Genomic DNA, 57671 nt, shown 5'->3' on the forward strand with positions numbered 1-57671 from the left:
CGGGATGTAGCTCAGCTTGGTAGAGCACCTGCTTTGGGAGCAGGGGGTCGCATGTTCAAATCGTGTCATCCCGATATTTACGCGGGTGTAGTTCAATGGTAGAACTTCAGCCTTCCAAGCTGGTAGCGTGGGTTCGATTCCCATCACCCGCTTCACAGAAAAGAAAGAGCCACCTTCGGGTGGTTTTTTCTTTTGTGCGGGTAAGGGAAAAGAACCCACAAAGGGTTCGGCCGTCCGTGAAGGCAGCTTGAGTTATCTCGAGTAGGACGCGCGTCCAAATCTACCGCTGATTGCTTCCGTAGGAGGCATGTTGGATGGGGATTATGCGCGGGCGGGAAACGGAAGGGAAGTGGAGGTCGCTATTTCGAGCAAATCAGCCGAATTTCCCGCTTAGGGGAACTACAGGGCTTTATTTGCCGCCAAAAAGTGGCGCATCACCCGAAAACGGCAAAATAGCGGATCACTGTTCCCTCTGAGGGGCGGATGCACCGTTTTTCAACTAAATAGAGGCCAGTAGTTCCGTTACGTACAGAAAAGACATGGTACAGCTATGGAGACCATCCTAACCCGATGCCGAACTCGCTCATTCCTTGGCAAAAGTAAATGAAAGCGGTATACTTGTTTTGTTAACGTGTGCATTATCGTGAGACGAGATCAATGAAATGAGGTCGGCGACTATGAAAGTGAAAAAGTTAGGACATGCAGGTTTTGACATCTCAAACATAACATTTGGCTGTTGGGAGCTCGGAGGAGGTCCTTGGGAGTTCACGAACGACCAAAATAATATCGAGCTCATCCGTAAAGCGTTCGAGCTGGGCATCACAACGTTTGATACAGCTGAAGGCTACGGCAATGGACACTCGGAAGAGATCGTCGGAGCTGCTCTGTCGGATATACGTAAGCAATGCATTATTACGACGAAGGTGAGCCGAAGCAATCTAGCTCCTCAAGATGTAAGAAGATCGGCAGAAAACAGTTTGAAGCGTTTGAAGACTGACTACATAGATGTTTATTACATTCACTGGCCAAGTTTTGAGATCCCTGTGCAGGATACACTTGGTGAATTTGTGAAGCTGAAAGAAGAAGGCTTGATCCGGGCTATCGGCGTTTCGAATTTTTCTTTGGAGCAGCTGAAAGAAGCCGTAAATTACGCGCAAATCGATGTGATTCAGCCGGAATACAGTTTGCTGCACAGAGCTATCGAGCCAGAGATTTTGCCATTCTGTCAGGAGCATAACGTTGGCGTGATGAGCTACAGCTCGATCGCCAAGGGGATTCTGACAGGTGCTTTCCACCTTCATGGAAAGGCATTGAAAGAGGGAGACTTCCGCAAGGAGAGAAGGCTGTTCCTGCCGGAGCATTTGGAGGCGGAGAAAGAGCTTTTAGCTGTCATGAAAGAAATGGCGGATGCCAAGGACGCTAACGTGACACAGATCGCAATTGCTTGGCTGCTGCACCAGGAAGCACTTACTTCAGCTATTATAGGGACACAGGATGAGCATCATCTTGAAAATAATATCAAAGCGGCCTCATTAGCATTAACCGCCTCAGAGTTAGCAACTTTGAACACAGTCAGCGATCGTGCGCTATCCGTAATCGGCTACACCTAATCGCAGGCAAAACCACCCACTAGGGTGGTTTTTTTTGCCCATTATCCCTAGTATTCCGTACGCAATATGCGACAAAATTCATTGGTAAAACTTACCGTTTTGCAAAGGTTGTACCTACCATTTAAACTATGCTAGTCTAACATAGACAAAAAATGCCGAATCTTGGAGCATCGCAAGCTCTGGTACGGGGGACTTCTTTATTTGGGGTGAATGAGCGCTGCTAGCTGAGCGTACTAGGGAAAACCTCTTCCCGAACCCGTCAACTAACCTCGGAGGCGTCAAGGAGGCAAGGTTTTGAAATCTTTTTCTTCACGTCTTATTTGTTCATGCGCACTATTATGCGCCGCAGTACCGATGTTTACAGCACATTCCGCTCAGGCTGCATCCGCGCCTACGGACCGCCCTGTTAAGGTGCAAGTCAATGATGAGCTTCTGAAGTTTCCGGAAGTTCAGCCTTACATTGATGAGAAGGGCATCATGCAAGTTCCACTCCGAGTATTATCTGAGAAGCTGGGCTATCAGGTGAGCTGGGAGAAGCAAGAGGATCAAATCGAGGTCACACTGGTTAACAAGCAGCAATCCATCTTACTCATTACAGAGCAGCAACAAGCGCTTGTGAACAGTAAGAAGATCAGTTTGGAAAGCAGTCCAACCGTGTACCAAGGGAATACATATGTCCCACTGCGTTTCATCACGGAAACCTTCGGTTCGCCAATTGAATGGAATGAAGCCAATCAGATCGCGATTGTGGATGTGGATGGAAAATCGCACAAGCCAGCCTGGATCGCGCCGCCACCACCAGCTCCAGCACCGGCACCTAAGGTGGCAGCCGCCCCCGTTGTTCCGTCAGTGAGTGAGCAAATTATTCAGACGGCTAACTCCTATATGGGCGTGCGTTATGTATGGGGTGGAACGACGCCGAGTGGTTTTGATTGCTCCGGTTTTGTGCGGTTCCTCTATCAAGCGAAGGGGATCGATTTGCCCCGTACGTCAGCGGAGATGCACAGTGAAGCAGGTACGAAAGTGACGGATTTGAAAGCCGGAGACTTGGTATTTTTTGCTTCGAAAACAGTGAATCACGTAGGCATTTATCTCGGCAACGATCAATTCATTTCAGCGACAACATCCAGAGGCGTGGCTGTGGATAGCCTTTCAAGCGCTTATTGGAGCGCAAGGTATGTCGGAGCGAGAAGAGTTCTGTAAAGATAGGACTATCGAACACTTGTTTCTATGATCTTTCGAATGAAAGGCGTAGAAGGCAGGTGTTTTTTTTCGTTCGCAGAATCATGCGATTTTTATCGAAATTTTATGGTTTTTAGCCTATAATGAAGAAATGTTTGGAAGAAAGAAAGAGCAGGTGAACACGAGCGCATGCAATTAAGTGTCTGGAAGAGTTGGTTTCATAAAAAGAGACATTCGAGTGTAGCAGATAGCATGTATACCGTGGATAAGGGACCTGCAATGCCAGATGAGATCAGGGAAGTTATTCAGCAGTTTTTCCGTACATACAATCATTTCAAAGGGGCTAGAAGCCTGCAAACGGATACGTTTATCAAAGAAGTATTTTACGCAACGAAGCAGGATCCGAAAGATCAGCGAACAGTTGAAGAAATGGAAGCCTATATTCAACATAAGAATGTGCTGAGATTGCGCTTGAAATCTTATGTAATCGACGAGTATCTGAGTCTTGGTGAAAAAATCTGTATGATTGGTGTTACGAGGGAGTTTAGCAACAATCACAAGAATCGCGTCTTGTATTTTCTGATTAAGGAAAATGATTCCTGGAAGTTCCACCATATTGCAAGGTCGCATCATGGCACCATTTTAGATAAATTTCAAGTTAAAGAACAAACGGGTTTCGTCGTAGGAAACGATAAAGCCGCGCTCCTGTTCCTTACACACTCCAGTTCGTTAGATGCTTCCACGTTCATTACGGGAGATTATGTGCATGCGGAGGGGTATTTGGAAGTGGAACAAGAGCCGAGCAGCCATTTGTATTATAGGGTTGTACGGATGAATCGTGTTCACTAGAACGATAAACGATAAAATGATGCCACATACCGTGAGGGTAAGCTTTGCTCTGTCGAGTAACGCTTATTTGGCGTTTGTCCAAGGTTACCTCTTACTTCTTTTAAGTTCACGAAGCGAATAAAAAGTGCCTCTCCAGTAAATGCCGCCTTGTTTCCAAGTAAGCCAAACGGAGCGAATCATAGTATAGACAAGCAGTGAAGCGCTGACGGGAAGCAGATAGGCGGAATCACCTCTGAGGCTCATTAATCGGGACACTAGCTTGCGATAGAGCCAGATTTGCAGGATAACAGCAACCGCATAGACGGCTCCGCGCCAATCCCAGAGGAGGAGGAGTCCAAGCCATGGGCATATAAAAAAGCCGATCTGTCCCAAACAAGCGAGCAATGCGACTAGGTAGCTGTAACGAAAGCCGGAAAAAAGGTTTTTTTCCAGACCGATTACCGCATCTTTGAGCGAACGGTACCATTCCACTTGAAGCAGGTGTTTGGCAGACAGCACTCTTTGGCGGTAACCTGCTCTTTTGAGGAAAATGCCTAACTGTAGATCATCGTCAGGTCGTAATGCGATCGCTTTATGCATGCCAATTGCTTCATAAGCGCTCCGGCTTACCATATTGAAGGCTCCGATCCCGATGCCTGTTCCTTTCGCGTTGTCGATATTTGCGCGCCAAGGTCGAACGAACAAAGAAAATGAGAACAGAAAGAAATGAACGAATCCCTTGAGTAGAGCGCCTCGCGCAAACATATTGGGGGTCAGCGTGAGATGGTGCACATCCTGTTCCTTCATATAGGCGACCGCGTCGGTGATCGTACCGGGAGCAAAAAGAATATCCGCATCTGTAAAAAGCAAATACTGCCCTCTGGCCTGGAGATAGCCTTGGTATAGCGCATGGTTTTTGCCAAGCCAACCATCCGGCAGATGCGTGATGTGAATGATTTGCAGTTTGGTACGGATGTCCCCCTTACCTTCCGACCACTTGCGCAGCTCCTCCAACCGGACACCGGTAGCGTCCCGGGATCGATCATTCACGGCGATGATCTCGAGGCGCGGGTAATTTTGCGAAAGGAGATGCTTGACGGTTTCGCGGATTGTCGATTCCTCTTCTTTGGCGGCGATGATGACGGATACGAGCGGTGGCTTGTCCGAGAAAGGAGTGAGCGGAGACTTAGGCAGCGTTCGCAGGTTGGGCAAACCTTTTAGCACATCCACAGTGACGTATAACCAATACAGGAGGGTCAGAAGAGCGATGATGCCGAGAGTGGACACAGGATACCTCCTTATGGAAGAATAGAAGTTGATCGCATTATATCATTCATCCTTGGTAGGGGGAAATTTTTGCTGGAAGCTTGTAAGAGGGGGTAATGATGGATGGGAGAAACATTAGACAGACGGGAGCAATTTTGGAAAAAAATGAATGGCGAGCAGTTAGCTTCCTTTCTTGCAACTATTGAAAAGTCGTCTGAAATGGAGCCAAGCGCGCTCTTTTTTGTATGTATCGGGACAGACCGATCAAGCGGTGATGCCTTGGGGCCGTTAGTAGGCAGCAAGCTCGTTCAAAGTGGGTATCCTCATGTCATAGGGACGTTGGAGGCACCTTGCGATGCCAGTAATATTGCGGAGCGTCTGCAGGAAATCCCGCAGGGCCATGTCGTTATTGCGATAGATGCTTGTTTGGGTCAAAAGCTGTCGGTAGGCATGTACCAAGTATCGAATCAGCCCCTGGCGCCAGGGAAGTCGGTTGGCAAAGATCTACCGCAGGTTGGCGATTATACCATTGCCGCCATTGTCAACGTGGATGGGCCTAGGCAGTATAACATTTTGCAAACCACGTCGCTTTACAGGGTTATGAATATGGCGGATGAAGTCGTGGAAGCGATTCGGCACGCATTTCCTCTTGCATAGACAGTTTAAGTAACAGAATGGAGGGACGAAAATGGCACCAGGCGATATGAGGCGTCTATCCGATAGGGACCGGCCTAAAGCGAAATTGAAGGATGTGTCGGTTAAAAGAATACTGACCTTATTCCGAGGGTACTGGGGACAACTGTTAGGCATTATCGGATTGGCGCTGCTTGCAGCTGTGGTCGGATTGATCCCGCCTTTGGTCATGAAGGAGATCATTGACCAGGCGATTCCGCAAGGAAGTATGAGGCTGCTGGCCGAGATGGCGATGCTGATGCTGCTGCTTCCGGTCGTGAGCGGCGTGCTGGGCGTATGGCAAAATCATCTCAATACCAAAGTAACGCAAGGGGTAATCCGGGATTTGGGGTTGTCTTTGTTTCAAAATTTGCAGCGCCAGTCGATGGCCTTCTACACGGATGCCAGATCGGGTGAAATCGTGCAGCGGATTACAGGGGATGTGCAGGCCGTTCAAGGAGTGGTGACCTCGCTTGTGGTGTCTTCCATCACTCAGCTTGTCATTGTTGCGACAACGATTGGGATCTTGTTTGCCCTGGATTGGAAATTGGCCATTATCGCTGTGCTGATTCTTCCTCTTTTCATGATGCCGGTTAAAAAGGTTTCCAAGCTGCGCAAGGCGCTTCGCATCGAAACGCAAAAGGTGAGGTCCGATATTACCTCGCAGCTGAGTGAAAACTTCGGCATCTCCGGTGCCTTGTTGACCCGTATTTTCGGCAGGGAGCGTCAGCAGGAGGCTGAATTCAAGGCGATGAACCAGAAGGTGATGGATCTGGAGCTGCGGCTTAATCTGGTCGGCCGATGGTTCGGGATGGCGACGAGTACGCTCGGGCCGCTTGGTACAGCCATTATTTACTTGTATGGCGGTTATTCCGTGATTTCCGGCACCATGTCGCTTGGGGCGATTGTTGCTTTCTCGGCCTATCTCGGCCGACTGTATATGCCTGTAGGCACACTGTTGAACCTACAGGTAGAAGTTGGGACGGCGCTGGGGGTATTTCAGCGGATTTTTGAATATCAGGACATGGTGCCCGATGTCATGGATGCTCCTGATGCGCGGCCGCTGAGCCAAGTGGCGGGGCGAGTGGCTTATAAGCAAGTTTCCTTCGCTTATAAGCCTGGGCAGTACGCGCTGCGCGACGTCACGTTCGAGGCGCAGCCGGGCGAAATGATCGCGCTCGTCGGCCCGAGCGGCGCCGGCAAATCGACGCTGATCGGCATGATCGCGCGGCTGTACGACCCGACGGAAGGGATCGTCGAGGTCGACGGCGTGAACGTCCGCGGCGTAGGGCTTGCCTCGCTGCGCGCGCAAATCGCGTACGTGACGCAGGAATCGTTTCTGTTCCACGCGACGATTGGCGACAACCTGCGCTTCGCGCGGGAGGACGCTACGCGTGAGGAGATGGAGGCCGCGTGCCGCCAGGCCTACATCCACGATTTCATCGTGTCGCTCCCCGAAGGGTACGACACGATGGTCGGAGAGCGCGGGCACCGGCTCTCCGGCGGCGAGCGCCAACGGATCGCGATTGCTCGCGCGATCCTGAAGCGCCCGCGCATCCTCATCCTCGATGAGGCGACGTCGCACCTGGACTCGGAATCCGAGTCCTATGTGCAGGCGGCGCTCGAGGAGCTGATGCAAGGGCGCACGACGCTCGTGATCGCGCACCGGCTCTCCACGGTGCTGGCCGCCGATCACATTCTGGTGATCGAAGCGGGCAGCGTCGTGGAGCGGGGCACGCACCGCGAGCTGTTGGCTCTTGACGGGCTGTACGCGCGGCTGTACAGCACGCAGTTCGCCAAGACGGAAGAAGAGGCGTAGGATAGCCCTGGAAGGTCTGGAAAGACCTTTCGGGGCTTTTTTGTGTTTTGAAGAGAAGGGGAGCGCGAGCTAGGGGAACTATGGTCCTCTATTTTGGCTGGAACCAGCGATTTGGCTGTGGGGTGGGAACTACGGTACTCTATTTTGTCGTTTTTGAGCTGGAAAGGCCTCCCTGGGCGAGCATAGGGTCCTGTAGTTTCACTTCACGAGGGAAACATGCCGATTTTGCCCAAATAACGGCCTGTTGTTCCCTCCTGCTGTCCAACGGTTGCACCGAAGAGACACTTAATGTGGAGATTGCAGGATTTGGTGCATAAACCGCCAACTATAGGATATTCCCACATGTCGGTGATAGGACAAGGAGCAAATACGATGGTCGAGATCAACCAGGTGCTGGAGGAAATCGTAAGCGATATTTATGAGAAGTTTGGTAGGAGCGTTACGGATGCTTGCCGGCTTAATAGAGGTTGGCTGAATGTGAAATGGCGGTTTGCGACAGAGCATGGTCCTGTATTCGTTAAGTTTTATCATCCGGATCGGTATAAGCTGCATGTATCCGAGAAAAGGAAAAAGATAGAGTTGACTCTATCTTTGCAGCAGCGATTGCATGAGTCGGGTTTGGCTTGTCCAGAAGTTTATGCCTCCTCGGAGGGAATGTTCGTGCAAGAGACCCCGGCTGGCCACCATTATGTGACCATGAACTGGGTGGAGGGGAATGTGCCTATTCCCGGCAGCATGGGCCATTCTCATGTGGTTGATTTGGGTAAAACAACAGGTCATATGCATCAACTGCTTCAACAGGTTCCGCTAGCCAAACAAGCATGGAAACCGGATCGAGCAGCATGTCTGAAGGAGCTTCGAGCTAACCTGGAGCAAGCGATACAGAGCAATAACTTGCGACTCACTGCCTTGCTGGAAAAGGTGATCAGGAACATCCAGACGCTGGATTTTAAACGGTTTTCGGAGTGCCCGGTCGGCTGGCTGCACTGGGATCTGTGGGCGGATAATCTGCTGCTGGATGCAAAGGGGATAGCGGCGATCGTCGATTTTGACCGGATGGATGTGGCTTATCCAGAAATTGATATCGCTCGCGCTGTGTTGTCCAGTGCATGGGAGATGGGCTGGATGCGAGTGGATGCGGTTCAGGCGTTTTTAGATGGGTATCGGGAACATGCTGAAGCGCCCAGGGGAAAACTTCTGCAAGCTGTTCAGTTGCTGTATTTAATTGAATCCGTTTGGTGGCTTCGTACGGAGATTTATGAGGAGACTGGCGTCCCGGTGCGGTTTTTGCAGGAGATGGAGTGGCTGACTGAGCAGTGGGATCGGCTGCCGGATTTAATTGGCCATTTGTAGTAAACTTCCTTCATCTGCACAAGCTAACTGCAAATAAGATGAATGTGAGGGCGTTATTTTGAGAATATTTATGTGCATTTGGACGGTTGTCCTCCTGTTGAGTGCCAGTTATAATCCAGTTTCAGCTGCTGACGGGGCAGAGGTGTTTGACATTCAGAAGGGGGAGGTCGTGAAGAGTATTCCCCATTCGGGCAACTTGCAGAACGAAGTAGAGAAGTGGCTAGCAGCGATTGAAGGTCCTGTAGGTTCTATGAACATTGAGCCAGATAATGGAATAGCGATTAAAATTGAGCTTGCTCCCCCTTTGAAAATCAACAATTCATGGCTAAAGGGCACGGTGACGCAAGTCGTCTTATTTGTAAGTCAGTCGGATACGTACACCCCAAAGCTTTTAATTTTTACACAGGAAAACAATATGCTCGCCATGACGCTTAAGTATGATTTACACACATTCTTCATTAGCAATAATCTTTATCACCCACAGCTAAACCTGTCCATGCCAAACTAGAACTCTTGCATACGATATAGGGAATCGTATTTCTAGCAGGAAGCGGGTGAGGTTTCATGAAAAAGACACAGGCAGCCAGATCGGAAAATCAGGTGTATTCGAATCGGGTCGCGAGATCGGAGTTCGATAAAAACTGGCGGACGGTGATAGGCAGAAGCGGGTATATCATCTATATTGCGACGGCCAATCAGGCCAAAGTGACCGTTTTGCTGAATAACGGGTCAAGCAAATTAATCACCTTCAATAAAGGCGGCAGGGTGTTGGTTGGTTCCGGGGGCGTTAGTCATTATAGTAAACCCCATTTTGCCAAAGACCTTTAAATAGAATCAGGAAGATGAAGGCTGCCGAGGTTCGGTGGCTTTTTTAGTGCCCGGGTGTGGTACGATGTAGATAATATGTTTGCAGGAAGAGAGGTCATCCATAGTGGAGTTAACGTATTTAAAAACCTTTCGTGAAGTAGCCAAATGGGGAAGCTACACACGCGCCGCGGAAGTGCTCGGGTATGCGCAGTCGAGTATTACGACTCAAATTCAAAAGCTGGAGGAAGCATACGGTGCCGTTCTTGTAGAGCGGTTTGGAAGAAGTATGAAGCTGACGCTTGCCGGCGAGGCGCTACTTCAGTATGCCAACGACATTTACAGGCTCCATGAGGAGTCTAAAGAGGTCGTTTCCCGGCAGTCCAAAGGTATACTTTCCATTGGAACGATAGAAACGTTAGCCGCTTTTTTCCTTCCGCCGCATCTACAGACGTACCGCCAGCATTTCCCGGAAATCAATGTGACGATTCAACCGGGCAACGAGCCTTTCATTATTGAAGCTGTCAAAGAGGGGACCCTTGATTTGGGCATCATTTTGGATTCGCCTTTTAGCGATCCTGAGCTGTATTGCCACATGTTAAGAGAGGAAGAACTGGTTATCATCGCTAGTCCTGCGCACAAATTTGCCGCCGGTATCGATGGTGTGCAGATCGGAGATTTGGAAAAAGAATCTTTAATTTTAACGGAAGAGGGCTGCACGTACAGGGCCATGCTGCTTAGGACGCTTAAAAGCAATCAAATTCCCTATTCTATGTCTTACGAATTCGGAAATCTGGAAGCAATCAAGCAGTGCGTCATGTACGGACTTGGCATTGCGTTATTGCCGCGCATTGTTGTTGCTGAGGATATTCAAAAAGGCCGGCTGGCCGCGGTTCCGATTGTTCATCCGGATTTTAAATTTTATACGCAGCTTATTTATTCGAAGAAAAAATGGCAGTCCAAAGCATTTACCGGCTTCTTAGACGTTCTCGGTGCATCCAATTATCAAAATGAATGAAGTATAGTATCGAATTCTATCGATAACTCCATGGTTCAGGAACGTGTTATAGTCAATTCAAGTCATTCAGCGATTGAAAATAACACTCAAATGGAGGTCTTCATTATGAACAATCAACCTGTAATTTCGCTAGTCCTGGAAACGCCTGCTGCTTCACCGGAGGCTGTACATCGCCATTTTATGAATAAATTAGCGGTCGAAACGGATGTAGCGGATGTGCGCTATGACATGCAGCATGGAGTCAATGATTTCCTGCTGATTGATGTGAGGAGCAATAAGGCGTATACGGAATGTCATATCCCCGGCGCAATGAATGTGCCGTCCAACCAGATCAATGAAGAGACGACGGCTGCATTTTCCAAAGACCAAGTGATTGTTGTCTACTGCTGGGGGCCGGCATGCAATGGTGGTACGAAAGGCGCAGCCCGTTTATCTGGACTGGGATTTAGAGTGAAAGAGATGTTAGGCGGAATTGAGTATTGGCGCAAAGAAGGAAACGAGGTAGAGGGCACATTGGGGCAAGCAGCTCCGTTAATTGGATAGTAGTATAGCTGAAAAAAGGCACTCTCTCGGTCATTTGATGACTCGGGGGAGGCCTTTTTCTTTTTTTTGGATTGGAGAGGAATGGATATTAAGGGTTTTTTAGATAAAACAATTGATATTGATTATCAGTATCAATATAATAAAGCTAGTGAATAGGTAATCACCCAACAAATACCAGGAGGTGAACGAATATTGTCTTTTCAGGAGCAAATCTTGCTTTGGAATCATGCGGCGCTGAAAGTGTTGGACGTGCGTCGTACGATTTTGCAGCCAGGTGAAAGTATACATGGTTATCAGCTTCCGGCGAGTGTATTTCTGTATGCATCTCGGGGGAGGGCACAGTTGCTGGTTGATCATACGGTGTATTCAGCGGATAAATGTCATGTTTGTCATGCGGGCAAAGGCACTTTTCTTGATATTGTCAATGTTATGGAAACTTTTGAGTATTTTATGGTGTTCTATAAAGCCGTTCTGGCGCTTCCTGCCAGGAAAGATCTGCTGCGGCTGCAGGAGAAAAATAATCCATTTAAATGGCAGTTTGGATTTATGCCGCAGCGTTCGCTCTCCTTGTATCTGCAGATGGAAGAAATGCACCAACAATGGACACAGCTTGGCGCATTGGAAAAGTTCCACGTCAAAGCGTTATTCCATCAGTTTGTCTATGTGATGCTGCAGCAGTTGCAGGAGCAGGGCGGCGAAATGACAAGCCCAGAGCCTGTCGGCCAAGCGATTCGCTATATGCAGGAACGTTATGCGGAGCAAATTACGCTTCAGGGATTGGCGGAGCTGCTGGACTGCAACGGACGGCAACTGCAGCGGCTATTCAAAGCGAAGGTAAGCATGGGGCCGATGGAATATTTGATGCAGGTCCGGCTGGGGAAAGCGAAATCGCTTCTGCAACACACGGACGTACCGATTACTGAAATCGCAGAGGACGTTGGATATACGGACAGTTACTATTTTAGCCGAATATTTAAAAAGCATGTTGGCGTCTCTCCTGGCCGATTTAGGGAGAAGTCGGGTCAGGCTGATTTCGGTCGTCAAAATCCATTGGTTTTGTCGCGATTGCCCATTGTTCCCAGTAAATTGCAAAAGTATAGTGGGTTAGGTGAGGATGAATATCATTATCAAGATTTGGGTAGAGGTATGGCAGCCTATGCCGACTCAAGTCCAAAGTCTTCTATTGCCGTTGGCTTCATGCTGACGCTTGCCTTGCTCCTTAGTGTATGTTCAGGACCAGCCGCTGTAAGTGCTCAGGCAGACGGGAGTTCAGCTTATACGAAAAGAGCTTTGGTACAATCTTCGGCAGTCGTCGGAGGGACGTCAGAGTCGACTGCTATGACTGCTGTACATACAACTCGAACGATCACACATCTTAAAGGCGAACTGCCTCTGGACAAAATACCTGAGAAAATGGTTGTCCTTGATGCGCAATATATCGACCAGCTGTTGGCGCTTGGCAAACAGCCCGTTGGCACGGTGATTGCTACATCGGATGTTTCGGAATTCCCTGCCTATCTCTCACATCAGCTGAGTGGCATCCAATTGATGGGGACTAAAGAGAAGCCTGATCTCGAAGCGATTAAGCTGGTAAAGCCCGATCTTATTATTTGCACGGAGTTTCAGGCACATAAATATGATGAGCTTGCTCAGATCGCGCCGACGCTGCTGCTGGATCGGAATGCGGATTGGCGTTCCACGCTTCAAACATTCGCGCAAATTTTGGACAAAGAGCAAGAGGTACCTGACGTATTGGTCTCCTATGAGCATAAGATCGCAACTCTGCAAGCTGCGCTGGCAAGCAAGTTGGGCGGCGAGACTGTTGCTTTGATCAGGCCGCGAGATCGTAAGATTCGGCTTCATACGATTGCACATCGCACAGCAGATATCTTGTATAGAGATCTAGGGATTCAAGCTCCGGATTGCGCTAAGGACAGGGAGAGATCCAGCAAGTGGATTTCCCTGGAGTCGCTTCAACATGTCGATCGTTTACTAGTTTTAACGGACGATTCCAACAAAGAATTGATTAGTGAATATCAGAAATCCGAAGAGTGGCAGCGTCTAAGAGCTGTGCAAGCCAATCAAGTGTACTCGGTTAATACAACAATGTGGATCGGATATTACGGTCCTATTGCCATCGATCTTATTTTGGATGAGATCGCAGTAGCTTTCCTGCAAGAAGATTTGCTGACGGTATAGAGATACTAGTGTGAGAGTCACCTACTATATACGGATGGAGAAGAGAATATGACCTTAACCAAAGTGCGTTTGACGATCGATTCCAGTGCGGAGGATGAATTGGCGCGTGCTAAGCTGATCGATTTGCATCAAATTGTCGTTGATCAGGTAATGCGGCTTAAAATAAATGAGTCGGTGAAAGTCACGATTGAATATGGGGGAGCCGATCAGGAAGATCGGCTTTCTTCGCCAGCGGTGGCGAGTGGTGAGAAGGATGGGGATGATCTGCAAAGCGGGAAAATGGATAGCTTAAGCGAGAGGCAACGGCAAATCGCCGAGATGCTCTGCAACCATTATTCGATTAAACGAATAGCAGAAGAGCTTTATGTGAGTGTGAATACCGTCAAGAAACATATTCAGAATATGAAAAAAGTGCTCAATATCGATGTTTCGGGCGCAGATTTTATTTATACGGTGAAGAAAATACTGCAGTATGGGGGCAGTGAGAGTAAGGTCATGCTTCAATCGGAGTAGTGATATTATCTGATTGGAGAATTTACGGGTTTCGGACTTGTTTGGTATGCTGATGATGTTAACTGATAATGATTATCATTATCATAAAACAATGTCAAATAAACAAGATCTGAAGGAGTGAAGCAATAATGGTTAATCTTACTGTCACGGAACAGTCCCAAAATACGCGCTATCTCGAAAGCCAATCGCAGCGGGAATCCAATGCGAGATCGTATCCTAGAAGGCTTCCGATTGCGATACAAGAAGCGGAGGGAATTTACGTAAAAGATATGGACGGCAAGGTGTATTACGATTGCCTTGCAGGAGCCGGGACGCTTGCGCTCGGTCACAATCATCCTGTGGTCGTTGATGCGATCAAGCAAATGTTGGACAGCAAACGACCGCTGCACACACTGGATTTGACGACTCCGCTGAAGGAGCAATTCGTGGATGAGCTGTTTGCCAGCTTGCCGGAGGAATTCGCCAAGAACGCACGCATCCAGTTTTGCGGTCCGACAGGCGGAGACGCCATCGAAGCGGCGATTAAGCTTGTCAAAACGGCTACGGGCAACCGCAGCATCCTGTCCTTCCAAGGCGGGTACCACGGATCCACCCATGCGGCTATGAGCCTTAGCGGAACGCTTGGGCAAAAAGAAAAGGTGAACGGCCTGATTCCAGACGTACACTTCATGCCATACCCCTATGCCTATCGCTGCCCGTTTGGCGTCGGCGGAGAACAAACACATGAGCTTTCCTCCCGTTATATCGAAAATTTACTCGACGATCCCGAAAGCGGCATTGTTTCACCAGCTGGCATGATTTTTGAAGTTGTGCAAGGCGAAGGCGGATCTATTCCTGCACCTGTGGAGTGGCTCCGCGAAATGCGGAGAATTACGCAAGAGCGGAATATTCCACTCATTATTGATGAGGTGCAAACTGGGCTTGGCCGGACCGGCAAGCTGTTCGCATTCGAGCATGCCGGCATCATTCCGGATGTGCTGGTGCTGTCCAAAGCAATTGGCGGAAGCTTGCCGCTATCGGTCGTCATTTATAACAGCAAATTGGATGTATGGAAGCCGGGCGCGCATATCGGTACGTTCCGGGGCAATCAGATGGCCATGGCAGCAGGTCTGGCTACACTGAAGTTCATTAAGGAGCATGATGTACCAGGCAAAGTGGAGAAACTCGGCCAACATCTACGCAATCATTTAAACGAGCTGAAACTTGATGTGAACTGTATCGGAGATGTGCGTGGAAGAGGCTTAATGGTCGGCGTAGAAATCGTCAACGCGAAAGCTTCGTTGGACCGGCTTGGCCATTATCCCCAGTATCCCGAGTTGGCTAGACGGATACAGCAGGAGTGCTTCAACAGGGGGCTGATCCTTGAAGTCGGCGGCAGACATTCTTCCGTCATGCGGTTCTTGCCACCGCTCATCGTCACGCAGCAGCAATTGGATGAAATTGCGCGTCTGTTCAGTGAAGCTGTTCGTGCGGCCTGCGCTGCTTTGGATGCGTGAGCGGAGCGGCAGAGAGAGGAGAGATCGACCACGGATGTTACAACAGCAAACGGACGCAGCCGCGAAAAGTACGGAGCTGGCGGAAACGGCGACCATACGCGCATTGCTAAACAGCTATTTGAGAGAAACCGGGGAAAGAGACCCTAGGGCAGCAATCCCCGGATTACGATATTTTATTGATTCTTTTCCTAAGCAAGGCGATCCGTTTATGCTTCATCTTCCCATGATCGGCAAAACGATCACCGGGGCCATAACGTATTACTCGGCTATTGGTCAGCATACGTATGGATCATTTTTTTATGAAGCCATATCCGGTGGTGTATTTCGTGAACTGAACATGGAACGGTTGCTTACGCTGCTGCTCGCAGAGCTGGGAAGAAGTGAAAAGGCTGAAAATGGTCTTAGTGACGAACAGCGGGTAAGATCCCGAATCGACAATAGTTACCGGAAAATGAGCCTATATATGGAGCATTTTCTGAATCAAACCCAGGCGGAGCTCGCCTGGAAGCCGGAATATATCCGCTCGGAGCAATCGCTCTATTTCGGTCATCCGTTTCATCCTTATCCGAAAAGCACCGAAGGTTTTGACTTTAGCGAACTTGCCGCTTACAGCCCTGAGATGGGTGCATCCTTTCAACTGCATTATTTTGCAGTCCGCAAGGAGCTGGTGCATGAAGAGTGGCTGGATGGAGAAGAAGCCGTGGCGCTTCGGCCTTTCGCTACCTTGCATGCGCGTCAGCAGTTAGGCGATGCAGCAGGAAACTACAAATTGCTGCCTATGCATCCTTGGCAGGCGGTTCATATCCTGCGCCAGCCGCAAATTCAGGAAAGGATGAAGAAATCGGATATCATCAGCCTTGGTTTATGCGGTCCTGTCGTATATCCGACTTCATCGGTAAGAACAGTGTGGGAACCGGCCGGAGGCTACGGCTTCAAGCTGCCGCTGCATGTTCGCATCACGAATCTGCTGCGTGAGAATACGCAGGAGCAAGCAGAACGGACGATGGATGCGGCACGCGTGCTGCATCATCTTAAGGATGCGTGCAACAAGGATCATTTTCAGATTCTTTCCGAAACGGGTTACAGCAGTGTTCGGTTGGCAGAGATGCCAGAGGAATGGTCAGCTTGTTTCACGGTCATTTACCGTCCAATGAAGCTTCCTAACCCATTCACGTACGTGCTGGCTTCGGTGTTAGAAAGCTTGCCAGGGCAAACGGAGCCTAAACTGATCCAGGCAATTAGACAAAGCGGGCAAGGAACACTGCCTGACTTGCGGAAGTGGCTGGCTGCATACTTGCGAATCTCGATGGTATCGCTGCTGCGCCTTCTAGCCGAGCAGGGAATTTCCTTCGAGGCTCATTTGCAGAACTCGCTAGTGTCCTTGAAGAAGGGCATGCCCGATTGCTTCTATGTCCGCGATCTCGAAGGCGTAAGCATCGACCGCCGTAAGGCAGTAGAAGCTGGCTGGACTCAAACGCTGCTGGCAGAGAACAGTCCTGTTCTCTACGAAGAGTCTGAAGCTTGGATGAGAACAAAATATTATTTCTTCGTGAATCACTTAGGTTCACTAGTCCATACGATTGCGGCCCATAGCCGTGAAGCTGAAGAGCCATACTGGCGAATCGTCCAGGACGTGCTCCAACAAGAGCGTTCGAGAGCGGACGAAAGGATGCTTCCTTACCTTGATGATTTGCTGTATAGCGAAAGCCTGCCCGCGAAAGCCAATTTTACAAGCTGTTTTTTATCTAGGGGAGAAAAACCGCTGTTTGTCGACATCCCAAATCCGATGAAGGTGTAACTGTGGAGAAGTGGAAACGGAATCTTTACATTTTATACGTCGGTCAATTTCTGGCTATGGCCTCAACGAGCAGCATTACCCCCTTTCTACCGCTGTACTTACAAGAACTCGGACTTACGGATCCGAAAAAGGTGCTTTTCTGGTCCGGCATGATCTACGGAGCGAACTTGCTGACGGCCTTTCTGTTCTCCCCGATCTGGGGAAAGTTGGCTGACCGCTATGGGCGCAAAGTGATGCTCGTCCGATCCGGCATCGGCATGGCGGTCACGATTACATTGATGGGCGTTGCCGCCAGCCCGGTGCATTTGCTGCTGCTGCGTCTCGTCAACGGCGTGCTTTCCGGGTTCGGCCCGGCGGCCATCGCCCTTACCGCCACGAATACGCCGAAAGAGCGCAGCGGGTATGCGCTGGGTATTTTACACTCCGGGGCGGTAGCCGGAACGATTTGCGGGCCGCTGCTGGGCGGCTTGATGGCTGACCATTTCGGCCTGAGAGAGGTGTTTTTTTATACCGGCATCAGCATTTTTGTAGCCGCCCTAATCGTTATTTTCGGCGTTAAGGAAAAGTTCGAGAAGAAAGTGAAAGCGGAAAAGAAAACAGATCTGATTCAGGATTTTAAACTCATTGTGGCTAGAAAGCCAATTGCCTCGCTTTTCGTCTCCTCCGCACTATTAAGGGCGGCCATGATCGGCACCCTGCCGCTCATTCCGCTATATGTACAGCATTTGGCGGCTGGATCCGATAATCTGGTCGTTCTGGCAGGGATCACCTCGGCATCTATGGGGATAGCCAATATGATTACAGCTCCGTATCTGGGCAAATTGGGCGACAAATACGGATCGCATCGGATTTTTATCTATGCGGTACTTGGCGCGATTGTGTTTTCGATCCCGCAGGCGTTTGTCCACCAATTATGGCAGCTAATTGTCTTAAGATTTTGTACCGGCGCTTGCATTGGCGGCATGATGCCATCGATGAACGTGCTGATTCGGCAGTATGCACCGGCAGGCATGGAGAGCCGCACATACAGTTATGTCAACTGCGCTGTGCTGCTTGGCGGCTTGGCAGGCTCACTCGGTATGGGTGCCATCGCGTCGAACTTTGGCTTGCCGATGATCTTTCTGTGTGCAGCCGGACTGCTGATTATGAGTAACATTTGGATGAGATTGAACGTGTTTCCCCACATCACGCAGCGCAAGGAATCGGCTGCTCTGGCCGTCGGCCAGGAAATAATCAAATGAGGTGTAGCGAATGAATACGACACAATGGGTATCTGCAAGCCAGGCTGATTTGGATAAAAAAGTAGAAGAACGGGTGCTTGGCCAGTTAATTGAGGCTGTTCTTTATGAGCAAATTGCCATTCCCTTAAGCGGAGTGCCGGCGTCCGGATTTGATGGGGAGCTTGTTCTGCAAGGGAAAGCGGCTGACGGGGAGACGGTTGCCTACCGTTTTCAGGCAAGAAGAAAAAAGACCTTTGACCGCATCCGTTTAGCCAGAGATACGATCAAGCGCCAGAAGGGGAAGGAAGAATGGGCCACTGCGCAAGTGTCCCAGTTCGTTCTGGAAGTGCTTGGCCAGATTCAGCCGGACAAAGAACGCCTGGATATGCTGCTTCAAGAGCTGCAAAGCACGTTCGTGAACGATGTTCAAGCTCAGGCATACCGGGCATCTTTGCCACAAGCAGGGCAGCAGCGCAGCTATGATGAGTTGGAAAGCTTGCTGGACGGCCATCCGTATCACCCGTGCTACAAGTCTCGAATCGGCTTTAGCTTGGAGGAAAATGCACGGTACGGCCCTGAGTTTAATCAGGATCTGCAGCCAGTATGGCTGGCCGTTGCCAAGGCTTATAGCCAACTTTCCCTGTTGAAAGGCGAAGATTACCGGAACATCATTCAGGCTGAACTTGGCAGCGAAACGGTTAGCCGGTTCGAGGCGATTTTGACCGATAAAGGGTTGAATGCGGCTGATTATCTGTTCATGCCTGTTCATCCTTGGCAGTGGGAACACATGATTACCTCTGCCTTTCAGCAGCAATTAACGGATTCTACCATCGTGAAGCTTGGGTATGGTGATGATGTCTACCGTGCGCAGCAATCCATTCGCAGTTGGGCGAATCAGTCGAACCCAGAGAGAGCTTATTTGAAAATGGCGCTGAATATTACGAATACTTCGACCAGGCGCATGCTCGCGAAGCATACGATTCTGAACGCGCCGCTTGTTTCGCGCTGGTTGTTGTCGTTGACGGAGAAAGATGAGACGGCTCAGAAGCTTGATCTTGTTTTTCTGGCTGAATTTGCAGGCATCACCTATGAGTATGATAAGCTCCCTGCTGACTTGCAGCCGCAGGCCTACGGGAACTTGGGGGTCGTGTGGAGGCAAAGCGTACACCGCTTCTTGAAAGACGGCGAAGCCGCTATTCCGCTGAGCTCCGTCACGTATGTAGACGGTCAGCTGCCATTCATTGAGCCGTGGGTACAGCAATATGGCCTCCAAGCCTGGACGCGCCAGCTGCTTAATACAGCCATAACCCCGCTTATTCACATGCTGTATGCGCACGGATTGGCGATGGAGTCGCATGCTCAAAATATCGTGCTCATCCATAAAGACGGCCTGCCTGCTCGATTGGCGTTGAAGGATTTCCACGATGGCTTGCGGTTCTCCAAAGCGCAGCTTCCACAGCCGGAGCTTTGTCCGGATCTGAACTTGGAACCTGCAGCGCACCGGGCAATCAACCGGCATTCCTATATGCAAACGGATGACTTGGAAGCCGTGAAAGATTTTCTGCATAGCGCCTTTTTCTTCGTATGTTTAGGCGACATCGGGATATTTTTGAACGAGCGTTACGGGCTGGAAGAGTCGGAGTTTTGGCAAATGGCCGCTGATGTCATTCGGCAGTATCAACAGGAGCACCCTGAGCATGAGGCTAATTTTAAAAAATATGATCTCTTCTCCGATACAATTCGGATCGAACAATTAGCGCGTAGAAGGCTATGGAAGGACATGGAAGTCGATCCGAAGCATGTTGCGAACCCCTTAGCCCAATATCGTTTCTCACAAGGAGGCCGTGTATAATGCCAAACAAACATTCGGGCAATAAGGCTGAACAACGGGTAATGGAAGATCTGGTTAATGCTTTGCTGGCGGAACAATTTCTAGAAGGTCAAGCGTCTGTAGAGCTGCTAACCAAAGAAGAATGGACTTCAATTGCCTCCCAGGACGATCAGTTGAAAATGGTTCAGGAGCAATTCGGAGCTGAGGTAGAATCGCAGGCAACTCATGTATATCGGTGGAAGCTGGAGGATGCCGTCATTGTGTTTCCAGTGGGCACGTCGATCACGCAGCCATATCGGTTTGAAGCTTCCTACGGTGTATATAAAGTAAGCCAAGGGAATCTGTCCAGGCTCGGCTCGTTGGAGCTTATGGGGCATGTTGTGACGCTGTACGCTAATGACCCGGTGGCGGTAGATCCATATGGCGCAGTGAAGTTCCTGCATATGATCGAACAAACGCTGCTGCAAACCTCATTTTCGCTGGAAAATGAGCAGCCGAGCGCGCCGATTCTCGGATTGCCGCAGGCGGCTTCCCTGCTGGAGGCAGAGCGTAAAGCGGCTTACCGTGACCGGCCTTTCCATCCAGTGTCCAAAGTGAAGCAAGGATGGGTTTATGACGAGTGCAGCAGCTACACGGCTGAATTCGGACGTCCGATCAAGCTGAACTGGATGGCTGTGAAGCAGGATTACGTCGTATCCGGGCTTGAGGAAGGGCGCGAGTTGTTTCCGGTAGACCTGCTGCTTTCGGAGGAGGAACGAAATCAAATCAACGCGGAGCTGGACAGACGCGGTCTAGGTGAAGGCGCATATACAGCGATTCCTGTGCATCCATGGCAGATGTCCGCAATTTTACCGGAGCAGATGAAAAGAGAGCTCGAAGAGAAGATCTGCATTCCTTTGGAGACGGAAACGGGCACCTTCTACGCAACATCATCCGTGCGTTCCCTCATGCCGGAAAATGAGAGTCCTTATCATGTGAAACTGACGTTAGGCATTTATTCACTTGGCGGGCTGCGCTATTTGTCGGCAATTAAGCTGATGAACGGCCAGCAAGCGGAGTCCTTGATGAGACAAGCCGTGGAGCGGGATACTGTGCTGAAGCAAAAGCTGTTTTTATGCGATGAAACAAAATGGTGGGCGTATTTGCCGGAAGACCGGGATTTGTTCGCAGACTATCCAAGACATTTATCTACGATGATTCGGGAATATCCGGCAGAGCTTGTCCAAGATGCTGATATTCGTCTTCTGCCGATGTCGGCGCTGTCGGTTCATGAGTCTGTGGAAAACGGGCATCTATTTGATGAGTGGTTAAAATGGATTGGATCGAATCAAAGTGCCGATACCGTCGTGCAGCTGTTTCGTGAAGTGCTGGTGTCCTACTTCGAGATCTGTTTCCGCTTGTTCCGACTCGGGATGATGCCGGAAGTGCATGGCCAGAACTGTGTGCTGGTCTGGAAGCATGGCAAAATCGAAGGGCTGCTGCTTCGCGATCATGATGCGCTGCGCGTGCATGTGCCTTGGTTAAACGCGAATGGTCTCGAAGACCCGGCGTACACGCTCCGTGCGGGATATCCGAACTCGCTGTATCACGATCAGCCGCAAAAGCTGCTGACTTTTTTCCAAATGCTCGGCATCCAAGTGAACAGCTACGCCATACTGAAAAGCGTTGCTGACTACTACGGCTTGAAAGAAGCGTTCTTGTGGAAAGAGCTTCAGTCATGCTTGGAGGAGGCCATCCAGAAAGCAGAAGTGCCGGAGGAAGTAGCGGAAGTTCTGAACGATGCTCTGTTCGTTAAGGCTGCTTGGCCATGGAAGCAAATCGTGCGTCCGCTTCTTAAAAAACAGGCCTTGCGCGTTCCGGGCAGCATGCCTTATGGCCAAGGCGAAGTGGCGAATCCCTTTCATGTTTTGAGTGAGGCACATCAGACAAAGGACTTGAGCAGAGAAGCTCAGCTTACGAGTCGCGCATAATTAACGATGTTAAGGAATTTAAGGCAGTTAACGATAGGAGAGATCACGTATGTTTCGTATTCAACCAAGGGTACAAGGCGTAACGCCTGAACTTCTGGAGCTGTATAAAGACATTAGCCCCTCTACGATCGGTCATATGACAGACTTCGGCTTTCTGCACGGCGCTCAGCCGCTATTCAGGCCGATTCGGCTGTTGGGGAACGCTGTAACGGTACGTACACCGCATATCGACTCCAGCGCCATTACTAAGGCTATGGAGTTAGTGCAGCCCGGGGATGTGCTCGTGATTGACATGTCCGGCGATGAGCAGCGTGCTTGTTGGGGAGAATTCAGAACCTATGCGGCGATAGCCAAAAAGGTTGCCGGTGTCATTGTTTCCGGCTGCGCTGCGGATGTTCGCGCGATTACGGGACTCGGCTTTCCCGTGTACTCCAAGGGAATCAGCGCGCTCACCACGCGGACGCTGAAGCTGGAGGGCGAGGTCAATACGCCTGTTAGCGTATTTGGGGTAAGCATTCAACCCGGCGATTTGATCGTGGGGGATGATGACGGTGTTTTCGTTATCAATCCGAGCGAAGCGACGGAAATCGGTTTGAAGGCTTTGGAGAAACAGCACAAAGAAGAGCAGAGAAGAAAAGAATACGGCTACGTCCTGCCGATCTAGATAAATTCCAGTATATGAGGTGATAGGAGTGAAAGAACCGAAGAAACAGCTGCATTTGAACTTGTTTATTTTGAGCACAGGCCATCATGAAGCCTCATGGCGGCATCCAGACGCGCAGCCGCAGCTTGCGACAAGTCTGGACTACTACCAGCAGCTGGCCAAAACTGCCGAGCGCGGCAAAATGGATTCTATCTTTTTGGCTGAAAAATACAGGTTAACCCCGTTAATTAAATATCGGGTCATTCCCCAGCTTGAAGCGTTCACGCTGCTATCGGCGATAGCGGCCGTGACCGAGCATATCGGACTGACGGCAACGGCCTCGACCACTTACAATGAGCCGTACCATATTGCGAGGAAATTCGCTTCTCTCGATCACATTAGCGGAGGTCGGACGGGGTGGAATATCGTGACTTCGACAGGGGATGCAACGGCGCATAATTTTAGCAAGGAGCACCATTTGGATCATAAAGTCCGTTATGAACGCGGCAAGGAATTCGTGGAGGTTGTGAAACGGTTGTGGGCTGGTTGGTCGGAAAACTCGCTGCTGGTTGATAAGCAGTCAGGCATCTATGCCGATGTCAGCCGGATTAAGGGCGCTGAATTTGCCGGTGAATTTTTCTCTGTAAAAGGGGCCTTGAATATCCCGCGTTCTCCGCAAACGCACCCTGTCTTGGTGCAAGCCGGTTCATCCGAAGATGGCAAGCAGTTTGCTGCCGAGTTGGCGGAAGTGATTTTTACGGCGCAGAACACGATGGAGGAAGCGATTGCCTTTTATACCGATGTGAAAAGCAGATTGAAGCAGTTTGGGCGTTCCGAGGATCAATTGAAAATCCTGCCTGGGTTTATCCCATTTGTCGGGGATACGGAAGCGGAAGCCAAGGCGAAAGAAAGAGAGCTGAATGAGCTGGCCGTTTCGGAATATGGCATTCGTAGCCTATCGGATCTGCTCAAAATCAATTTGTTTCAATATCCGCTGGACGGTCCCGTGCCGCTCGAGGATCTTCCATCCATAGACGAGATTCAGGGGCAGAAAGCGCGGTTCCAATTATACGTCGATCTGGCGCGCCGGGAAAACCTGACGATTCGAGAGCTGATTATCCGGACGGCTGGAGGCAGAGGGCATTTTACTTTTGCCGGAACTGCTGTGCAGATTGCAGACGAGATGGAGCGTTGGTTGGTGAACGGAGCGGCAGACGGGTTTAATTTGATGCCTGCGCTCTTGCCTGGAGGTTTGGATGACTTTGTGAATAAAGTCATTCCCGAGCTCCAGAAAAGGGGCATTTATCGCACGGAATATACAGGTTCCACGTTGAGAGAGCATTTAGGTTTAACCCTTGAACATGAACTGGTAACACGCAGTTAGGTCTGGAGGTATGGAGATGGTTGTCAGAAAAGTCCAAAAAAGTGGTCGCGAATGTCCATTTTCATTACCAGGTACTTCTGTATAATAAGAATGAGAATCAATATCATTGATCGAATATATATGTAGGGGGATCAACAAAAATGGTAAGGCAAAAAAAAGCAACACTAGTATTGGCTGCAATGCTTTCAATGGCGGCTATATTTACAGGCTGTCAGCCTAAGCAGGAAGCGGCTCCGGCAGCCGCACAGACGCAAGCGCCGGCACAGGCGACTGCGGACGCGAATAGCGTTAGAGTGATCAAGCACGCGATGGGTACGACAGAAATCAAAGGTACGCCTAAAAAAGTCGTGACTTTGTTCCAAGGGGCGACAGACGCTGCTTTGGCTTTAGGCGTGAAGCCGGTTGGAGCGGTTGAGGCGTGGATCGAGCAGCCTTGGTACAACTACATCAAGGACAAAATGGACGGCGTTACGAACCTGGGGTCGGAAAATCAGCCGAACCTGGAGAAATTGGTTGCTTTGCAGCCGGACCTTATTATCGGAAGTAAATTCCGTGATGAAAAAATTTATGAGCAATTAAAAGCTATTGCACCAACGGTAATGACGGAAGACGTTTATTTCTGGAAAGACTCATTGAAATTGACAGCTGAAGCGACGAATACGAAGGATGCCGAAACTAAGTTTTTGGCGGACTGGAATAAAAAAGTGACGGATTTTAAAGCGAAAATGGGAGATAAATTGAAGCTGGAAGCCGGCATCGTTGACTTCCGTGTAGATCACGCCCGTATCGTGTACACAGGGTTCTCGGCATCTGTCTTAGAGGAGCTCGGCATTACTCGCCCAGCTAACCAACGTGGCAAAGAGTGGGGCATTCAGCTGCAATCCAAAGAGAATATCACACAAATGGATGCGGACCTCATTTTTGACCAAACGGCAAATCGTACGGACGGACGCTTGGAGTTAAGAAAAACTTGGAGTGACTCTCCATTGTGGAAAAACTTGAGAGCTGTTAAAGCAAATAAAGTATTCGAAGTGAATGCAGCGACGTGGAATAACGGTTCCGGCCCGTTAGCAGCAACTCTAATGATTGATGATCTTTATAAATTTTATGGTGTGACGAAATAATTGAAATTCTGAGGCTGTTGACCTTTATGTCAACGGCCTTCCGTTAATTTTACAGTAAATTTAGATGAGGAGGGTCCCTGTGAGACCATTATTGCACCAGACACCCTATAAAGCGCTGGGTTTGGTGTTTGGATTAATTATTTTTGTACTATCTTTTGTGCTAAGTGTTGTGCTAGGTTCATCGCATACAAGCCTTGCTTCAGTTGTGCAGTCGTTGATTCATTATGATGTGAATTCGAACGAACAAGTGATTATTCGAACGACCCGAATTCCCCGGGCTCTATTCGCTACGATGGTTGGAGGAAACCTGGCCATTGCAGGTGCGCTCATGCAGGCGCTGACACGGAATCCGTTAGCGTCCCCAAGTATTTTTGGCATCAATGCAGGGGCCGTATCTTTTGTCGTCATCGCGATTACATTTCTCCCGCTTACGTCAATTGACCAATTGATTTGGGTAGCCTTCGCTGGCGCAGGTATTGCTGCTTTCGCTGTATATTTCCTCGGTTCTCTAGGGCGAGAGGGACTGACGCCGATTAAAATTGTATTGGCCGGTTCCGCCATGACCGCACTGTTCAGTTCGTTTACGCAAGGGATGTTGGTCGTTCGTGAGGCTACCTTGCAGAATGTCATGTTTTGGTTAGCAGGGGCTGTGGCGGGCAAAAACCTGGATACGTTGATTCCGGTGCTGCCCTATATGTTAATTGCCGCCGTTACGGCTCTGGTCATAGCACATCCGGTTAACATCCTTGCTTCGGGTGATGATGTAGCCAGAGGCTTGGGCCAGAAGCTTGGACTAGTTAAAGTGACGGTAGCCATAACCGTGATCCTATTAGCGGGCAGCTCAGTGGCAGTCGCCGGTTCGATCGGTTTCGTCGGTCTCGTGATTCCGCATATCGCCCGGTTTGTGGTTGGCCTCGACTATCGTTGGGTGATTCCATATTGTGCTGTTTTCGGGGCCATTTTGCTTCTTTTGGCTGATCTTGTTGCCCGGTTTGTCATTATGCCGGGAGAGATACCGCTTGGTGTTATGACCGCTTTGATCGGCGTGCCTTTTTTCATCTATACCGCTAGAAAAGGGCTGCGTTCGAAAGGAGGGACGTCATCGTCATGAGTCGGTTAATCGTGTACCGAAGTAAAACCGGCAAGTTTTCTTTTCTTTTTCATAGGAGGACACTTCTTGTTATATCTGGTCTGACATTGCTGACAATCGTGTTGTTCTTGATTAGTACGGGGCTTGGCAGCAATTTCATTGCACCACAGGATGTTTTGAAAGCAATCTTTGGAGAAAGCACTCCGCAGCATGAATTAGTGATCGGAACGCTAAGGCTTCCGCGGATTATTGTGGCCATCCTCGTGGGCGCTTCGCTGGGTGTTGCTGGATCGATTCTTCAAGGAATGATTCGTAATCCGCTTGCCTCGCCTGATATTATTGGCGTAACCGGAGGGGGCACGCTAGCGGCAGTTACGTTCATTACTTATTTTGCAGGCACTGTCAGCATTCATTGGCTGCCTGTAGCTGCTCTTGTGGGGGCTGGCATCGTGTCCCTGATCATTTATTTATTGGCGTGGCATAAAGGGATTACACCTACGAGGCTGGTTCTAATCGGGATCGGAATTTCGGCGGCGACCAGTTCCTTAACGATGTTAATGATCGTGCTCAGCCCGATGAATTCAGCGACCAAAGCGTATACGTGGCTGACTGGGAGCGTCTACGGCACATCTTGGGACAACGTGTATACCTTGCTGCCTTGGGTCATTGTGTTCATTCCATTGGCGCTCTATTTTGCCAGGCATATTAACTTGCAGGAGATGGGAGACGACCTGGCTGCAGGGCTAGGAGCCACCGTTCAGCTGCATCGCTTTTTCTTGCTTTTCATCAGCGTGGCGTTGGCCGGTTCAGCCGTGGCGGTTGCCGGTGCGATTGGCTTCGTAGGATTAATTGCGCCGCATATTGCGAAAAAGCTGGTCGCTCCCTCGTATGGGGGATTAATTCCCGTATCAGCGCTGATTGGAAGCCTGATGGTCTTGATCTCCGATACCGTGGCAAGAACGGCGTTTCCTCCGCTGGATATTCCAGCCGGCGTGTTTACCGCAGCTATTGGCGCTCCGTTTTTTATTTTTCTGCTGTATCGGAATCGGAATCGATGAGGGGGGAGGCGGCAGTTTCTTCAAGGAAAAATAGACCAAACTTTATGGTTTGGTCTACTTTGTTTACTTACCTATAGCTCATATGTAGTGGAGTTGTGTAATAAATTTTTTTATATTTGGAAGAAATTCCTCTGCTTTTACCATATTATTTTTTAGAATGTTATCTAGCGTAAGGAAATTAGTCCCATAAAGATTTGCTAGGCTAACGTTGGCGGCATCCGCTGAACCCAGATGCTTCTTGAGTTTTATTTGGTGTAAAACGGAATCTTTGTCCCCTTCGAGTACTTTCAATATGCCCTCTTCAATAAAAATAGTCAGCATATTTTCAATAAATGCCTCCAGGTCATTGCGATCTGTATCAGAAAACATAATACCGAAGCGTTCAGTGAAATTCTTAAGCGATCTGGTAGATAAATGCAACACTTCATTTACAACAAGCGGATTCGTATATAATAAAATGAGTTCGCTCTCAGGGAAAATATAATTGTCGAACAGTTCCTTGACCGTCTCATGCCATGGGTCATGGCTTGAGGCTAGAGCCAACAGAATCCCTGTATCAACTAAAATATCTTCCCCTTGATCGAACCCTTGAAATTCATGTGGATGATTAAAATCAACGATCACCATACTTTTCCCAATCCCTCACTTGATTCAAGTTTACGGGGGTTGTGGGAGCTTTGCCGATAAATTGCTTCATAATATCCTTTTGTCTTGTTGTTAAACCCAGGTTAGTTTTTGGAATGGGCTTTGCCTCTTTATGAGCAGCTTCAGTAAGTGGCATGTCCTTACCCTCCTTACCGCTACATTCACTCATAGCCAAAACCTCCTAAAAGAAATTTAGGACTATTATATGCTAGAATGATAGGAAATATACTTCTGCTTCTGAAGTACCTATTGTTCTAGTAATTATATCATTTGTTATGTAATACATTCAATATAAATGGAAATATTTTCATCTATTAGAAACCGATCGAGGGCCTTCGACTTTACTAGATCAGACCTAACAAAAAGGAACGGACACGGGAGATTCCCTGTGTCCGTTCCTTTTTGTTCGGCAATATGATGCTGCGCTCACGCCTCCGCAGCACGTATTCAGCACGCAGGTGGCTGCGCTTGAAGAGTGTTGCGGCTGCAATCTATATACATCGGGTAAACAACTTCTCTTTTTTGGACGGAAGATAAAGACAGTGGCAATGTCTCCTCCGAGGCTCCGAAATCCGCCAGCCCCTCAAATACCTCAATGACCTTCGAAGGGTTTTCACTGCTTTCATTCCCGTGTTGACTCTGATAGGAGAACCTCATCGCTTTGTCCTTTATGAGCACATCTACAAACATGCAGAACATGATACCTACAACGAACACACCCATTATAATGAATTCCAAATCTCTCATCATGGTTGTCCTCCTATGAATCATTTTTCATAGGTTAACTTACTTTGGATAAAATGTCGCTCGAATGTCGGTGTCGTATTCTAGCTTATTTTAACGACAAGGCTCAATTGCCCTCATTTGCCCTGTTCCTTACTCAAAATAGGCTTTTTTCCCTTTTCCATGAACGCCGGCTAACCCAATTTGCCCGAATCCGGTTACCCCTTCACGGGTGCCGTCAATCATCGGATCGACGTAGCGGGCAAACCAGGCTTCCAATTCGCCTCTCATCGCGACGCTCTGCTCTTGCGTCTCCGGCAGGTCGATCAGATTATGCCTTTCATCGGGATCCTCGGCCAAATGGTACAGCTCATGCGGACCGTAAGGGTAGCGGTGCACATATTTCCAGTCGGTCGTCCGAATCATGCGCACAGGACCATACTCGTCATAAATGACAACCTGCTCACGCATTGGAGCCGATTCGCCCAGGAGGAGGGAGTGGAAGCTTGATCCAGGAAGCTTGATGGTGTTTGGTTGCTCACAGCCCACATAAGCAAGCAGCGTAGGCATGAAATCGTACCCGCTTACGAGATTATCACAAACTTGCCCTTGGGGAATAATGCCTGGCTGGCTAAAAATGGCCGGCACTTTGACAGAAGTATCGAACATGTTCTGCGGGAACGTCCCGTTTCCTTTTCCCCATATGCCGTGATGGCCGCAGTTGAAGCCGTTGTCTCCCATATAAATAATCAGGGTATCTTTGCGAATGTCCATGCTGTCCAGCTTATCTAAGATCCGGCCGATATTCGTATCCATCGCGGTTACAGCGGCAAAGTAACCTTTCAAATTCTCCCGTTGATCGTCCGACCATGGCGCTGTTTTGATCGACCATGGATGCTTGGGCTCCTGCGGACAAGTTTCGAATTTGCAGTTATCGTAAGAATCGACAATGTCCTGAGGATGATTATCGATCCATGGGCTGTGAGGCGCCGTGTAGTGGACGCTTAAGTAGAACGGCTTGCTGCCGTCCTGACGATCCAAGAAGGAGAGCGCATCGTCCGTGATGACGTCGGTCAAATAGCCAGGCTCATTCACCAGCTCGCCGTCGCGAATCATCGGGGCATCGTAGTAATTGCTGCCGCCGCTTTGGTGCGCATACCAGTGCGTGAAGCCTTTTTGCGGTGTGATACTGTCTCCCAAATGCCATTTGCCGCTTAGTCCGCAAACGTAACCGGCACCGGCCAACACATCCGTGTACGCCATCTGCCCCTGCAAATATTGAATAGCGGAGTTACCTACATTGCCATCCCGGATCCAATCGTGTACACCATGCTGGGATGGAATGCGCCCAGTCATCAGCGAAGCGCGTGCCGGCGAGCAGACCGGTGAGGTGCAGAAAAAGCTGGAGAACCTCATCCCTTGGTCTGCAAGGCGATCCAAATGAGGTGTGCGAATCTCGTGATTGCCTGCACATCCCATAGCCCACGCCCCGTGATCGTCCGATAAGATGACTATAATGTTAGGCTGCTCATTTCGGTTTGCATGCGTCGATTCCTGCTTTTGATCGGTACTCATCGTCGTTCATTCGCCTCCATCACTTATTTTTTTTGTGCCAAATAAGCTTTATTGACAGCTTCCAGTACCTTGTCGCCGCCTTGTTCCCGCCACTTCTTGGACAGTTCGGCTAGCCCGCTGTCGATATCCTTCTTGCCCGTAATCATATCCAAATAATATTGATTGGCCAGTTCATTAATGACACTGCCTCGTTCAATTTCTTCCGGCGTTGTCGTGCTGACCAAATTCGGAACCATATATTTGGAGGCAATCTCTACGGATTGTTTAGCCCTGTCCGCTTGAGGTTCGGTTTGCGGCAAGTAGGTTTCCGTCAGCGGCCAAACAACACTGCCCCAAGCAAGCGGATGAGACCATCCATTCGACGCGAAGTTATCTTTTGCCCGCTCTTCTTCATTGTAAGTGATTTTATCGCCTTGTTTGGAATAATGGACGCCTTCGATCCCTAGCTCCAGTAAATCACGGCCTTCTTTGGAAAGCATGAACTCAATGAATTTAGCCGCTTTTTCCGGATTTTTTGCACTTTTCGTAATAGCCGTGAATAAGCCGCTCTTCGGAGCCTGCGCCAAACCCCGTTTTCCATCCGGACCAGCAGGCGGAGCCATAAACCCAAGCTTGCCGTTAGGATTCACTTTTTGCAAACTTGTTTCCAGTCGACTCACATGCCGGTAAAGAGCAGGGGCCATGAATCCGACTTTGCTTTGATAAAACTTCTGTTCGCGCTGCTGCGTGTCGTTGAGCAAAAATTCGGGATCGATCAGCTTCTCGCTCCACAATTTGTGAATATATTGAACGCCTTGTTTAAATGCGGGATGCTCAAAAATAGGAGTGACTTTCCCAGCGTTATCTAGCGCCCAGTCGGAGTAAGGCAAACCATAGGCATAAAAAACGAAGTTGAAGGAACCGTTAAACCCGGTACTCTTAACTCCCGTTAGGCCATAGGTGTCCGCTTTACCGTTTTTGTCCGGATCTTGCGTAGCAATGGCTTTCATGGTTTGATAAAAGTCATCCAGCGTCTCAGGCGGTTTCAGCCCAAGCGTTTCCAGCCAGTCCGCTCGGTAGGCAAGCGCTTGATTGGAGCGTTCGAGTTCGACGAATGGATAACCGTAATACTTTCCGTCAACAGCCGTTCCCTTGAAATTGGCTTCAATTTTCGCTTTCGCGGTCGGCATAACGGGGAAATAGTCGTTAAGCGGGACTAGCAACCCCTCACTGATCCATTGGCTTACGGAAGCCGATGGGTAGTTAATGGTTACGACATCTGGCATATCGCCCGAAGCCATGGCTACGCTGATTTTCTCATATCCGCCCTCGGGAACGGTTCTGACTTCGAGATCAATGCCTAGTCGCTTGTTAATTTCAGCAATAATGCGGTCCCCAGGCTGAATCGACTTGGCGGCCGCATCGCCTGATGTCAGAAACACCAGCTTCGTGGGCTGCCCGTTTTTTGCGCTGCCCTCGGTCAGGTTCGTATTGTCCGTTTTAGTGGAACAACCTGCCGTTGTTAATGCAAGTATTGAAGCTAATGCAAAACGGACCCATTTTGTCTGCAATCGCATTCTCATGTTCGTTCCTCCTTATTTTCCTATACTTTAAATTACGATACTTGTTACTCCTTAACTGCTCCAAGCGTAACCCCTTGCACGAAATAACGCTGAAAGAAGGGGTAGATAAGAATAACAGGAATGACGGATATCATAATCGTCGCCATTTTGACGGATGGACCGAGCAGGAAAGGGCTGTCCCCTCCCGATTGGAAAGCGGCCTCGTTATCAATCAGCATGGAGCGCAGGAAGAGCTGTAGAGGCCATATCTTTTTATCCGTAATGTACATGACTGCCGTGAAAAATTCGTTCCATCTGGATACCGAATAGAAGAGGGCGATCGTTGCCAACGCCGGCATGGAAAGGGGGACGACCACCCTTAGTAAAATGCCGAAATCATTACATCCGTCTAGCTTAGCGGACTCTTCCAAGCTCTCCGGTATGGAGCTGAAAAAGCTGCGCATAATGATCAGGTTATAGGTTGTAATGGCTGTCGGAACCATCATGGCCCATACGGTGTTCATCATGCCAAGCTGTTTAATGACCAAGTAAGTCGGAATAATACCACCGCTGAACATCATCGTAAAAATGATCAGGAACATGACCGTTCTGCCGCCGGGAAGCTGTTTTTTGGAGAGAGCATAGGCGGCCATTGTGGTTGCGATCATGCTGATGACTGTACCCAGGACGGTTATGAAAATGCTAATCCCGTAAGAAGTCCATAGTTGCTCCAGACTGAGCATGTATTGATAAGCCTCGAATGTCACGCTCTTTGGAATTAGATGCAAACTTGAAGTCAGGCTCTCTTGCATTGGCGTAATCGAGACAATCAGCGAATCCCAGAACGGATATACCGTCAGTAACGCCAATAGAGCAAGGAGCGCGTAATTGAGCGAGTCGAAGATTTTGCTTCCTAAGCTGCTGTTAGGCATAGCTGTCCCTCCTAATACACACCCTGCTCGCCGAGCGCTCTGGACAACCAGTTGGCGACGATAAGCAGCGTGAAGTTGATAGCGGATTTGAACAGGCCGACTGCGGCAGCCAGGCTGTAGCGCCCTTCGGTGAGCCCGATTCGGTAAACGTAAGTGTCGATGATATCGGCTACCCGATAGACGCCAGGATGATACAAAACGAATATTTGCTCAAATCCTGCCTCCATTAAGCTGCCGATCCGCAGGATGAACAAGATGATAATTGTACTGCGGATGCCCGGCAGTGTAATGTGCCAGATTCGCCGCCACCGATTCGCTCCGTCCATCACGGCGGCTTCATACAGCTGCGGGTTTAGACCCGCCAAAGCAGCCATGTAAATGATCGTATTCCAGCCGAACTCCTTCCAGATCATCGAACCTACCAACGTACTGCGAAAAATACGCTCATCGGTTAAGAAGCCGATCGGTTCCCCGTATAACGAACGGACGGCATTGTTAACGGCGCCCTGATCTGTAGAAAGCAAGCTGATCAAGAGACCGCCCATAATGACCCAGGAAATAAAGTGAGGCAAGTAGATAATGGTTTGAATGGTCCGCTTGAACATAATTTTACGGGCTTCATTTAATAGAATAGCGACGATAAGCGGCAGTGGAAATCCAAAAACGAGTCTGTACAAGCTGATTACAATCGTATTCCAGAAGACTTGCCAAAATTTTTCTAATTCGAATAAATACGTGAAGTGCTGGAATCCGACCCATGGGCTGCCCATAATGCCTTTGGTGATGCTGAACTGCTTGAAAGCAATGAGCGCCCCGTACATCGGTACGTAATGAAACACCGTATAATAGATAAGCGCAGGCACCAACATGGCATACAAATAACGGTTGGCCAGTAAACGTTTCCAAAAAGTCGGTTTACGAAGCTGCCGTTTGCGTGCAATTGTCGTCATTGGCACTGACATAGCTTTCTTCCCCCTCTCTTCTCATGCATTTGTGACTGCACTTTCATCATAAAAAGGAGGGGGAGGCCGGGCAAGAATCAATACCGCCTAATGGATTCAATTTTCGTTTTTGATGAAGTATCAGATTTTCATTTTAGTATCAATTGTTGCCTTTTATCTCATTTTACCCCTTAATCCGCTGCACGGATCGCTGATTCCGATATTCGGAGGGAGTTAAACCGCAGTATTTTTTAAAGGTACGGATCAAATTTTGCTTCTGCCCGAATCCGGTTGCTTCCGCAATTTCGTTAATCGTTAAATACGTTTGTTCAAGCAAACGGCAAGCTTCGTTGTAACGCGTTTCGGTCAAAAAATCCAGGAAATTTTTCCCGGTCACTTCTTTGAACAATTTGGACACGTACTGGCTGTTCATCAACGCCATATCCGCGAGCGTCTGCAAGCTGATCGGCTCCCGGTAATTGTGCTTGGTATACTCGACCAGCTTCTCGACGACGTCTTGATGCTTGACTTCACGTTTTCCCTCCAGCTTTCCAGCGATATCGCGTATCACGAGATCAAGGTCGACGCGAACTTGCTCCAAGCTGTTCTTTTTGCTGAATGCCAAAATCAAGTCCGGACTGCCGTCTTCTTCATCTCCACAAAGCTCGATACGAACAGTCATGAGCGCATGAAGAAGCTGCGTCAACATAATGTCCTTGTAGGGGAAACCCACGAGCTCATCGCTCGCAAGCCGTTCGATCAGCTCGTCCTTGAGCTGCAGCGCCTTATCCGTGTTCCACGTTTTGAGCTCATGAATCAGCTTGTCCACGAGCTGCCTGCAGGCGGTGAAGCGACTCCGGTCCACGTGGTTGGTCTGATAGTCTGAAATGCTAAGAATGCTGCCTTTGCCGGCAATCCGCTCGTACAGCAAAGCATCCAAAGCCTCGTTATACGATAGGGAGATCTCGCTTAACTTTTCATACTTCCCGCCGATGCCTACGGTAACTGCCGTTCCATGCAGCTCATCGGCCACCCGGTTCCGCACCCGAATCGCCAGCTCCTTTGCATGATGGTAGGCGGATTGAGGGCCTCCCCAATGACCGGCGTTCATAATCAGTACATCACGGCTGTGGAACTGGCTGACGTACAGCCCTTTCCCACAAGCTGCGATGAGCTCTTCACAGATGGCTCGTACCTGAAAATGCAGTAAATTTAGCGCTTGCTCTTCAGGCTCAGCCGGAATATCGGCATCCGCATGAATGCGGAGCACAAGCACAATGAAATGAGCGTGCTCTAACTCGAGCTCATAGTATTGCATTTGACGCATCAACTCGTCGTCATTCGTCTTGCCGGCAAGCAGGCTGAGTACGACATGGTCCCGAATGACGAGTTCTTGACCGCGGAATTTTTCTTTGATTGCCTCGTTTTCGACGTATAGCCGGTTGACCGAATCGCCGATGTAGCTGAACTCATCTCGGTCGTGCATTTTGGAGAAAGGCTTGTCCAGCAGCGTTGAAATCATGTGAACCGTTTTTCTTACAGGCTTGTAATACCTGATGGATACGATAATCATCATCAGCATTCCCAGCGAAAAAGCGATATAGGAAATCAGGAGCGTCACGCGGATGACTTCGTGGGATTTCTTGAATACTTCAGCTGACGGATTCAGAGTCAAATAAATCCAGCCGTTGGCATCCGAGGTCAGAAAGGAAACAAGGGTATCCTGCCCATTGATCTTCTCCGTGAACGACCCTTCTTTCTCGCGCTGAATCCGCTGCATGTCCGCTTGATTAAACCGGCTAAGCAGCATGCTTTTATCCTTATACGAGAGCACTTCGCCCTCCTGGTTTAAAATGGCTACATTCCCGAGCTTGCGGTTATTCGAATTAACGACGGCGCTGTACAGCACATCCTCTTTCAAATTCATAAGGATCGCGCCTTTCTTCTGGATGCCCCAGATGGGGACGGAGAAAAGGAACGTCATGACATTCACGGAATGATCGCCTTCTTCCAGATGTACAGCTTGCCAATCGTAAATATGTTTGCTTTCCATAAATTGCTGCACCCCTTGCTTGTATGAAAACTGCTGCAAGTCGGTGATGCCGGAGGAGGAGATCAACTTTTGATTTTGGGCGCTGTACAAATAGATGGAGTCCAGGTACGTGGAGGAATTAATCCGCTCGGTAAGGAGATCTTCGGTATTTTTCAGAAATCGGTACTCCTCCTCCAAATCCCATGAAAGCCATACTGTTTTCTGCAGATCGGAGTGCAAGGCAAGCGAAGCCGCTGATTGCTTTACTTCTCCAAGTGCCTGCTCGACCATTTTCTTCGATTGCCCGAGCAATTCCTGATTATGGAGGAGCACTTCTTCTCTCAGCATCGAATCTGTATAGCGGTATACGAGCGTACCGACCAAGAGCGTAATCAACACGACGGCAATGGTCAAATGCAGCAAAAGACGTATAAAGATAGTACGTTTCATAGTTTCCCCCTAGAACGCCGGACTTCCGACCCTTTATATGTAAGCGCTTTATAAAAAAGTAATTCAAAACGGCTTAGCCAATAAGAAGCAGTATATCTATGAAGGATACCACAAAATTCGCCGGCATAGATGTTTAGCGGCATTAAAAATAAGACAACCCTCAGGAAATCTGAGTAATTTCAGACCTTGAGGGTTGTTATGTCTTTTTATTTGACAGTCCGAGCGGCGGAGCTTTCACTGCTAGAAGTACTTGAGAGCGTTGCGTCTGGCTCCAATTTGGTCTCTTCCCGCAGCAGATAGCCGAAAAACAGGATGTAGTAGGAGACGATGATGAAGAATACGCCCGCTGTCACGGGATCTTTCGTAAATTGTGTCAAATCAGCGGGATTCATGTTGGATGGGTTCGGAGTAAGCGCGATGAAAGCCACACGATAAATAATCCGGCCAAGGAATAGCACCAGAACGGCAATCTCAATCCATAGATGAGTGCGGTAATACCAGCCGTCGGGTCGGTGCTCGAAGCGGGTGTGGCGAATGGCGGTAAGCCCTAATCCCACGCCGGCAGCAAGTCCGATCAAATAACCGATGAAATGGATCGGATGGACGAAGCCCAGCAGGAAAATGGCGATTCCGAGGATGCTGAACAGCGTGAGACGAAATTTGAGCCGGCCCTTGGCAAGCTTTTGAAAACCAATGGTGCGTTTGGTTCGGCGATAAATGAAAAAACAGATCAAAACAGCAGGGATGGCGTAGTGCGTCCAATCTTGCATGGGTGTTCCTCCAATCGGTTTTGTAACATTTCCTCATTGTAGCAAATTTAGGCAGCTTGTCATAAGAAATCTTATTCCGTTTACAAAAAACTGTCATACACTTAATAGTAGTGCTATAAACTTACTATTACACACAAAATGCGCCGCAAGGAGTTGACATGCATATGGCTCTAATCACTCACGTTAATGTATGTAATGCAGATGATGAAATTTACTGCTGTCTAAGGAATAAAATTGTTAAGCTAGATGCCAATCAACAGAAACACTTCTGTCAGGGATGTAAAATGTTTGCTGGAAATGCAGACGACTATGGGCGTGGGGTATCCTGTGTGTGGGAAGATCTTCGCATCGTCAGCAATCCGCATATCGCTAAAGATCCGCTTGAAGAGTTCGCGAATAATCAAATCAAAGAAGTGCCGACTGAGGGGCCGGCCCTGTTTCTATATACAACCGAATGGTAAAACATATCCTATTTGATTTTGATGGGACACTTGTCGATTCCAGGGCTTTGCTTGTTAAGTTGTACAATGAAATAGCGGGACAGCATCAGTTTCGCAAGATTCGCGAACAGGATCTTGCGCTTCTCCGGACACTTTCGATTGCGGAGCGGGTCGATCGGTTAGGCGTGCCGGCCCTGCAGATACCTAAGCTTATCGTCGCCGGAAGACAGATGTATCAAGAGAACATTCGCACGCTTCACGTGGTGCCGGGCATGAAGGAGATTATAGCGAGGTTATCTTCCCATGGGCTGAAAAGCTCCATTCTCTCCTCCAATTCGGAGGCAAACATTCGTACGTTTCTGAAAAATAACAAGATGGAAGGCTCCTTTAAGGAAGTGATTTCGGCTAAACTTCTTTTCGGCAAGCATCATGCCATACGCAAAGTTATGAAGCAGTGGGGCACAACACCTGGGCGAATGATTTATGTTGGAGACGAATTAAGGGATATCGAGGCTTGTAAAAAGTTGGGTGTGCCGATCGTCGCCGTTACATGGGGGTATGACGCCCCGCGACTGCTGCTTCGAGGCCAACCGGATTATTTGGTAAACACCCCCGGGGAACTGTTGAGAACACTTTTGACATTAGCATGATGGAGAGCATGAAGATTACATGTAGAATGCTCCGTGTGTAGCTGCCTAAGCGTGACTGAGGCGGCTATTTGCGTTGCTAATGGAAGACCATGGGACAAAAGGGAGACCGGGGCCGCAGGATTCGCAGTAGAGGCCATAAATCATGTAAAATGGTGAGGAGGTTGTATTTTCAAAATAGGGGGAGTGTTATGCTATTTTATATCGTCTTTTTTGTCGTTACGGCCATTGATCAGATTTCAAAGGTTTGGATTCGTACGATGCTGAAAGTGGGAGAATCCATGCCATTCTATAAGGATATTATTTCATTTACGCATTATCAAAATACGGGAGCGGCGGGCAGTTCGCTGCAGGGTTGGGCGCGTTACCTCGGCATTTTTGCTGTCATTATTGTTATAGCGATCTTCTACTACAGGAAGAAAGGACGTCTTCAAGGCGTTCTGCTGCAATGCGGAGCAGCGTTGTTTGCAGGCGGAGCGATCGGCAATGCGATTGAACGACTGCTTTTCGGAAAAGTGACGGATTTCATCGTCTTCCGTTCGGGGAACGGTATCATGAATGTGGCGGACTTGGCCATTAATTTGGGCGTCGTATGTTTTGCGTTGGATATTTTTTTCTCACTCCGGCGAAAAGGTTTCCGCAAAGAAAAAACTGCTTCATAAGTTAGGTCTAATATACTACAATATATAGATCAAAAGAACTATTTGTGGTATCCTATTCTACGACAGTGTGGATTGATGTTAGACTGGGAGATGGTCGTATGAGTCTGGAGAGACAAGCTTTGATCGATGATTTTTTTGTGATGATCCGTAAATTGAACAAAACGGGCGCTGACATTATCCATGTGCGGGATTTCTTCTGGAAATCTTCCGAAATGCGCGGCTTTATTCCTCCGACAGTTGAATTTATGACAGTGCTCAAAACATATAATGCTGTTTTATTTCATGAATTCCGCAAATCACTTGTCCCTAATACAAGTATGCATATATTGGCGAATGTACACATGGAAGCAGGAGAGGCACTGATTAGTCTAGGCATTACGAGCTTAGAGGAACTGCAGTTGGCGGTAAAAGGAAAAATATTGAATTAGCCTGCAGAAAAAACAGCCAGCAGAAAAAAACCAAGTAAGGACGAAAGTCTCTGCTTGGTTTTTTCATGCTTGTTCTAGGCTAGTCTTCCTTATTCTGTTGAAGTGCCGCAAGCAGCTTGTCAGCGAGCGAGTTCCCGACGCTCGTTTGATCGGAATATTTCTCGATAAGCTGACGATTGGCTTTGGCTGAGGCACGACGGCCGCCGCCGGAAGCTTCGTTATCAATCTTCTCCACCACGTTGCAGGGACGGCATTGGAAATACTTGCCGGATTTCCCCGTGTGGATCTCCATTTTTTTATGGCACTGCGGACAACGGTGGTTCGTCAGCTGGCCGTCCGCTTCCCGCTTGTAAGAGCATTCCCGGCTGGAGCAAACGAGATAACGCCCGCGTTTCCCCTTAACTTCCTGAAGGAATTCTCCGCAGTCCGGGCATTTGCTGCCTGTTAAGTTATGCGGTTTATACGCCGCGTCGCTTTTCTTAACTTCATTAACTAATTCCACGGCTTTGGTCCGAATGCCGCTTAGAAATTGCTCCATGCTTCCTTTGCCCTTGGCAATACGCTCGAGCTCGAGCTCCCAGCGTGCTGTCAGCTCAGGAGAACGCAGCTCTTCCGAAGCGAGCTCAATGAGCTGTTTGCCCTTGCCCGTCGGAATGAGCTGGGAGCCTTGGCGCTCGATGGTGTCGGACGACACGAGCTTCTCGATAATATCCGCGCGGGTTGCCGGCGTTCCGAGACCCCATTTTTCCATCTGCGACAGCAAAGAAGCTTCATTATATCGGCCAGGCGGTTTGGTCTGGCGGTTCAGCTGATGAGCCTGTTTAACCGTCACGGCGTCTTTCTCTTTGGCTTGCGGCAGCAGCTGAGACGCATCGTCATCCGTGTCTGACTCTTCCCGTTCAGGATCGGTGAAATCGTTCGCGCCGTAAACTTCTTTCCAACCGGCTTGTTTGACGACCTTCCCCGAGGCATACAGCTTCTCGCCGGCAATTTCGACGGTCAGTTTCGTCTCATCATAACGGCAAGGACCATAGAACAAGGCTATGAATCTTCGTACAATTAGATCATAGAGTCGGCGCTCATCTGCGCTTAGCGTTGCGAGTGAGACGGCTTCGCCTGTCGGTATGATCGCATGGTGATCGGATACTTTGCTATCGTCGACGATGCGCTTTGTGATGGCTAGCGGCTTGCGCAGCAATGGAGCGGCAAGCGGTGCATAGGGACCAATAGCTGCGCCTTTGAGTCTGCCTGCCAACGTCGGAGCCATATCGGAAGTCAGATATCGTGAATCTGTCCGCGGATAAGTCACAATTTTGTATTGTTCATACAAACGTTGCAGCACGTTGGACGTCTGTTTCGCCGAAAAGCCGAACTTGCGGTTGGCGTCGCGCTGAAGCTCCGTCAAATCGTAAGCAAGCGGATGAGGAATTTGCTTTTCGGTTTGCTGAATCTGCACGATGCGGCCGTTTTGGCCTTGCAGCTTCGCCTTCAACGCGTCCGCGCGCTCTTTATCGAAGATGCGCGAGTCGCCTGTTTTGGGGTCCCGCCACGCTGCGCGGAAAGAGCCCAAATCAGCTTCGATCAACCAATAGTCGATAGACCGGAAATCCCGGATTTCCGTCTCGCGGTTGATCATCATGGCGAGCGTGGGCGTCTGCACACGCCCGGCGGACAAGGACGCGCCGAACTTGCTGGTCAGCGCGCGCGTCACATTCAGGCCGATCAGCCAATCGGCCTCGGAACGGCACACGGCTGCTTGATACAGCCGGTTGTAGTCCGTGCCAGGCTTCAGCTGCGCGAAGCCTTCGCGAATCGCCTGATCCGTCTGCGACGAGATCCAAAGCCGTTTGAACGGCTTCTTCCAGCGGATCAGCTCCATAATCCAACGGGCGACGAGTTCCCCTTCGCGCCCGGCGTCCGTTGCAATCACCAGCTCGGCGAGATCGCCGCGCCGGCTTAACTGCTCGATACCGCGAAACTGATGCGACGTTTCTTTCATGACCTTGAGCTTCATGCGCTCGGGGAGGATAGGCAGATCTTCCAGGTTCCAGGTTTTGTACTTGGGATCGTAATCATCAGGCTCAGCAAGGGTTACCAGGTGGCCTAAGGCCCAGGTGACAACGTATTTTGGGCCTTCATAATGATGTTTTTGCTTCTGATTGCAGCCGAGAACGCGGGCAATTTCTTTGGCCACGCTCGGTTTTTCGGTGAGCACAAGAATTTTCATAGAATAATAACCTCATTTCGTATTACAAATTAGCATAAGCGATTGAAGTTTTCTTTTCAAACATGAACGGATATGGAGAAAAGTCCCTGGTGAAAAATGTCGAATCATCATATATTCTGCCTGTTTTTGTCTTGATTTCAAGGTATAATAAACGTATAGAAAGAAAGGGGCTGAGACCAGAATGGGACGCAAATTTGCTTATTTCTCCAGTCAATCCTTGAAAATGAGGTTTCAAATGTGGATTGGCGTCGCTATTCTGGCTTTAGCTTTTTCCATTATTGTGCCATTTTATTGGATAGAAAAGAAGAACCGGATCGGCGAAGCGGAAAATCAGCTCAAACAGATGATTACGCTGCAAAGCTTATATATTGAAAAATGGAATCAGGAGAAACTGGATGCCGTCCAGCGGTTTGCCCTTTCGGATTACGCCAAATTTCATCAGTTGGAACCATTAAAACGGGAATTTCATAACTATACACGCCTTAATTCGGAATTTGATACTCTGAATTTCGTAGAGCCGAACGGGGTTATCTACACGAGCAGCGACACAGCTATTTATGTTGGGGACAGGCCGTTTTTTAAAAATGCGCTTGAGAATAGGAGCTTTATATCGGGGGTCGACATCTCGCGAGAGACCGGTAAACCGATGATTACCTTTTCAGCCCCGGTGCTCGGTGATCTGAATGAATTTAAAGGCGTTGTAATGGGGGTTGTAACCCTGGATATGCTGAATATGCTAATGAAACAGCTGCGTTTTGGCGAAACAGGAGAGGTCTATGTCTTAGATGACAAAGGCCAAGTTGTGACGGCGTCAGGTCATTCAAGTATGAGCGAAGCGAATAACAATGTGTTCATGTCCTCCGAAATCATTCAAAGAGCGAAAAGCGGCACTACGTCAAGCAAGGTCTATACCGGCTTTCATGGCGAAAAAGTCTTCGGTCAATACCAGTGGTCGACAGGAAAAAATTGGATTGTCGTCGGCGAAATCACCCAAAAAGAAGTTTTTCAGAAATTAAATCAGCTGAGTTTGACGATTATTATCATTTCCCTCATCGCTTTAATCCTTAGTGTCCTCGCAGCGCTCACGATAGCGTCCCGCATCGAGCGGCCTATTCGCTATTTGCTCCGAGCCACCCAACACATTCGTAATGGAACTTACCATTACCAGATTGATGCAGACGAAATCAGAAACGCTCCGATTGAGCTCAAAACGCTCGTTAACACATTTAATTTGATGTCAGACAAGCTGAACACGACGATTACACTGCTTGAGAAATCCGCATTGGTCGATCAATTGACCGATATTCCTAATCGCCGATATGTCATGTCGGAAGGGAATGAAGAATTAAAGGCATGTATCGCAGCGGGCTATACGTGCTCGGTGATGATGATGGATATCGATCATTTCAAGAAAGTGAACGATACCTACGGGCATTTGGTAGGCGACCGCGTTCTTCAACAGGTAGCTTCTTTGTTGAAACAGCTGGCAAGCAGCCAAATCATCGTAGCACGGTATGGCGGCGAGGAATTTATTCTAGTGTGCCTCCGCCAAAATGCACAGGACAGTGAACTATTAGCCGAGCGCATTCGGCAATGCATTGCAGCGAAGCCGTATTCTGATGAGCAGGTGACGGTACAGTTAACGGCGAGTATTGGCGTAGCCGAGTTTTCGCCAAAACTGGAGTTTGGCACGATGGTGCTTGAAGATATGATCTCTAGGGCAGATCATGCGCTGTATCGCGCAAAATCGGCGGGACGAAACCGCGTGGAGCTAGATCGATGAGAAATCATGGATCTGGCTTTTTTTGTTTTGGGGGGAGTGGGCAGTTGGGCCTTGGGATCAGAGTCGCGAGGTAGTGGGTGGAGCATTGACATTGGCGGAGCAGGGGCAAAGGCAGGGGGCAGGAGCAGCAGTAGCAGAGACAGAGACAGTGGCAAGGCGGCATTGAGGCAGAGGAGACTCGGGATAGGGGAACAGCAGGGCGCTATTGGGACTGAAACAGCCTATTTAGCTGAGGAAGGGAACTGTGGTACGCTATTTCACCGCTATGACCGCAAATCAGGGGGATCAGGGTGAAATAAGGCCCTGTAGTTCTCTGAAATGGTTGAAATACCGCTACTTTCCGCGATTGCACCACATTTGACCAAGTAATTATGCGAGTAGTTGTGTGCAACGCCAGCGAACGGAGATTGGTAAGGCAACTACAGGAACGGGGGATAGCCGCAGCTTTATTCTTTTGTGCCCTCGTCCCCGGCGAACGGCTTTTTCATACAATTTAGTGGTCAGAATCTTGCAGGATTAGTGTATAATAGTCAGGGAGTTAAAGAATTACCAACATTTGGGGGGTTATGGTTAACCATGCAAAATGCAAGCGCACGACCGATGGGAATTGGAAGATTGTTAGACCGCAGTTTCCAGTTGTATCGAAAACACTTCATTGTATTAACATTCATCATGCTAATTTTATACGGCCCTTTTTATCTGCTGCAGCACTTGCTGACTTTTCAAGAAACAGCGGCAACTTCGGGGTCCTTTATTGAACAAATTCGCAATGGCGGTTCGCTGCAGGATATGTTCGGACCAAACTCTGCGTTTCTGCAAAACGATCCTGCTTTACGTGACGAGGGGTACCTGTGGAAAATGCTCGTATTCGTTCTGGTGTTAGTCCCGATTATGTTTTTAGGTCTTATGCCAGCTTCAATCGCATCCATTGTTCATCTGGTAAAGGCTAGTTTCGATGGGGAAGAGACGCCGGGGTTAGGGCAATTATTAAAAAAATCATTCACTCGTTTTTGGCCGATGGCAGGCAGTACGTTTTTATTTGGACTCATTATGTTTGGCTTTTATTTAGGAATAGCTCTTATTATGATTGTTTTTGCTGTCATTTTTGCCGTTGGCGGCAGCTTCTCAAGCTCGGTAGGCGGGTTTGGTGGCGGTGCGCTGGCGTTTACCATTGTGTTTTTTGCCATTCTTGGGCTGGGGGCGCTATTCACGTTTGCTTATTTTATGATTCGCTGGGGTTATTATTTACCTTATGTAGCTTTGGGAGAAGAATCGATTGGCATTGGCCGAAGCTGGAGCTTGTCGCGTAAAAGTTTTTGGCGTTTGTTTGGCATGTACATCGTACTTAGCATTATTTTGTACTTGTTTCTAGCGGTTGTTCAGATCGTTATTGCCGCTATTTTCGGGTTGGGGCTAGGGGCGCAGCTGCTGCAAAGTTTGATTTCCATTCTGGTTATGTCACTGTGGTTCCTGCCGTACGTGGTCAGTTTCTTTGACCAACGGGTACGAAATGAGGGTTTGGGCTTAGAGTCTATGATCGATAGTACAATCTCAGACGCTTCGATCCCTTATCTGCCTATTGATTTGGATAAAAAGAATGAGTTATAGGTTCGTAATTTCTTTGCAGGACGACAAAGAACAATTGCTGCAAATCCTGAAACAGGATGAATATACAGCCTATGAAGCCAAAAAGAATGGTTCGCTGTTGACATGGCTGGAACCCGTTCTTCAGAAAATACGCAGCTGGCTGCCTCATTTTGAGGTATCTGCAGCGGTGTCAGACTGGTTGACTGTAGTAGTAGCTATTCTGTTGTTGGGGATTACGGCTTTTGCGATTTACTGGTTCCTGAAACAAATTATGTGGCAAAAGAGGGTTCGCTCGGAAACATTTTTACCGCAAGGTGAAGTAAGCCGGTCGTACCGCTATTACTGGCAGCAAGCTTCGGAGCTTAAGGGAGTAGGCGATTGGAGAGAGGGAGTGCGCTCCGTCTTTCTGTCGTTTTTGTTTTATATGGAAGATGCGCGTCTGATTCGTGTGGAAAAATGGAAAACAAACTGGGAATATGCGGAGGAGCTAAGAGGCTCAGCCTCATCGTTAGTTCCTTTGTTCCAGGAGAGCTCGCTGCTTTTTGAACGAGTTTGGTACGGAAAAGAAGCCGTAACTGAGCAGCAGTTCTCATGGTTGTATGAACAGGTAGCCAGGGTTATCGCCGGGAAGGAGGTAACCGTGGATGACGAAAGGGCTGAATAAGCTCCATGTGGGACTAGCTGTCAGCATCTTGCTGTTTTTTGCACTGGGGTACTGGCTCGCGAAGCCGAAGCTGCCGGATTTACCTCCGTATCTATCCTTTTCTGCAGATGTTGATGGTACCAAAGCTTGGAAAGAACTGTTTACCACTAAGCAATCAGCCGTTAAGGAGTGGCGGTTGGATTGGAAACATTTGCCTGGCGGGACCTCCATGTTGCTAGTTGCTATACAGCCGTCCGCCGTGACGAAATCGGATCGGGAGCATCTGTTGAAGTGGGTGCAGGCGGGGAATGATGCGATTATTTTTGATCGCGAGCCTCAAGGCTGGGCGTCTTGGGGGACGGTTCGCGTGGATAGCGGGGCGCTGGATACACGGAGGAAGTCGGGGGAGCAAGAGGAGCAAGAGCAACAAGTGCAACAAGCGAAACAAGTGAAGGATGCCTCAACGATTCGCGTTTCGGCGGATTATACGTCAGCGGAAGGGACGCTGACGGGCAAAGTCGAAACCTTTTATCGGCTTCAGCCTGGGGGCAGCGGGCTGGCGCTGTTTGAAGATGAGCGCGGCGTGCTCGCCAGCCGCGTGCAGGAAGGGGCGGGCAGCATCACGATGGTGCTGACCCCGACGTGGTTGCAGAATGGGACGATTGATGAGGCGTCCCATTTCGAATTAATCTGGCCGCTGTTCGCGAAGTCCTGGGACGCCGTGTGGGTCGACGAGACCCATCACGGCTACGGGACGAAGCCCGGACTGCTGGCCGTGTATCCCGCGTGGCTCGTGCTGGCAAGCGCGCAGCTTGGTCTTGCGCTGCTGCTGTGGCTCTGGCTGCGCGGCAAGCGCTTCGGCCCCGTCCACACGCCCCGGGCGTGGACGGTCCGTCGCGGCGACGAAGGCGTGCGCGCCATCGCCGCTTGGTACGAGCGCCTCGGCTACAGGCGCGAGGCGCTGGCGCAGCAGCAGCTGTTCCTGCGGCAGCTGCTGTATCAGCGCTGGGGGCTCAGCCCCAGCGCTAGCGCTTTGCAGGCCGCGGAAGCTGCGCGCGGCCGGATGCCTGAGGCGCAGGCGGCGCAGCTTGTGCGCCTGCTGGCGGAGCCGCCGGCAGAGAGCGGCGGCGTGAGCACGACAGCGTTCGTGCAGCGAACGCGGGAGATGGGCGAAATGATCGCCTACTTGGAGAAGGAGTGAGCGTAATGAATGAACTGATACAAGCTTTGGAGCAGCGCGTGTTCGGCCAAAAGCTGAACACCAGACTGCTTGCAACCGCCCTATTAGCAGGAGGGCATGTCCTCCTTGAGGGAGTGCCGGGACTCGGGAAAACGAAGATGGCACGTACGCTCGCGGAATTAACTGGCGGGGAATACCGCCGGATTCAATTTACACCGGATTTGATGCCTGCAGATATTACAGGCAGTGTTATCTATCAAATGCAGGACCATTCGTTTACAACAATTCAAGGTCCTATTTTCACGAATGTGTTATTGGCTGATGAAATTAACCGTTCTGGGCCGAAAACACAGGCAGCGCTGCTCGAAGCCATGGAGGAGCGGCAGGTCACGATTCAAGGTAATACGTACAAGCTGCCTAATCCTTTTTTTGTCGTAGCGACACAAAATCCCGTCGAATACGAAGGCACGTACCCGCTGCCGGAAGCACAGCTTGACCGATTTATGTTTAAGCTGGTGCTTGATTACCCGGGTGAAGAAGCGGAGATTGCCATTCTTCGGGGACATGCGCCTTTTCACCAGCAGCAAGAGGAGCCGCTTCAAGCGTTAATGACCCCGGAGCGGATCGTTGAACTGCAGCGGAAGTTGAGTGATGTCGTGGTGGAGGACTCTTTATACGCTTATATTACAACGATTATTCGCAAAACCCGCGAGTCCAAGAAGATTCAACTGGGCGCTAGTCCACGAGCGGGAATCGCTGTGCTGATGGCGAGCAAAGCCTGGGCTCTTATGGATGGAAGGACCTATGTCACGCCGGATGATATCAAGCTTGTCGCGCGGCCTGCGCTGCGGCACAGACTGCTGCTGACACCGCAAGCGGAACTGGAGGGCGGAACGAGTGACCAAATCATTCAAGAAACGCTCGGCTCTATTCCGGTTCCTAGATAAAACCTTCTTCCACGACTTCATTTTGCCCACACGAAGACTCATTGTTCTGGTGCTTATTGGCGCAGCCGGGATGCTGATCGCAGCTCCTTTTGGTGCGGTTCTGCCTGTTTTTTGGAGCTTCAATGCGCTGTTAGTTGTACTGAGTGCGATTGATCTCCTATTGCTTCCCAAACGCAGCAGTTGGAAAATACGGCGAACACTCCCTGAACAGGCGGATGTGAGGAGCACTTTTGAGGTGAGCCTAGAGCTAGAGAGTTTCGGTTTGGAGCAATCTTCTGTAGTGCACGTTGAGTTAATGGATCATATGCCCTACACCTTTCAACTGGAAAGCAGCCAATTAAGCGGCTCCATTTCGTGGAAATCACTTTCTTCTTTTGGTTATACGGTGATGGCCACTGAAAGAGGCAGGTATGTTTTTGAAAACGTAGTTCTGCGCTATTTCGGAGGCATGGGGCTTTGGAAGAAGCAAGTGCTACTGAGCGCCCAAAACATCATCGAGATTTACCCGGATTTGTCACAGGTGCGGGGTGTGCTTAACGCTGTTCAGGACGTTTTAATTTTGGAGGGCCATCGTGTCTTCAAAAAGCAGCGCAGCGGCTCCGAATTCCACTATATTCGGGATTATGTGCAGGGGGATGACGTCCGGCTTATCAATTGGAAAGCGTCGGCGCGTACGACGAAGCTCATGACGAACCTTTTTCAACCGGAAAAAGGGAAGATTGTCACCATCGTGCTGGACTGCGGCAGGCAAATGGCGATTGAGCTGGAAGGGCAAGTGAAGCTGGATCGGACCTTGGAAGCTGCGTTGACTTTGGCTGCAGTAGCGCTTAAGCAAGGAGATCAAGTAGCGTTAATCGCTTACTCCAACAAGGTTAAAGTATATGTGCCGGCAGGAAAAGGACTGCCTCATCTGCAAGCCTTAACGAAGGCGGTGTATGATTTAAGCACGGATTTTGTGGAATCCAGCACGCAGATCGCCTTCACACATATCCTGCGTTTTCTGAAAAAACGCTCGCTTGTCGTCCTATTTTCCGATATGGAGAGTTATTTATATAATCAAGAAATGCTGCCGTATGTGCAGCGGCTCCGCAGAAGCCATCAGGCGCTGCTCTTATCGCTCCAGGATCCACTGATTCATCAATGGGCGCGTGTTCGGGCTGAGGATAGCCGGCAAGCTTATAAGATGAGCATGGCCCACAAGTTTACGACGGATCGCTACGCTTATGTAAACGAAATGGCCGGCAGAGGCATTCCCGTGATGGATGTCCCCGCCGACCAACTGACGCTTAGCGCCGTTAATGCCTATTTGGATTTGAAAGCTAATGATCGTTTATAGCGTTAATAATTGCCTGCTGCTTGTGCGTTTGCGGATGCCATAAACGAAATACAATGCAAGGAGCAGTACAGTAACGCCGGCGATGATGTATTTCATTTCAAGTGGCAGCGTGGAAGGCGTAATGTAACCTTCGATGAGCCCTGCGATAATGAACAGCGGAATCGTACCGATTAAAAGCTGGGCGGATTCCTTGGCCGACTCCAGAAACCGCAGCTTGCGCGGATAAGGCCCCGGCACGAAAAAGCGAAAGCCCATGTATAAACCGGCACCACCCGCTATGAAAATAGCAGTAAGTTCAATAATACCGTGCGGCAAAATGTACGCCCAGAATACATAACTTTTTCCGGATTGCATGTAAATGGCAGCTAAGGCGCCAACGAGAAGGCCATTGCTAATCATCAGGTAGACAGTTCCGATGCCAAGCGTGATGCCGCTGATAAAGGCGAGGACGGCGACTCGGATATTATTCGTCATGATTGCCGTTGAGATCAGCGGCGAATGTAGATCCCCCCGGGGATCCGCTGTTTTGGACGGATCGATGTTATCGGCTATGCCGCCTGGCATAATTAAGGCTAGATTCAGCGGATCATGCCAAATTGAGAGGAAGCCGAGCAAACCTCCAAGCAGAAACAGAACGAAAGCAAAGCCGAAGAACAGGCTTCTTGCTTGGATCAGCGAAGGGAAATAATGGAGGAAAAACGCCTTCATTTGAGCGCTGCTTGTAAGGCTGTCTTTGTACATTGTATTGTGCGCTTGTGAGACAAGATGATTTAGATAAACGGTTGTTTCATCTGCGGGCGAGTGGGTTTGGAGTGTGGCTAAATGCGCTGAAGCTGTTTTGTAAAGCTCCGTAAACCTGTTCACTTGACTGGCCTGCAGGCTGCGTTTTCTCTTACCAAGCTGAAGCAGCAATTGCTCTAGCTCCGTCCATTGGGATTTGTGTTCTCGGATAAATCGCGAGATGTCCATAAAAGCCTCCTAAGCGTTCAACTAACTCTAGCGAAACCTATCCGGGTTGTAGGCTGAGGTTTGCTGTAATCTGTTCATTTTATCATAGGAAAGTCTTAAATTACCATAATTATGCAACATTAAGGAGATGTTATGAACGAGCCTTTGGATAGAGAAGTAACGGTCGTCACCCCTGAGCAGGTGCAATTGCAATTTCAAACTGCCGGAATAGGCAGCAGGGCGGCAGCGCATCTGTTGGATAGCCTTATTTTAATATTTGTAAATGTCTTGTTGTTCGTGTTCGTTATTTTGGTGAGCAGGTTATATTCGGGTAGTTGGCTGCCTGACCTTGCGGATTATCTTTTGGCAATTACTATCGTTTTATGGATTGTATTGAACCTGGGTTATTTCGTATGTTTGGAAGCTTTTAAAGGTGGTCAAACACTGGGAAAACGCTGGTTAGGACTGCGTGTCATCCAAAATAACGGCCAATCGGCAACGCTTTTATCCATTATCATTCGCAACTTGTTTCGTTTGCTCGATGTGATGCCTTCTTTCTATTTTGTGGGAATGCTCAGCGTTTTCTTAAGCTCGAAGGATAAGCGGATCGGTGATATGGTTGCTGGCACCCTTGTTGTGGTTGAAGCGAGATTTGAACGGATAAAACGACGAAAACAACTTGAAAAAGCGATCGCTCGCAAGAACTATCCGGAGATTGTCATGGGGCATATCGAGGAGGCTTCGAGGCAGGGGATTACGGCCAAGGATTGGCAGCTGCTGCAGGCTTGGATCGAAAGAGTGCCTACCATGTCTGACGCGAGGTTGGCCGAGCTGGCTGCGCCTATTGCGCACTATTTTGCGGAAAAATTAGATCAGGATTCAGCGATTGCTCAAGATGCGTCTGCGTTCCTGGTAAAGCTGTATGAGACTCTGCGTGAGGATTGGGAAGTTTGAGACACCGATGCGAGTTGAAGGAGGAGCAGTATGGGAGTGACGGCCATAGTAGCGGGAGGTACAGGATTAGTAGGACGGGAATTGATTCGGCTGCTGCAGGAGGACCCTAGGTACGATAAAATTATTGCGCTTGTTCGCAGAGACATCAAGGTCCGTCATCTTCAGGGAAGTGAAAAGCTCGTTCAAGTGAAAACAGATTACAGCCAATTAGAAGCGGATCTGGGGCCTGCTGTTCTGGCTGCTATGGCAGGTGCTCATGTGTTTTGTACATTGGGGACAACCATTAGGAAAGCTGGCTCTCAAGAGCAATTTCGCAAAGTAGATTTCGAATTCCCTATGAAACTGGGTCAAATTTCCAGTACAGGGAAGGCAGGTGTCTTTGCTATCGTGACTGCGATGGGGGCGAACCGTGCTTCTTCTATCTTTTATAATCGGGTAAAAGGTGATGTTGAGCAGGGGCTGCGGGGGTTGAATCTTCGCTCACTGTATATGCTTCGTCCTTCTCTGATTCTAGGGGATCGGGATGAAGTCCGAGTGGGTGAGCAGTTGGGGAGCCTGGTTTCAAGGGCGATTGCTCCGCTTATGATTGGCGGACTTCGGACTTATCGCCCTATTCAAGCGAGTAAAATTGCTGCTGGGTTAATAGCTTGTGCCCAAAAAGGCGAGGCAGGCGATCATGTGGTATTGTCCGATCGAATCGCCGAGTTGGCCGGCAGGTAGAGGACTGTTTTCCTAACGTGTGCGAATTCTGGTTGTGCGTCGGTGCATGGCAGTGTTCAAACCCGAAATGAGATTCCGCTGTGGATATCGACGAGCCGATCCCTTCCTGATATGATGAAAGACGTTACATATTAACGTGCCAAAATTGTTTTGGAGAAAGTAGGTTTTGTATTATGATTGATCATATTGTACTTGTAAAATTCGGAGAAACAACTACGCAGGAGCAGCTTCAAGAAGTCGTCGACCGCTTCAAAGCGCTTCGTTCTCATTTGACGGGGATTGTCGATATTCAAGCAGGCATTAACTTCTCTGAGAAAAATAAAGGATACCAAGTGGTTTTGTCGGTTCGTTTCGAGGATCGAGCTGCGCTTGAAGCCTATGGTCCAAATCCGGAGCACCAAGCGGTTGCGGCATACATTCGCGAGGTAGGCCGTGAGGATAGTTTAATTGTTGATATTGAGATCTAAGAGGGCGATGTCCTCCGATGGGCAATGGGGAAATAGTACCTCTAAAACGGCTGGTATTCCTATCATCTTGCTTACAGTAGCTAATTAACGGGATTAATGGTATTAATTCCATCTAAAATTAAAACACCCATTAGGGTTATCTCAAAAGGTCAGGATATGACCATGGGGATAGCCCTTTTTGGTGTATGGAGCCTAGCGAGGGGAACTATGATCCTCTATTCTCCAAATTACAGGGGCATAGGCGAATCAGAGGGAACTGTGATCCGCTATTTTGTTCATTTTAGTCCAAATGTAGGGTTTTTGGAGCAAATAAAGTCCTGTAGTTCCGCAATTATGCTGATATCGGCATTTTCGGTCAAATAACGCCCTGTAGTTCCCTTTCGCGCTGAAATGGGGAGGGCAGCGTTGCTTGTAGCCGCCCCATCGCCGCTCGTCACGCTCTTGTGTCGCAGTCGCCCTACGCCGTCGTCGCCCACTCCATTTGCTGCCCGCCCGTGCATCTTGCGGATCACGCCCGCCGCTCTTGTGCCGCTCGCCCCGCGCCTCCGCGCCGCTCCCGCAGGTCGCCCAACGCCCCCGCGCCGCGCCGCTGTCGCTCTTTGGCGGCCGTCGCTCTCGCGCCGCTCCCACAGTCGCCCCGCGCCCCCGCGCCGCGCCGCTGTCGCCCCGCGCCCCCGCGCCGCGCCGCTGTCGCTCTCCTGCCGCCGCGCCGCAAGCGCTGTTGTGCATCTCTCGCTCGCGCCTACGCACCGCCGCCGCCTAACCCCCCCTTACCCGCGCGCTCCTTCCGGTACACCGAAGGAGCGCTGCCGCTCCATTTGTGAAACTGCTTGGAGAAATAAAGCGCATCGTTAAAACCCACAGACGAGGCCACCTGGTCGATGGTCATGGACGTTTCCAAAAGCTGCTTGGCGCGTTCCATGCGGATTTTGAAAAGGTACTGCATGGGGGCGAGGCCCGTGGCTTGTTTGAACATTTTGCACAAGTAGGTTCGGTGATAGCCCAGTGTGCGGGCAAGCTGCTCGATGGAGACGACTTGGGTGTACTGCAGCTCCAGATAGCGGACCGCCTGGCTGACTTGCCGTTGTATCTCTGTCTCGGTGGCCGGCTTGGCCTTCGCCTGATGGGCTCCCGCGCTGCCAAGCTCGCGAAGAAGCAGCCGCAGCCAGCCGGCCGCTTCAATATCCTCCAGCGCCGGGTACATCGACTGCTGAAAGCTGGAGCGAATTCGGCGGTAGTAGTGCCGCATGGAGCGGGGAACGCTTCCTGAGATAACGGCATTCTGCGGGGAAGCGCCGATCTGAGAGAGCATCATGCCCGCAGCGTGACCCGTGAACGCGACCCATGAATAATGCCATGGATTCTCGGCATCTGCCGTATACCGAAACAGCTCGCCAGGGTAGATGATGAACGTGTCGCCTGCTGTGCAGTGATAGGTACGGTTGTGCATCTCGAAAGTGCCGTTACCGGAATGCACGGTGTGGACCAGATAATAATCGTGGACACCTGGCCCTGTATTATGTAGGGCAATAGGCTTGCCTTCCCCGCTAAAAAGCACGGAAAGTTCGCTATTGCTCTCATGCGGATTAATGCTGACGGTAAAATAGGTATGCTCCGTACTCATTATGAACCTCGTCATTTTTTATTTGCAGATAAGAAAATATAAGGTGTTTACTTTTGCTTTGCTCTACTGTAAGCGTACCTCAATAAACTACAAATGTCCATATTGGAGTTCGTTCAATCCATATGCTTCCAAAGCTTCCTGCGCTATAGTGAAGATATGAAAACGACAACCAATTTGGAGGGTATTCACACATGTCCAAAATTACTTTTCTAGGTGCTGGAAGTACTGTTTTTGCGAAAAACGTGCTTGGAGATTGCTTGATGACTCCCGCGCTGCAAGGCTTTGAAATCGCTCTCTTTGATATTGATCACGAACGTCTGCAAGACTCAGCTAACATGCTGAATAATATTAAAAAAACAAGCGGCAGTACGTCCGTCATTAAATCGTATACAGACCGCAAAGAAGCTTTGAAAGGTGCAAAATATGTCGTAAATGCCATTCAAGTAGGTGGCTATGATCCATGTACGATTACGGATTTTGAAATTCCGAAAAAGTACGGTTTGCGACAAACGATTGCAGATACAGTCGGAATTGGCGGCATTTTCAGAAATCTGCGGACGATTCCGGTTATGCTTGATTTTGCAGCGGATATTCGTGAAGTGTGCCCGGATGCCTTGTTCCTAAACTACACGAATCCAATGGCTGTTTTAACAAATGTAATGAACACATACGGAGGCGTACGTACTGTCGGTCTTTGTCACAGTGTACAGGCCTGTATTCCTGAGCTGTTCAAGAGCCTTGGCATGGAAAAGGAAGGCGTCAAAGCCAAAATTGCGGGCATCAACCATATGGCTTGGCTGCTTGAGGTAACGAAGGACGGCGTTGATCTGTACCCGGAAATCAAGAAACGGGCGATCGAGAAGCAAAAGGAAAAGCACAAGGATATGGTCCGTTTCGAAATGATGCTGAAGTTCGGCCATTATATTACGGAATCCTCTGAGCACAATGCGGAATATCATCCGTACTTCATCAAACGGAATTATCCGGAGCTGATCGACCGCTTCAATATCCCGCTTGACGAGTACCCTCGCCGCTGCGTCAACCAGATCAGCCGCTGGAAGCAAATGCGCGAGGATCTCGTGAACGATGCGAATTTGACGCATGAGCGTTCCCATGAGTATGCTTCCTACATCTTTGAAGCCATTGAGACGGATGTTCCGTTCAAAATCGGCGGTAATGTGATGAATACCGGCTTAATTACGAATTTGCCGCGCGAAGCGTGCGTGGAAGTACCTTGTTTGGTTGACCGCAACGGGGTTACGCCGACTTACGTCGGGGATCTGCCGCCACAGCTTGCGGCGCTCAATCGTACGAACATCAATACGCAGCTATTGACGATTGAAGCAGCCATTACGCGTAAGCGCGATCATATTTATCACGCAGCGATGCTTGATCCGCACACGTCGGCTGAGTTGTCGATGGACGACATCGTCGCAATGTGCGATGAGTTGATCGAAGCGCATGGCAGCTGGCTGCCTGAGTTCTCCTAAGAAGATCAATAAATAAAGAAGGCCATGGCGTATGTCTGACATACCCGTGGCCTTCTTTTTCATTTTAACCGCCGAATGCATCGCGAAAAGCTTGGTTTAGTACCGCCAACTCAACCTTCCATATGGGAGCAATTTCAGGTCCTACGTTGATGTCAAACCAATCGGAGAGCGCTTTGCGGTTTGAGCCGTTCTCCACGATGAAGGGGAGATTAAGCATCACCTTTTTCACATACAGCTCCTCAGCCTCTTTGATTTGCTCGGGGGAGAGCCATATTTTCAACCGTTTCACAGTCCGGTATAATTCCTTGCTGCAAGCCCTCCGAATGCTGCGGGCATTGGGGAATTGCTGTTTATGTTTTTCGCCTTGTTTGTTATTGATCATGACTGCATCCACACTCCTCTACGATATGTGTATGCATGGAATGGGCTTGGAGCCACTCGCGACAAAGAGCTAAGGAGCCCAAGTTGAGTGGCACAGCCGTAAAAATTCGTTAATCAACTACCAGGTAGCCGATCATAGGTCCGTTATGCGCCATATCGGCATGCGTCATACAAATAATGCGGTACGTACCTTCCTGATCGGCAGTGAAGTGAACGATGGTCTCTTTTCCTTTTTTAACTTCACCGCTAATGTTAAGCCCTTCAATGAGAAAAGGGTGGCTTTCTCCGTTGACGCCGTAAATGCTGAGTTTGATTCGTTCCCCTTTTTGAATGACTACGGTGCCGGGATCCCAGCGGTAGACTTCAATCGTTTTGCCATCTTTGGTGGTTGATTTGAATTCTCCTACAACCATGTGAATGGTTCTTTCAGGTGTAGGCTCGGCCAATGTGGGGACGATTTTGCCACGATTCATGTAGAGGACGCCCGAGAGAAGCAGCAGCAAGATGACGGCTGCCAGATAGAGATGCTTGCGCTTAACAATCCATACTTGGGACATAGGGCCCGCCTCCTGTACAAACATACTTGTACATTTTATGCAGAGGCTTGTCAGCACATGAATATTCTTTCCTATTTTACCGGGCAATAAGTGGGTGAAACTGGTTGATGAGAGCCCGTCTGTGTTAGAATGAAGGGTAGAAATCGGATGGATTATAGAGGGAGAGAGGGTTCATGAATGGGTGAGTTGATTCACAATGTTTTGCTTTACTTGGAAGGGCTTGGGTATTGGGGGATTTTCCTCGGATTGATGCTGGAAGTGATTCCGAACGAGCTGCTTCTTGCCTATGCGGGCTACCTGGTATCCAAAGGTGAAATTAATTTCTATGGTGCCATTGTTTGCGCGGTGATTGGCGGGACACTAGCCCAAATCGTGCTTTATTGGATCGGACGCTACGGTGGCAGACCTTTCCTGGAGAAGTACGGCAAATACTTGCTGATCAGCAAGCATCATATTGATGTTGCTGAAGCGTGGTTCAACCGCTATGGTACGGGCATGATTTTCACAGCCAGATTCATTCCTATCGTCCGTCACGCGATTTCTCTTCCGGGTGGCATGGCCAAAATGCCGCTTGGCAAATTTACACTGTACACAGGTTTAGCACTAATTCCTTATTCTTTTCTCTATGTTTACTTGGGAATGAAGCTCAAAGACAATTGGGAAACGATCGATGAAATTGCAGGGCCGTACATTAAACCGTTAATTATTGCAGCGATTGTTTTAACACTCTTGTATGTGGGATATCAACTTTATTTGAAAAGAAAAGCGAAAGTTTAGCGATCTGGATTTGCGCATTCGATTCAATTTGTTACAATAATAAGGAAGAATTACGAAATGGCGGGACTTTGATCGACTTTCAATGATCCCTATTTTAGGAGGATGGGTAGCGATGAGTACGAATCTTGCAAGCAAATTGCGCACAGGCTTGAAACCACAGCAATTCATTGACAGCATGGAGAAAAATCAAGAGAAATTTTTGGAGTATTACAACGGATTTGCATGGGATAATGAAGAGGATAAGGAATATTTCGATTCTTTAAATAACCGTGACGATCTGCGCTGTGTTATTATTGCTGCGGATTGGTGCGGCGATGTTGTTCGCAACGTACCTGTCGTGTTTAAAGCGCTGGAAAACAGCGGTGTGCCTGTAGAAGTGTTGATTATGGAACAAAACTACGACGTAATCGATCAGTTCCTGACAGGTGGCGGCCGTTCGATTCCGATCGTTGCGTTTACAGATACTGGCGGTTTTGTTCTTGGACATTGGGGCCCACGTCCGAAAAAGGTTCAAGCGGTCATGACGCAGTTCAAAAAAGAAAATCCAGATCGCGAAGCGCCGGATTATAACGAGAAAATTCAAGTAGCCAGAGCCGAAATGGGCCGTCAATATGGCGAAGGTAACGGGTACCATGCTGTTATCGTGAAGGAACTTCGTGACTTAATCGAGTCGTTCTAAGCGAATGCTAAGGTGAGGGCATATGATTAACATAGAAACATTTGTTTTAGGACCAGTTAGTACTAATGCCTATTTATTGTCAGATCCGGAGACGAAAAAGGGGATTATTATTGATCCAGGTATGAACCCGAAGTCGCTGATCAAAAAGATTGCTGATTTAGAGA

55 protein-coding genes, 2 tRNA genes and 1 riboswitch (1 of these 58 running past the window's edge) are annotated in these 57671 nt (G+C 49.2%); of the genes, 42 read left to right on the forward strand and 15 right to left on the reverse strand.

Annotation, left to right across the window (positions count from 1 at the left end; translation table 11 throughout):
* The 6 genes from AC3WTJ_RS33035 (at position 1) to AC3WTJ_RS33060 (ending at position 3641) form a co-directional block, all read left to right on the forward strand.
* Positions 1 to 74 (forward strand) — tRNA-Pro (locus AC3WTJ_RS33035).
* Positions 75 to 81: 7 nt separating this feature from the next.
* Positions 82 to 152, forward strand: a tRNA-Gly gene (locus AC3WTJ_RS33040).
* A 162-nt stretch (positions 153 to 314) separates the two neighbouring features.
* Entirely contained in the window at positions 315 to 476 is a 162-nt protein-coding gene (locus tag AC3WTJ_RS33045) for a hypothetical protein (protein ID WP_492525451.1), read from the forward strand.
* 201 nt (positions 477 to 677) lie between these two features.
* Positions 678 to 1610 carry an aldo/keto reductase gene (locus AC3WTJ_RS33050; RefSeq protein WP_492525453.1) on the forward strand — a complete coding sequence of 311 codons (933 nt, stop codon included), beginning with the start codon at positions 678 to 680 and terminating at the stop codon, positions 1608 to 1610.
* Between the two features lie 143 nt (positions 1611 to 1753).
* A riboswitch (cyclic di-AMP (ydaO/yuaA leader) is annotated at positions 1754 to 1903 on the forward strand.
* 1 nt (position 1904) lies between these two features.
* The gene (locus AC3WTJ_RS33055) at positions 1905 to 2813 is read left to right on the forward strand and encodes a C40 family peptidase (protein WP_492525455.1); all 909 of its coding nucleotides are present in this window, start codon (positions 1905 to 1907) and stop codon (positions 2811 to 2813) included.
* Between the two features lie 168 nt (positions 2814 to 2981).
* Positions 2982 to 3641 carry a hypothetical protein gene (locus tag AC3WTJ_RS33060; protein ID WP_492525457.1) on the forward strand — a complete coding sequence of 220 codons (660 nt, stop codon included), beginning with the start codon at positions 2982 to 2984 and terminating at the stop codon, positions 3639 to 3641.
* 84 nt (positions 3642 to 3725) lie between these two features.
* On the opposite strand, the gene AC3WTJ_RS33065 is transcribed toward AC3WTJ_RS33060, so the two are convergent.
* Positions 3726 to 4907, reverse strand: coding sequence for a glycosyltransferase family 2 protein (locus AC3WTJ_RS33065; protein ID WP_492525459.1), 1182 nt, complete (start codon positions 4905 to 4907; stop codon positions 3726 to 3728).
* 102 nt (positions 4908 to 5009) lie between these two features.
* Here AC3WTJ_RS33065 and yyaC point away from each other — a divergent pair, with 102 nt between their 5' ends.
* From yyaC to AC3WTJ_RS33160, 19 genes are all read left to right on the forward strand, one after another.
* A complete protein-coding gene (gene yyaC / locus AC3WTJ_RS33070) occupies positions 5010 to 5543 on the forward strand; it encodes a spore protease YyaC (RefSeq protein WP_492525461.1) in 534 nt (177 codons plus the stop codon).
* 31 nt (positions 5544 to 5574) lie between these two features.
* Positions 5575 to 7377 carry an ABC transporter ATP-binding protein gene (locus tag AC3WTJ_RS33075; protein WP_492525463.1) on the forward strand — a complete coding sequence of 601 codons (1803 nt, stop codon included), beginning with the start codon at positions 5575 to 5577 and terminating at the stop codon, positions 7375 to 7377.
* 372 nt (positions 7378 to 7749) lie between these two features.
* Positions 7750 to 8730: a phosphotransferase enzyme family protein gene (locus AC3WTJ_RS33080; protein WP_492525465.1), complete on the forward strand. Its 981-nt coding sequence runs from the start codon at positions 7750 to 7752 to the stop codon at positions 8728 to 8730.
* Between the two features lie 58 nt (positions 8731 to 8788).
* On the forward strand, positions 8789 to 9238 hold the full coding sequence (locus AC3WTJ_RS33085; protein ID WP_492525467.1) for a hypothetical protein: 450 nt from the start codon (positions 8789 to 8791) through the stop codon (positions 9236 to 9238).
* A gap of 56 nt (positions 9239 to 9294) precedes the next feature.
* Entirely contained in the window at positions 9295 to 9558 is a 264-nt protein-coding gene (locus AC3WTJ_RS33090; protein ID WP_492525469.1) for a hypothetical protein, read from the forward strand.
* Between the two features lie 103 nt (positions 9559 to 9661).
* Positions 9662 to 10552 carry a LysR family transcriptional regulator gene (locus AC3WTJ_RS33095; RefSeq protein WP_492525471.1) on the forward strand — a complete coding sequence of 297 codons (891 nt, stop codon included), beginning with the start codon at positions 9662 to 9664 and terminating at the stop codon, positions 10550 to 10552.
* A gap of 105 nt (positions 10553 to 10657) precedes the next feature.
* Positions 10658 to 11095 carry a rhodanese-like domain-containing protein gene (locus AC3WTJ_RS33100; protein ID WP_492525473.1) on the forward strand — a complete coding sequence of 146 codons (438 nt, stop codon included), beginning with the start codon at positions 10658 to 10660 and terminating at the stop codon, positions 11093 to 11095.
* Between the two features lie 192 nt (positions 11096 to 11287).
* Complete coding sequence (locus tag AC3WTJ_RS33105; RefSeq protein ID WP_492525475.1) at positions 11288 to 13294, forward strand: helix-turn-helix domain-containing protein; 2007 nt, start codon at positions 11288 to 11290, stop codon at positions 13292 to 13294.
* A gap of 48 nt (positions 13295 to 13342) precedes the next feature.
* Positions 13343 to 13807, forward strand: coding sequence for a helix-turn-helix transcriptional regulator (locus AC3WTJ_RS33110; protein ID WP_492525477.1), 465 nt, complete (start codon positions 13343 to 13345; stop codon positions 13805 to 13807).
* Positions 13808 to 13935: 128 nt separating this feature from the next.
* Entirely contained in the window at positions 13936 to 15303 is a 1368-nt protein-coding gene (locus AC3WTJ_RS33115; protein WP_492525479.1) for an aspartate aminotransferase family protein, read from the forward strand.
* 34 nt (positions 15304 to 15337) lie between these two features.
* On the forward strand, positions 15338 to 17101 hold the full coding sequence (locus tag AC3WTJ_RS33120) for an IucA/IucC family protein (protein WP_492525480.1): 1764 nt from the start codon (positions 15338 to 15340) through the stop codon (positions 17099 to 17101).
* A gap of 2 nt (positions 17102 to 17103) precedes the next feature.
* Positions 17104 to 18342: an MFS transporter gene (locus AC3WTJ_RS33125; RefSeq protein WP_492525482.1), complete on the forward strand. Its 1239-nt coding sequence runs from the start codon at positions 17104 to 17106 to the stop codon at positions 18340 to 18342.
* A gap of 10 nt (positions 18343 to 18352) precedes the next feature.
* Entirely contained in the window at positions 18353 to 20173 is a 1821-nt protein-coding gene (locus AC3WTJ_RS33130) for an IucA/IucC family protein (RefSeq protein ID WP_492525484.1), read from the forward strand.
* The gene (locus AC3WTJ_RS33135; protein ID WP_492525486.1) at positions 20173 to 22122 is read left to right on the forward strand and encodes an IucA/IucC family protein; all 1950 of its coding nucleotides are present in this window, start codon (positions 20173 to 20175) and stop codon (positions 22120 to 22122) included. Before AC3WTJ_RS33130 ends, AC3WTJ_RS33135 begins: the two co-directional genes overlap by 1 nt.
* 49 nt (positions 22123 to 22171) lie before the next feature.
* Positions 22172 to 22786 (forward strand): RraA family protein, encoded by a 615-nt coding sequence (locus AC3WTJ_RS33140; protein WP_492525488.1) that lies wholly within the window; start codon positions 22172 to 22174, stop codon positions 22784 to 22786.
* Positions 22787 to 22814: 28 nt separating this feature from the next.
* Positions 22815 to 24149, forward strand: a complete 1335-nt coding sequence (locus AC3WTJ_RS33145; RefSeq protein ID WP_492525490.1) for an LLM class flavin-dependent oxidoreductase — start codon at positions 22815 to 22817, stop codon at positions 24147 to 24149.
* A 140-nt stretch (positions 24150 to 24289) separates the two neighbouring features.
* Positions 24290 to 25273 carry an ABC transporter substrate-binding protein gene (locus AC3WTJ_RS33150; protein ID WP_492525492.1) on the forward strand — a complete coding sequence of 328 codons (984 nt, stop codon included), beginning with the start codon at positions 24290 to 24292 and terminating at the stop codon, positions 25271 to 25273.
* A gap of 79 nt (positions 25274 to 25352) precedes the next feature.
* Positions 25353 to 26384 (forward strand): FecCD family ABC transporter permease, encoded by a 1032-nt coding sequence (locus tag AC3WTJ_RS33155; RefSeq protein WP_492525494.1) that lies wholly within the window; start codon positions 25353 to 25355, stop codon positions 26382 to 26384.
* Positions 26381 to 27421 carry a FecCD family ABC transporter permease gene (locus AC3WTJ_RS33160; RefSeq protein ID WP_492525496.1) on the forward strand — a complete coding sequence of 347 codons (1041 nt, stop codon included), beginning with the start codon at positions 26381 to 26383 and terminating at the stop codon, positions 27419 to 27421. Before AC3WTJ_RS33155 ends, AC3WTJ_RS33160 begins: the two co-directional genes overlap by 4 nt.
* Positions 27422 to 27499: 78 nt before the next feature.
* On the opposite strand, the gene AC3WTJ_RS33165 is transcribed toward AC3WTJ_RS33160, so the two are convergent.
* The 9 genes from AC3WTJ_RS33165 to AC3WTJ_RS33205 form a co-directional block, all read right to left on the reverse strand.
* Positions 27500 to 28048: a PIN domain-containing protein gene (locus tag AC3WTJ_RS33165; protein ID WP_492525498.1), complete on the reverse strand. Its 549-nt coding sequence runs from the start codon at positions 28046 to 28048 to the stop codon at positions 27500 to 27502.
* Positions 28035 to 28202, reverse strand: coding sequence for a hypothetical protein (locus AC3WTJ_RS33170; protein ID WP_492525500.1), 168 nt, complete (start codon positions 28200 to 28202; stop codon positions 28035 to 28037). The genes AC3WTJ_RS33165 and AC3WTJ_RS33170 overlap by 14 nt, the downstream gene beginning before the upstream one ends.
* Before the next feature lie 311 nt (positions 28203 to 28513).
* The gene (locus tag AC3WTJ_RS33175) at positions 28514 to 28816 is read right to left on the reverse strand and encodes a hypothetical protein (protein WP_492525502.1); all 303 of its coding nucleotides are present in this window, start codon (positions 28814 to 28816) and stop codon (positions 28514 to 28516) included.
* 126 nt (positions 28817 to 28942) lie between these two features.
* Positions 28943 to 30364 (reverse strand): sulfatase family protein, encoded by a 1422-nt coding sequence (locus tag AC3WTJ_RS33180; protein ID WP_492525504.1) that lies wholly within the window; start codon positions 30362 to 30364, stop codon positions 28943 to 28945.
* A 23-nt stretch (positions 30365 to 30387) separates the two neighbouring features.
* Complete coding sequence (locus tag AC3WTJ_RS33185; RefSeq protein WP_492525506.1) at positions 30388 to 31926, reverse strand: extracellular solute-binding protein; 1539 nt, start codon at positions 31924 to 31926, stop codon at positions 30388 to 30390.
* 44 nt (positions 31927 to 31970) lie between these two features.
* The gene (locus AC3WTJ_RS33190; RefSeq protein ID WP_407870578.1) at positions 31971 to 32837 is read right to left on the reverse strand and encodes a carbohydrate ABC transporter permease; all 867 of its coding nucleotides are present in this window, start codon (positions 32835 to 32837) and stop codon (positions 31971 to 31973) included.
* Positions 32838 to 32848: 11 nt separating this feature from the next.
* The gene (locus tag AC3WTJ_RS33195) at positions 32849 to 33799 is read right to left on the reverse strand and encodes an ABC transporter permease (RefSeq protein WP_492525508.1); all 951 of its coding nucleotides are present in this window, start codon (positions 33797 to 33799) and stop codon (positions 32849 to 32851) included.
* Between the two features lie 163 nt (positions 33800 to 33962).
* Positions 33963 to 36260: a helix-turn-helix domain-containing protein gene (locus AC3WTJ_RS33200; protein ID WP_492525510.1), complete on the reverse strand. Its 2298-nt coding sequence runs from the start codon at positions 36258 to 36260 to the stop codon at positions 33963 to 33965.
* A 206-nt stretch (positions 36261 to 36466) separates the two neighbouring features.
* On the reverse strand, positions 36467 to 37030 hold the full coding sequence (locus AC3WTJ_RS33205; RefSeq protein WP_492525512.1) for a CcdC protein domain-containing protein: 564 nt from the start codon (positions 37028 to 37030) through the stop codon (positions 36467 to 36469).
* Positions 37031 to 37194: 164 nt separating this feature from the next.
* Between AC3WTJ_RS33205 and AC3WTJ_RS33210 the strand changes: the two genes are divergently transcribed.
* The 4 genes from AC3WTJ_RS33210 (at position 37195) to AC3WTJ_RS33225 (ending at position 39207) form a co-directional block, all read left to right on the forward strand.
* Entirely contained in the window at positions 37195 to 37491 is a 297-nt protein-coding gene (locus tag AC3WTJ_RS33210; RefSeq protein WP_157323947.1) for a hypothetical protein, read from the forward strand.
* Positions 37485 to 38120: an HAD hydrolase-like protein gene (locus AC3WTJ_RS33215; RefSeq protein ID WP_157323945.1), complete on the forward strand. Its 636-nt coding sequence runs from the start codon at positions 37485 to 37487 to the stop codon at positions 38118 to 38120. The genes AC3WTJ_RS33210 and AC3WTJ_RS33215 overlap by 7 nt, the downstream gene beginning before the upstream one ends.
* 188 nt (positions 38121 to 38308) lie before the next feature.
* A complete protein-coding gene (gene lspA, locus AC3WTJ_RS33220) occupies positions 38309 to 38779 on the forward strand; it encodes a signal peptidase II (RefSeq protein ID WP_492525515.1) in 471 nt (156 codons plus the stop codon).
* Positions 38780 to 38877: 98 nt separating this feature from the next.
* Positions 38878 to 39207 (forward strand): hypothetical protein, encoded by a 330-nt coding sequence (locus tag AC3WTJ_RS33225; protein WP_157323941.1) that lies wholly within the window; start codon positions 38878 to 38880, stop codon positions 39205 to 39207.
* A gap of 79 nt (positions 39208 to 39286) precedes the next feature.
* On the opposite strand, the gene AC3WTJ_RS33230 is transcribed toward AC3WTJ_RS33225, so the two are convergent.
* On the reverse strand, positions 39287 to 41434 hold the full coding sequence (locus tag AC3WTJ_RS33230; RefSeq protein ID WP_492525517.1) for a DNA topoisomerase III: 2148 nt from the start codon (positions 41432 to 41434) through the stop codon (positions 39287 to 39289).
* A 181-nt stretch (positions 41435 to 41615) separates the two neighbouring features.
* On the opposite strand from AC3WTJ_RS33230, the gene AC3WTJ_RS33235 reads away from it, so the two are divergent.
* From AC3WTJ_RS33235 to AC3WTJ_RS33260, 6 genes are all read left to right on the forward strand, one after another.
* Complete coding sequence (locus tag AC3WTJ_RS33235) at positions 41616 to 43217, forward strand: sensor domain-containing diguanylate cyclase (RefSeq protein ID WP_492525519.1); 1602 nt, start codon at positions 41616 to 41618, stop codon at positions 43215 to 43217.
* Between the two features lie 576 nt (positions 43218 to 43793).
* On the forward strand, positions 43794 to 44825 hold the full coding sequence (locus AC3WTJ_RS33240) for a hypothetical protein (protein ID WP_492525521.1): 1032 nt from the start codon (positions 43794 to 43796) through the stop codon (positions 44823 to 44825).
* Positions 44815 to 45468 carry a DUF4129 domain-containing protein gene (locus tag AC3WTJ_RS33245; protein ID WP_492525523.1) on the forward strand — a complete coding sequence of 218 codons (654 nt, stop codon included), beginning with the start codon at positions 44815 to 44817 and terminating at the stop codon, positions 45466 to 45468. The genes AC3WTJ_RS33240 and AC3WTJ_RS33245 overlap by 11 nt, the downstream gene beginning before the upstream one ends.
* Complete coding sequence (locus AC3WTJ_RS33250; protein WP_492525525.1) at positions 45449 to 46648, forward strand: DUF4350 domain-containing protein; 1200 nt, start codon at positions 45449 to 45451, stop codon at positions 46646 to 46648. Before AC3WTJ_RS33245 ends, AC3WTJ_RS33250 begins: the two co-directional genes overlap by 20 nt.
* 5 nt (positions 46649 to 46653) lie before the next feature.
* Positions 46654 to 47574, forward strand: a complete 921-nt coding sequence (locus tag AC3WTJ_RS33255) for an AAA family ATPase (RefSeq protein ID WP_492525527.1) — start codon at positions 46654 to 46656, stop codon at positions 47572 to 47574.
* The gene (locus AC3WTJ_RS33260; protein ID WP_492525529.1) at positions 47525 to 48910 is read left to right on the forward strand and encodes a DUF58 domain-containing protein; all 1386 of its coding nucleotides are present in this window, start codon (positions 47525 to 47527) and stop codon (positions 48908 to 48910) included. The genes AC3WTJ_RS33255 and AC3WTJ_RS33260 overlap by 50 nt, the downstream gene beginning before the upstream one ends.
* On the opposite strand, the gene AC3WTJ_RS33265 is transcribed toward AC3WTJ_RS33260, so the two are convergent.
* Positions 48905 to 49879 carry a stage II sporulation protein M gene (locus tag AC3WTJ_RS33265; RefSeq protein WP_492525531.1) on the reverse strand — a complete coding sequence of 325 codons (975 nt, stop codon included), beginning with the start codon at positions 49877 to 49879 and terminating at the stop codon, positions 48905 to 48907. The genes AC3WTJ_RS33260 and AC3WTJ_RS33265 overlap by 6 nt on opposite strands.
* Before the next feature lie 132 nt (positions 49880 to 50011).
* Here AC3WTJ_RS33265 and AC3WTJ_RS33270 point away from each other — a divergent pair, with 132 nt between their 5' ends.
* The 3 genes from AC3WTJ_RS33270 to AC3WTJ_RS33280 all read left to right on the forward strand — a co-directional run bounded on the left by AC3WTJ_RS33270 (position 50012) and on the right by AC3WTJ_RS33280 (position 51999).
* Positions 50012 to 50812, forward strand: coding sequence for an RDD family protein (locus AC3WTJ_RS33270; protein ID WP_492525533.1), 801 nt, complete (start codon positions 50012 to 50014; stop codon positions 50810 to 50812).
* Positions 50813 to 50842: 30 nt separating this feature from the next.
* Positions 50843 to 51532 carry a Rossmann-fold NAD(P)-binding domain-containing protein gene (locus AC3WTJ_RS33275; RefSeq protein ID WP_492525535.1) on the forward strand — a complete coding sequence of 230 codons (690 nt, stop codon included), beginning with the start codon at positions 50843 to 50845 and terminating at the stop codon, positions 51530 to 51532.
* Positions 51533 to 51705: 173 nt separating this feature from the next.
* Entirely contained in the window at positions 51706 to 51999 is a 294-nt protein-coding gene (locus AC3WTJ_RS33280) for a Dabb family protein (protein ID WP_127457671.1), read from the forward strand.
* A 742-nt stretch (positions 52000 to 52741) separates the two neighbouring features.
* On the opposite strand, the gene AC3WTJ_RS33285 is transcribed toward AC3WTJ_RS33280, so the two are convergent.
* Positions 52742 to 53638 carry an AraC family transcriptional regulator gene (locus tag AC3WTJ_RS33285; RefSeq protein WP_492525537.1) on the reverse strand — a complete coding sequence of 299 codons (897 nt, stop codon included), beginning with the start codon at positions 53636 to 53638 and terminating at the stop codon, positions 52742 to 52744.
* A 176-nt stretch (positions 53639 to 53814) separates the two neighbouring features.
* Between AC3WTJ_RS33285 and AC3WTJ_RS33290 the strand changes: the two genes are divergently transcribed.
* Positions 53815 to 55113, forward strand: a complete 1299-nt coding sequence (locus AC3WTJ_RS33290) for an alpha-glucosidase/alpha-galactosidase (protein WP_157323923.1) — start codon at positions 53815 to 53817, stop codon at positions 55111 to 55113.
* 64 nt (positions 55114 to 55177) lie between these two features.
* Here AC3WTJ_RS33290 and AC3WTJ_RS33295 read toward each other — a convergent pair whose 3' ends face one another.
* Both AC3WTJ_RS33295 and AC3WTJ_RS33300 read right to left on the reverse strand, forming a co-directional pair.
* Entirely contained in the window at positions 55178 to 55495 is a 318-nt protein-coding gene (locus tag AC3WTJ_RS33295; RefSeq protein ID WP_127457991.1) for a dehydrogenase, read from the reverse strand.
* Positions 55496 to 55604: 109 nt separating this feature from the next.
* Positions 55605 to 55967, reverse strand: a complete 363-nt coding sequence (locus AC3WTJ_RS33300) for a cupredoxin domain-containing protein (RefSeq protein ID WP_397370537.1) — start codon at positions 55965 to 55967, stop codon at positions 55605 to 55607.
* Between the two features lie 261 nt (positions 55968 to 56228).
* On the opposite strand from AC3WTJ_RS33300, the gene uptA reads away from it, so the two are divergent.
* The 3 genes from uptA to AC3WTJ_RS33315 form a co-directional block, all read left to right on the forward strand.
* Positions 56229 to 56828, forward strand: a complete 600-nt coding sequence (uptA, locus tag AC3WTJ_RS33305; RefSeq protein WP_127457989.1) for an undecaprenyl phosphate transporter UptA — start codon at positions 56229 to 56231, stop codon at positions 56826 to 56828.
* A gap of 112 nt (positions 56829 to 56940) precedes the next feature.
* Complete coding sequence (locus tag AC3WTJ_RS33310) at positions 56941 to 57507, forward strand: thioredoxin family protein (RefSeq protein WP_127457988.1); 567 nt, start codon at positions 56941 to 56943, stop codon at positions 57505 to 57507.
* A gap of 22 nt (positions 57508 to 57529) precedes the next feature.
* Positions 57530 to 57671: the 5' end (the start) of an MBL fold metallo-hydrolase gene (locus tag AC3WTJ_RS33315; protein WP_157323920.1), read on the forward strand. The gene runs 482 nt beyond the window's last position; 142 of the gene's 624 nt are visible here — the first part of the coding sequence; the start codon lies at positions 57530 to 57532; its stop codon lies off the right edge, out of view.

The sequence above is a fragment of the Paenibacillus sp. FW101-FHT12H11 genome (assembly GCF_058790355.1).

Coding starts and splice junctions, on each gene's coding strand:
- AC3WTJ_RS33045 (WP_492525451.1), top strand. CDS start 315: ATGGGGATTATGCGCGGGCGGGAAACGGAAGGGAAGTGGAGGTCGCTA.
- AC3WTJ_RS33050 (WP_492525453.1), top strand. CDS start 678: ATGAAAGTGAAAAAGTTAGGACATGCAGGTTTTGACATCTCAAACATA.
- AC3WTJ_RS33060 (WP_492525457.1), top strand. CDS start 2,982: ATGCAATTAAGTGTCTGGAAGAGTTGGTTTCATAAAAAGAGACATTCG.
- yyaC (WP_492525461.1), top strand. CDS start 5,010: ATGGGAGAAACATTAGACAGACGGGAGCAATTTTGGAAAAAAATGAAT.
- AC3WTJ_RS33075 (WP_492525463.1), top strand. CDS start 5,575: ATGGCACCAGGCGATATGAGGCGTCTATCCGATAGGGACCGGCCTAAA.
- AC3WTJ_RS33080 (WP_492525465.1), top strand. CDS start 7,750: ATGGTCGAGATCAACCAGGTGCTGGAGGAAATCGTAAGCGATATTTAT.
- AC3WTJ_RS33090 (WP_492525469.1), top strand. CDS start 9,295: ATGAAAAAGACACAGGCAGCCAGATCGGAAAATCAGGTGTATTCGAAT.
- AC3WTJ_RS33100 (WP_492525473.1), top strand. CDS start 10,658: ATGAACAATCAACCTGTAATTTCGCTAGTCCTGGAAACGCCTGCTGCT.
- AC3WTJ_RS33110 (WP_492525477.1), top strand. CDS start 13,343: ATGACCTTAACCAAAGTGCGTTTGACGATCGATTCCAGTGCGGAGGAT.
- AC3WTJ_RS33115 (WP_492525479.1), top strand. CDS start 13,936: ATGGTTAATCTTACTGTCACGGAACAGTCCCAAAATACGCGCTATCTC.
- AC3WTJ_RS33120 (WP_492525480.1), top strand. CDS start 15,338: ATGTTACAACAGCAAACGGACGCAGCCGCGAAAAGTACGGAGCTGGCG.
- AC3WTJ_RS33130 (WP_492525484.1), top strand. CDS start 18,353: ATGAATACGACACAATGGGTATCTGCAAGCCAGGCTGATTTGGATAAA.
- AC3WTJ_RS33135 (WP_492525486.1), top strand. CDS start 20,173: ATGCCAAACAAACATTCGGGCAATAAGGCTGAACAACGGGTAATGGAA.
- AC3WTJ_RS33140 (WP_492525488.1), top strand. CDS start 22,172: ATGTTTCGTATTCAACCAAGGGTACAAGGCGTAACGCCTGAACTTCTG.
- AC3WTJ_RS33150 (WP_492525492.1), top strand. CDS start 24,290: ATGGTAAGGCAAAAAAAAGCAACACTAGTATTGGCTGCAATGCTTTCA.
- AC3WTJ_RS33160 (WP_492525496.1), top strand. CDS start 26,381: ATGAGTCGGTTAATCGTGTACCGAAGTAAAACCGGCAAGTTTTCTTTT.
- AC3WTJ_RS33165 (WP_492525498.1), bottom strand. CDS start 28,048: ATGGTGATCGTTGATTTTAATCATCCACATGAATTTCAAGGGTTCGAT.
- AC3WTJ_RS33170 (WP_492525500.1), bottom strand. CDS start 28,202: ATGCCACTTACTGAAGCTGCTCATAAAGAGGCAAAGCCCATTCCAAAA.
- AC3WTJ_RS33175 (WP_492525502.1), bottom strand. CDS start 28,816: ATGATGAGAGATTTGGAATTCATTATAATGGGTGTGTTCGTTGTAGGT.
- AC3WTJ_RS33180 (WP_492525504.1), bottom strand. CDS start 30,364: ATGAGTACCGATCAAAAGCAGGAATCGACGCATGCAAACCGAAATGAG.
- AC3WTJ_RS33185 (WP_492525506.1), bottom strand. CDS start 31,926: ATGAGAATGCGATTGCAGACAAAATGGGTCCGTTTTGCATTAGCTTCA.
- AC3WTJ_RS33190 (WP_407870578.1), bottom strand. CDS start 32,837: ATGCCTAACAGCAGCTTAGGAAGCAAAATCTTCGACTCGCTCAATTAC.
- AC3WTJ_RS33195 (WP_492525508.1), bottom strand. CDS start 33,799: ATGTCAGTGCCAATGACGACAATTGCACGCAAACGGCAGCTTCGTAAA.
- AC3WTJ_RS33200 (WP_492525510.1), bottom strand. CDS start 36,260: ATGAAACGTACTATCTTTATACGTCTTTTGCTGCATTTGACCATTGCC.
- AC3WTJ_RS33205 (WP_492525512.1), bottom strand. CDS start 37,030: ATGCAAGATTGGACGCACTACGCCATCCCTGCTGTTTTGATCTGTTTT.
- AC3WTJ_RS33210 (WP_157323947.1), top strand. CDS start 37,195: ATGGCTCTAATCACTCACGTTAATGTATGTAATGCAGATGATGAAATT.
- AC3WTJ_RS33215 (WP_157323945.1), top strand. CDS start 37,485: ATGGTAAAACATATCCTATTTGATTTTGATGGGACACTTGTCGATTCC.
- lspA (WP_492525515.1), top strand. CDS start 38,309: ATGCTATTTTATATCGTCTTTTTTGTCGTTACGGCCATTGATCAGATT.
- AC3WTJ_RS33225 (WP_157323941.1), top strand. CDS start 38,878: ATGAGTCTGGAGAGACAAGCTTTGATCGATGATTTTTTTGTGATGATC.
- AC3WTJ_RS33230 (WP_492525517.1), bottom strand. CDS start 41,434: ATGAAAATTCTTGTGCTCACCGAAAAACCGAGCGTGGCCAAAGAAATT.
- AC3WTJ_RS33235 (WP_492525519.1), top strand. CDS start 41,616: ATGGGACGCAAATTTGCTTATTTCTCCAGTCAATCCTTGAAAATGAGG.
- AC3WTJ_RS33240 (WP_492525521.1), top strand. CDS start 43,794: ATGCAAAATGCAAGCGCACGACCGATGGGAATTGGAAGATTGTTAGAC.
- AC3WTJ_RS33245 (WP_492525523.1), top strand. CDS start 44,815: ATGAGTTATAGGTTCGTAATTTCTTTGCAGGACGACAAAGAACAATTG.
- AC3WTJ_RS33250 (WP_492525525.1), top strand. CDS start 45,449: ATGACGAAAGGGCTGAATAAGCTCCATGTGGGACTAGCTGTCAGCATC.
- AC3WTJ_RS33255 (WP_492525527.1), top strand. CDS start 46,654: ATGAATGAACTGATACAAGCTTTGGAGCAGCGCGTGTTCGGCCAAAAG.
- AC3WTJ_RS33265 (WP_492525531.1), bottom strand. CDS start 49,879: ATGGACATCTCGCGATTTATCCGAGAACACAAATCCCAATGGACGGAG.
- AC3WTJ_RS33270 (WP_492525533.1), top strand. CDS start 50,012: ATGAACGAGCCTTTGGATAGAGAAGTAACGGTCGTCACCCCTGAGCAG.
- AC3WTJ_RS33275 (WP_492525535.1), top strand. CDS start 50,843: ATGGGAGTGACGGCCATAGTAGCGGGAGGTACAGGATTAGTAGGACGG.
- AC3WTJ_RS33280 (WP_127457671.1), top strand. CDS start 51,706: ATGATTGATCATATTGTACTTGTAAAATTCGGAGAAACAACTACGCAG.
- AC3WTJ_RS33285 (WP_492525537.1), bottom strand. CDS start 53,638: ATGACGAGGTTCATAATGAGTACGGAGCATACCTATTTTACCGTCAGC.
- AC3WTJ_RS33290 (WP_157323923.1), top strand. CDS start 53,815: ATGTCCAAAATTACTTTTCTAGGTGCTGGAAGTACTGTTTTTGCGAAA.
- AC3WTJ_RS33295 (WP_127457991.1), bottom strand. CDS start 55,495: ATGATCAATAACAAACAAGGCGAAAAACATAAACAGCAATTCCCCAAT.
- AC3WTJ_RS33300 (WP_397370537.1), bottom strand. CDS start 55,967: ATGAATCGTGGCAAAATCGTCCCCACATTGGCCGAGCCTACACCTGAA.
- uptA (WP_127457989.1), top strand. CDS start 56,229: ATGGGTGAGTTGATTCACAATGTTTTGCTTTACTTGGAAGGGCTTGGG.
- AC3WTJ_RS33310 (WP_127457988.1), top strand. CDS start 56,941: ATGAGTACGAATCTTGCAAGCAAATTGCGCACAGGCTTGAAACCACAG.